The sequence below is a fragment of the Buttiauxella noackiae genome (genome assembly GCF_000737905.1).
Lineage (GTDB): Bacteria > Pseudomonadota > Gammaproteobacteria > Enterobacterales > Enterobacteriaceae > Buttiauxella > Buttiauxella noackiae.
Window position 1 is genome coordinate 1,557,134 of sequence record NZ_JPRU01000002.1, and the last position, 49,156, is coordinate 1,606,289.

The window sequence follows — 49,156 nt, forward strand, 5'->3', positions numbered from 1 at the left end:
GGAAATGCCCGGTTCATAACTACATTCCAAACTGGTTGAAGCTGGCCAACGAAGGGCGAATTATCGAAGCGGCTGAATTGTCTCACCAGACGAACAGCCTGCCGGAAGTGTGCGGCCGCGTTTGCCCACAGGACCGTCTGTGTGAAGGTTCTTGTACGCTCAATGACGAGTTTGGTGCCGTCACCATCGGTAACATCGAGCGCTATATCAACGATAAAGCGATTGAGATGGGCTGGAAACCTGACCTGACCGGCGTGAAGCAAACCGGCAAACGCGTGGCGATTATCGGTGCTGGCCCTGCGGGGCTGGCGTGTGCTGATGTGCTGGCGCGTAACGGCGTTAAAGCGGTGGTTTATGACCGTCATCCAGAAATCGGCGGCCTGCTGACCTTCGGTATTCCAGCGTTCAAACTGGAAAAAGAAGTGATGACTAAACGCCGCGAAATCTTCAGCGGTATGGGTATCGAGTTCAAACTGAACACCGAAGTGGGCCGCGATGTACACATCGACGACCTGCTCAAAGAGTTCGATTCCGTCTTCCTGGGCGTGGGCACTTACCAGTCCATGCGCGGTGGTTTAGAAAATGAAGATGCCACAGGCGTGTTCGACGCCCTGCCGTTCCTCATTGCTAACACCAAAAAGATTATGGGCTTTGATGATTCGCCAGAAGAGCCATATGTGAACATGGAAGGCAAACGTGTTGTGGTACTTGGCGGTGGTGATACCGCGATGGACTGCGTGCGTTCATCGATTCGTCAGGGCGCAACACACGTAATCTGTGCTTATCGTCGTGACGAAGAGAACATGCCGGGCTCTAAGCGCGAAGTGAAAAATGCGCGCGAAGAGGGTGTGGAGTTCCAGTTCAACGTGCAGCCGCTGGGCGTAGAAGTGAATGGTAATGGCCGCGTGTCGGGTGTGAAAGTGGCTCGTACTGAGCTGGGCGCACCGGATGCCAATGGCCGTCGTCGTCCAGAAATCGTTGCCGGTTCCGAGCATGTTGTCCCTGCCGATGCGGTGATTATGGCGTTTGGTTTCCGTCCACATGCTATGCAGTGGCTGGAAAAACACAGCGTTGAGTTGGACAGCCAGGGGCGCATTCTGGCTCCGGAAGGCAGCGATAATCCGTTCCAGACCAGCAACCCGAAAATCTTTGCTGGCGGTGACGCCGTTCGTGGTTCTGATCTGGTGGTCACAGCAATTGCTGAAGGCCGTAAAGCGGCTGACGGGATCCTGAACTTCCTCGAAGTTTAATTTGTCTGTCAGGTAGCAATTCGCTTACCTGACTTATCAATACGAAAAGCCCGGTGATTTTCATATCACCGGGCTTTTTTTGTTTTATCAGACTGCTTTATTTCGCTGCTTTATGCATCATCGGCCCCTTAATAGCCCCTTTTTTAACAGCACCAGCCCCACTAAGCGGCTTACCATCTATAGCATCGTGAGTCCGTACTGCTTCAGGGTGAATCCAGCGCTGAATCCGTGATGGCATATCCAGGCCAATCAGCAGAATGACTACAAAGGTTAGGCTAAACGAAAGCGAAGCAAGTGCAGTACCTAAATCAAGACGCTGAGCGATAGTCGCACCAATGATCGGAGCCAATGCACCACCCAGCGCACCGACGTTATAGGTAAAGCCCAGACCCGCAGCACGTTGTTCCGTATCGAAATAACCGCCAATCAATTTTGGTAAAATCCCTGCGATCCCTTGCCCCAACATCTGCTGTAAGAACAACAGCAGACCCAGCCCCCAAATGTTACCGCCACCGATGGCAAATACCGGGATAATCAATAATTGCGATGCCAGAAGGCTGCAGACATAAGCTTTGCGCGTACCTAACCAATCACCGAGGAAACCACCTACACAACAACCAACTGCGGCACCAAAACCGCTAAAGAACAGGATATGTGCAACGGTTTTTGGGTCGTAGGCCAGCTCAGTTTTCAGATATGTTGGTAACAGTGCCTGAATAGGCCATGAATAAAGGAAGGCAAAGAACACCACGACCATCAGTGTGACACCCGTTGGCCAGCGCTTACCACTGCTTTGCACCATAAAGCTGATGAACACAGCCGCACATATCAAACCCAGCGCAGCAATAATTACCGCATTGCCAAGGTTACCGGCAAAACAGAAATAAAGCGCCGTTGCGACGACAACCGTGAGACCAATATTGATAAAACGATGTTCTCCACGATACAAAATATCCACCATGGTTTTGGTTGGTTTTGTATCAGCAAACTTCTCTTTCCAGTCTTCTGCTTCAGGAATATTTTTACGCAGCCAGAGCGCAAAAATAATAGGCAAAATGCCGATGAAGAACAGCGCACGCCAGCCCCATGCCGGCACTACAACGCTATATACTTGAGCTGCAATCACCGCACCTACAGAGAAGCCAGAGATAAGAAAACCACTCGCCTTATTACGCATATGTTTAGGCCAGCTTTCGATGACATAGGTCGCACTAGACCCATATTCACCAGCCATGCCCATACCAATCAGCAGACGAGCAAGAAACATTGTCGTAAAGCCCGGAGCAAAACCGCACGCCAGAGTACCGAAAGAAAACAACACGATGCTGGTTATCATCGCAAGCTTGCGACCATAACGATCGCCCATAGCACCCAGAACCAGACCGCCAAACCAGCGCGAGATAAAGGCCGCAGAGATCAAACTCGCCGCCTGAACCGTTGTCAGGCCAAATTCGCTTTGAATTTCAGTTAGTACTAACGCTATCAGGACAAAATCAAAGCCATCCAATAAGTAGCCAATCCAGGCGGCTGAAAATGCTTTCCATTGCGGCTTAGTCAAATGGCGATACCACGGGATCCGTTGGGCAGTGTTATTCATAAAGCACTCCCGGTACGAGTTCTTAAAACTCGTCCTTTAGTTGGGTCTGATTAGGTATGGTTTACAGCACCATGGTTTATTTATGTCATTCAGAACGCTGCACGTTCTTCCTGAAGCTGGACTGCGAGTGCTTTAAGCTCTGGTAGATAATGCTCTTCCACTGGCGAAAATGGTTTGCGACATAGCGGTACAGCAATAACATCCATGTAATGGAGTAAAGTTTTCAGTCCACGGAAAACACCCACTTTAATCAGCACATCAATAACTTTATTACATTCACTTTGAAGTTGGCTGGCACGTCGCATATCACCACTCTGAACCGCTTGCTTGATAGCCTGGTAGCGCCACCCCATTACATTGTAAGTACTACCAATCCCGCCATCTGCGCCTGCAACCAGACCAGATGCAAAGATCTCGTCATAGCCGTTGTAGAGCACCAGATCTGGATGGGCACGACGGATCTGTTCCATTTGGTAGAGATCGCCCGAAGTCTGTTTTAATGCGCCAACGCCAGGTAAGTTGATTAATGTATCTATCTGCTCGAGAGTGAGTTTCACGCCACTTAATGCCGGGATGTTGTAGACCACCATTGGCAATCCTTCAGATGCATCAATTACTGCGCGGTAGTGATCACAATGTTCATTGAAGCTGAACGGATAGTAGAAAGGTGTTACGGCAGAGACAGCATCAAAACCGTAACGGTGTGCGGCACTCGCCAGCAGCTGGCTCTCATGAGTACTGATACTGCCTACATGCGCAATCAGAGTTACTTTCCCTTTGGCTTCTTCAGCAACAATTTCCAGCACTTGCTCACGTTCCTGTGCACTCTGTAAAAAAGCCTCTCCGGTCGACCCCCCAACGTAGATACCATCAATACCCTGTTCAATATTGAAACGAACCAGACGGCGCAAGCTGTCGGTATCCACCTGTTGCTGCTGATTGAATGGAGTAAGCAGTGCGGGCATCACACCGCGAAGATTCTGTGCCATATACGCCTCTATTGTTGTCTGGTTTCTTAATATAACGATATACCTTTATACCTGTTATACCAGATCAAAAAGTAAACACCATATTACTAAGCGCTCAGGATGCGATCTTGCTCATATGAAATTATGATGGCTAATGAGACATACTAAAAAAGTGTGCGAGGGATCTCAGATTAAAGTTAGCTACTTTTTGGAAGTGCGCTTGCGCGGAGTGGGATAGTAGGAAGCGAACACGCTTTTCAAATGAGCTTTTAATGCCGCGTCAGCAGCATCAGGATCACGAGCCTGAATCGCGTTATAAATCTCAATATGCTGTTGATAGCTAATGTTGTTGTGGGCGTGAAGAACGTCCTGAGAAACTGTTGGTCGTGCCGCAATCAACCAGTCCAGCAATGCGACATGCACCGCCATAAAGATCGGATTATCAGGGATCTCAGCCAATTCACGGTGGAATTCGATATCGGATCGAATAAACAGATCGTTATCATCCAGGGCCTGGTTATTCATCTCCAGCGCTTTTCCAAGACGAGCGATTTGATCGTCCGTGGCAAACTCAGCGGCATAGCGAACCAGGCTGGATTCAAAGAACATACGCAGTTGTTCAAAGTGCGCAATCCCGCCAGGGCGAGAAAGGAAATCCTTAGCTACACCTGACAGCTCACCAATGATGGTATCTGCAGAAGGACGAGAAACGCGAGCGCGCTCTCCGTTACTAATTTGCACCAGACCTTTTCTTTTAAGCGCCGCCAGTGCTTCACGTACTGAGGGGCGACCAACATTGAAAAAGGCCATAAGTTCGCGCTCGGAAGGCAATTGTTCGCCTTCAGCAAACTCACGTCTGCGAATCATTTGCTCAAGCTCTTCTTCCACCATTTCAGAGAGTTTTTTACGCGCAAGCGGGCGACGGCGCATCGTATGTCCGATGGTTTCAGTCGTCTCAGATGGTTGCTCGTCAAATGTACTCATAGCGTCAGAATAGGCCGTTTATGGAGGAAGCATCGCAAATAATATTGCCGAATCATAACACAGCAAATCATGTCTTACGTAAAGATGCAGCCTGTAGACTTGTTTAAGGTAGTAAAAAGCCAGTCATAAGACTGGCTTCGGATTTGCACTTTGACGAGCATGAATTCGCGAGTTACTTCACTACGCGTAATGCCGGACGGCCACCACGTGGAGGAGGCTCATCATCCGGACCGTCTTCATCTTCATCGTGATCCGGGCGATCACCATCGATCACCTGCATCACCATTTCTGAATCCGATGGTTGCTGCTCAATATCGTTATGACTTTCACCATCTTCGTCATAGCTAGCTTCCGGCTCGAACATGGTGCCAGCACCATTTTCACGCGCATAAATAGCCAGAACCGCAGCCATAGGAACAAACACCTGACGTGGCACACCACCGAAACGCGCATTGAAACGCACATCACCGTTGGCTAACTCCAGGTTTCCTACTGCACGCGGAGCGATATTCAGGACAATTTGCCCGTCACGTGCATATTCCATAGGCACATGCACGCCTGGCAATGTCACATCCACAACCAAGTGCGGTGTGAGCTGGTTATCCAGTAGCCACTCGTAGAAAGCACGAAGCAGATAAGGACGACGTGGTGACAATTGCGACATTTCCATCAATTAGCCCCGGGTCTGAAGACGCATTTCGCGCTCAGGTTCGGTCAAAGAAGCGAGGAATGAATCACGCTCAAACACGCGAGTCATATAACCTTTCATCTCTTTAGAACCCGCGCCTGTCAACTCAATACCCATCTGCGGCAAACGCCACAGCAGCGGTGCCAGGTAGCAATCTACCAGGCTGAATTCATCACTCAGGAAGAAAGGTTTCTGAGTGAATACAGGTGCGATGGCCAGCAGTTCTTCACGTAATTGCTTGCGCGCAGCATCAGCTTCTTGATCAGAACCGTTCATCACGATATGCATCAGGGAATACCAGTCTTTCTGGATACGATGCATGTACAGGCGACTTTCACCACGTGCAACCGGGTAAACCGGCATTAATGGTGGGTGCGGGAAACGCTCATCAAGATATTCCATGATGATGCGGGATTCCCACAGGGTAAGTTCGCGGTCAACCAGGGTCGGTACGCTGTGATTTGGGTTGAGGTCAATCAGATCCTGAGGCAGGTTATCCGTTTCCACATGCTCAATTTCAACGCTAACACCTTTTTCAGCCAGTACGATACGCACCTGGTGGCTATAGATGTCAGTAGGACCGGAAAACAGCGTCATCACCGAACGTTTGTTGGCAGCGACAGCCATGAAAACCTCCAAGTTTATCAGAAAATTACTGCTAATAGCCGCAAGCGGCAACTAACCTGACCGTTTGATACCCAACAACGCCGGAACACCACCAGTTGCCAGAAAACGAGGCGAAAACAAACTGATGCCGACATGCGGGCAGAAAATTGGTTGATAGTTTACCAGATTTTACGGGTTTTGTGGGGGACGGATCTGGAATTTGACTGAAAATCCAGTTTTATCATATCGTTAGTAACACTAAATATAATTTTCAGGCATAAAAAAACCCGGTACAGGACCGGGTTTTTTCGTAAATTGTATTCTGCAAAAGCAGAGGACAATTAACGTTTGGAGAACTGAGGACGACGACGTGCTTTACGCAGACCGACTTTCTTACGTTCAACTTCACGAGCATCACGAGTAACGAAACCAGCTTTACGCAGTTCGCCACGCAGGGACTCGTCGTACTCCATCAGAGCGCGGGTGATACCGTGACGGATCGCACCAGCCTGACCAGAAGTACCACCACCTTTAACAGTGATGTACAGATCGAATTTCTCAACCATATCAACCAATTCCAGCGGCTGACGAACTACCATGCGGGCAGTTTCACGACCGAAGTACTGTTCCAGAGAACGTTGGTTGATGATGATTTTGCCGCTGCCCGGTTTGATAAACACGCGAGCTGCGGAACTTTTGCGGCGACCAGTGCCGTAGTATTGATTTTCAGCCATTGCCATAATCCCGATTAAATGTCCAGAACTTGCGGTTGCTGTGCCGCGTGGTTGTGCTCGGTGCCCGCGTAAACTTTCAGTTTACGGAACATAGCACGGCCCAGCGGGCCCTTTGGCAGCATGCCTTTAACCGCGATTTCAATCACACGCTCAGGACGGCGGGCAATCATCTCTTCAAAGGTCGCTTGTTTGATACCACCGATGTGGCCGGTGTGATGGTAATACACTTTGTCAGTACGCTTGTTGCCGGTTACAGCAACTTTTTCTGCGTTCAGAACGATGATGTAATCACCAGTATCAACGTGCGGAGTGTATTCCGCTTTGTGCTTACCGCGCAGACGGCGAGCCAGTTCAGTAGCCAGGCGACCTAAGGTCTTACCGTCAGCGTCAACAACGAACCAGTCGCGCTGTACGGTTTCTGGTTTAGCTGTAAAAGTTTTCATTAAAAGCTTACCCAATATATAGTTACACGTAGGTGTTCACCCAAACGTTTAAAATCAGTTCAAGGTTCACACGACAAAGTCCGGCAAACCTACCCCTTCGAATAGCCAATGCCAGCACGACCAAGTTTTGGGAAAAAAACTTTGGTTGTAACGTGGGGTCGCAAGATTATAGGGAAGTCGCCCCTAAAGGTCGAACCTTTTTGTCGTTTTTGTCTCACTTTGTAGTTAGCCCCGGCCTCAATTGCGGTTTAAGGCATATGCGACAAACGCAAATACTCCTCACTTTGCATTTCCTGCAAGCGCGACAGGCAGCGCTGGAACTCAAAGCGCAATCTTTCTCCCTGATAAATCTCGAATAGAGAAACTTGCGCTGATACCACCAGCTTGACGTGACGTTCGTAGAACTCATCTACCAGAGCGATGAAGCGACGTGCTTCATTTTCATTACGCGTATTCATAACCGGTACATTAAACAACATCACGGTATGGAACAGACGCGACAATGCGATGTAGTCATGCTGGCTGCGAGCATCGACACACAATGTATTGAAATCAACCGCAAGCGTCTGATTGGCAAGGCCTAAAGTAGCTAATGGACGATGGTTAATTTCCAACACCGGCTCTCCTTCCCGCACTGCGCCGGCCAGAGCTGTGTAGAGTTTTTCCATTTGCCCTGCAGTTTCGTCATTAAGCGGAGAAAGCCATAAATGGGCCTGAGTCAGCGTTCTCAAACGGTAATCGATACCCGCATCAACGTTCATGATTGCACAGTGGCGTTTTATCGAGTCAATCGCAGGGATAAATCGCGACCTCTGTAGACCGTTACGATACAAATCATCTGGCGGAATATTAGATGTAGCCACAAGCGTAATTCCGCGCGCAAACAGAGCCTGCATCAACGTGCCAAGCAGCATTGCATCAGTGATATCCGAGACAAAAAATTCGTCAAAACACAGAATGTCCGTCTGTGCTTTAAAGCGGTCTGCAATCAATTCCAGCGGATCGGTTTGCCCTTGCAGCTCGGCCAGTTCTTCATGCACACGCAGCATGAATCGATGAAAGTGCAGCCGCTGCTTGCGCTCGCCAGGTAGACTCTGAAAAAACATGTCCATTAACCACGTTTTTCCTCGCCCCACTCCCCCCCACATATAGAGCCCATGGACAGGCTCCTGATTTGCCGAAGCGCTACGTTTACCAAAGAGCTTGCCAAAGAAACTACCGCTTGCTGCCACAGTTGGCGTTTGGCTGGTTAGTGCCTGCCAAATGGCGTCCAGTCTGGCAACAGCTTCACGCTGCACATCATCCGGTTGATAGCTGCCCTCGGTCAGGGCTTGTTGGTAGCGCAATGCGGGAGAGATATTTTGCATGGTATTATGGTATTCCCTTAAAAATCGGATTGCCGTTTACTTAATGCTCAAAAAAGGACGGTTGTCGAAAAAAAGGCCGTTCTACCCTAAGCGATGCTGCGTCAGGATTCCACTTCTCTTAGGTTAACGGTTATAGTGGCTACATTACCCTACGGAAACACAATACAACGGGAGAAGTTCATGACCTGGGAATATGCGCTAATTGGGTTAGTTGTTGGCATCATCGTTGGTGCAGTTGCTATGCGTTTCGGCAACCGCAAGCTGCGTCAGCAGCAAGCAATGCAGTACGAAATTGAGAAAAACAAAGCAGAACTTGAAGAGTATCGTGAAGAGTTAGTCAGTCATTTTGCACGTAGTGCCGAATTGCTCGACAACATGGCTCATGATTACCGCCAGCTTTATCAACACATGGCAAAAAGCTCCAGCAGCTTGCTGCCAGAAATGTCAGCAGAAGCGAATCCATTCCGAAACCGCCTCGCTGAGTCTGAAGCCAGCAACGATCAGGCACCGGTTCAAATGCCGCGTGACTATTCCGATGGCGCATCCGGTTTGCTGCGTACTGAACGCGCAAAACGCGATTAATCACAATTCTGTATTTTTTTCCTGGGGTACGGTTTTCGTACCCCAATCTCTCTCACGCACAGCTATCATTTACTAGTATCTCATCACTCTATAACAACATTGTTACCCGGTTGATATTTCAATAACATCGGAGTGTCATCCCCTGTATCCTGGTAGATGACAAGTCGGTCGGGTTTTCCTTTTTCCAGGTCACGAGAGCAAGCAACCAATGAAGAAACAAACACTGTTGTTGAGTGCATTAGCGATAAGTGTCGGGCTAACGTTCGGTATTGCATCGCAGGTAAATGCGGCGTTGCCAGCACAAGTTCCGGGCCAGGCAGCAATACCAAGCCTTGCACCAATGCTGGAAAAAGTCTTACCCGCGGTAGTCAGCGTGCAGGTAGAAGGCACAGCGGCTGCACCGAGCCAGAAAGTCCCGGAAGAGTTTAAAAAGTTCTTTGGTGATGACATGCCACCATCGGAAGCTCAGCCATTTGAAGGTCTGGGCTCTGGCGTCATCATCAATGCAGAAAAAGGCTATGTGTTAACCAATAATCACGTCATCAACCACGCAGAGAAAATCAGCGTGCAGTTAAATGATGGACGTGAGTTTGATGCCAAATTAATTGGTGGTGATGATCAAAGTGATATCGCATTGATTCAAATCCAGAATGCCAGCGGCCTGACGCAAATCGCCGTGGCAGACTCAGACAAACTGCGCGTGGGTGATTTTGCTGTTGCTGTAGGGAATCCATTCGGCCTTGGGCAAACCGCGACGTCGGGTATCATTTCGGCATTAGGTCGTAGCGGCCTTAACCTGGAAGGGCTGGAAAACTTTATCCAGACAGATGCTTCCATTAACCGTGGTAACTCCGGTGGCGCGTTGCTGAACCTGAACGGTGAGCTTATCGGCATTAATACCGCGATTCTCGCGCCAAGCGGCGGCAGTGTAGGTATCGGTTTTGCTATCCCAAGTAATATGGCGCAAACCCTGGCTAAACAACTGATGGAGTTTGGTGAAATCAAACGCGGCTTGCTCGGTATTAAAGGTACTGAGATGAGTGCGGATATCGCTAAAGCCTTCAACCTCACAACTCAGCGTGGCGCGTTTATCAGCGAAGTCTTACCGCAATCAGGTTCAGCAAAAGCAGGCGTGAAAGCCGGTGATGTGATTACCAGTTTGAATGGCAAAGCCATCAACAGTTTTGCTGAGCTGCGAGCAAAAATCGCCACAACGGAACCCGGAACTGTAGTGAAACTGGGCTTGCTGCGCGATGGGAAACCGTTGGAAGTGAGCGTGACGCTGGATAAAAGTACGGCATCATCAGCCAACGCAGAACTGATTATGCCAGCCTTGCAAGGCGCAACTCTGAGTGACGGCCAGTTAAAAGATGGCACTAAGGGCATTAAACTCGACAGCGTTGAAAAAGGTACGCCTGCGGCACAAGCCGGCTTACATAAAGATGATTTCATCATTGGCGTGAACCGCGAACGGGTCGCAAGCATCGCGGAAATGCGTAAGGTTCTGGAAAGCAAACCAGACGTTATTGCGTTGCATGTGGCGCGCGGTGAAGAGAGCATATATCTGTTAGTACGTTAATCTGCTCAGTAATCGGACATCTGTGTACGATGTCCGATTAACTCATGCTATTCTGCTTCCGGCTTATTATTAACTAATTCAAATCCATGTTTCTAAAGATATTACGCTCGGTGGTAATTGGCCTGATTGTGGCTGGATTGTTGTTGGTTGCATTACCAACTCTACGCCAGAAAATCGTCCCTTTAGCCCCCTCAAAGTTTGACAGTGCTGATGAAACTCCGCTGAGCTATAACTCTGCGGTGCGACGTGCTGCGCCTGCTGTGGTGAACGTATACAACCGCAGCATCGGTAACAACTCGCAAAATCAGCTAGAAATTAAAACTCTTGGTTCAGGCGTGATCATGGACGAGCGTGGTTACATCATTACCAATAAACATGTCATTAATGATGCCGAACAAATCATCGTTGCACTGCAAGATGGCCGTGTGTTTGAAGCACTACTGGTTGGCTCCGACAGCCTTACCGACCTGGCTGTATTGAAAATCAATGCCACCAGCCTCCCTGTTATTCCTATCAACAATAAGCGAGTGCCGCATATTGGTGATGTCGTCATGGCGATTGGTAACCCGTATAACCTTGGGCAGACCATTACACAGGGGATAATCAGCGCGACGGGTCGTATTGGCCTTAGCCCTTCAGGTCGCCAGTCATTCCTGCAAACTGACGCCTCGATTAACCACGGTAACTCCGGTGGCGCACTGGTTAACTCGCTGGGCGAGTTAATGGGTATTAACACATTGTCTTTTGATAAAAGTAATGATGGCGAAACACCAGAAGGTATTGGCTTTGCAATCCCTACTCAGCTTTCCACCAAAATCATGGATAAGCTTATTCGCGATGGCCGCGTGATTCGTGGTTACATTGGTATTGGCGGGCGTGAGATAACACCATTGCATGGTCCGGCTACCGGCATCGATCAGATTCAAGGGATCATCGTTAACGAAGTTTCACCTGGTGGCCCTGCAGCGAAAGCAGGTCTTCTGGTTAACGACGTGATTATTTCGGTGAACAATAAGCCAGCCATTTCAGCATTAGGCACTATGGATCAGGTGGCAGAAATTCGCCCAGGTTCAGTCATTCCGGTTGAAGTGATGCGCGATGATAAGAAGCTGACGTTACAAGTGACGATTCAGGAATATCCCGCCACTAACTGATAAATGTTGAATCTCAGGCAATAAAAAACCGGAACTCAGTTCCGGTTTTTTTATCTCTGAAGTCTGGTGTTTACTTGTTAACGAACTCTTCACCAAGAGTAATATCTTTCTTCAGGGTATCGAGCATACCTTCCAGCGCCTGGTGCTCAAACGCACTCAGTTTGCCGTAAGATTTGAGCTCTGCAATACCGTTTTTACCCAGCAGCAGCGGCTGAGAGAAGAAACGAGCGTGCTCGCCATTGCCTTCAACATACGCACATTCAACCACATTGCTTTCGCCTTGCAGAGCGCGAACCAGAGACAGACCAAAACGTGCAGCAGCCTGGCCCATTGACAGAGTTGCAGACCCGCCACCAGCCTTCGCTTCTACAACTTCAGTACCCGCATTCTGAATACGCTTAGTTAAATCAGCAACTTCCTGCTCAGAGAAGCTTACGCCTGGGATCTGAGACAGCAGTGGCAGAATAGTCACGCCAGAGTGTCCGCCAATAACAGGGACTTCGATATCCGTCGGCAGTTTGCCTTTCAGCTCCGCAACAAAGGTGTTGGAGCGGATGATGTCCAGCGTAGTTACGCCAAATAATTTGTTTTTATCGTACACACCTGCTTTTTTCAGCACTTCCGCGGCAATAGCAACGGTGGTATTCACAGGGTTTGTGATAATACCGATACATGCCTTAGGGCAAGTTTTGGCAATCTGTTGAACCAGATTCTTCACAATTCCCGCATTGACGTTAAACAGGTCAGAACGGTCCATACCTGGTTTACGCGCTACACCGGCAGAGATAAGCACCACATCCGCACCAACCAGTGCAGGAGTTGCATCTTCACCACAGAAACCTTTGATTTTTACATCGGTCGGGATATGACTCAGATCGACTGCAACACCTGGGGTTACAGGTGCAATATCATACAGAGAGAGTTCTGAACCTGAAGGCAGTTGGGTCTTGAGTAGAAGGGCAAGCGCCTGGCCGATTCCGCCGGCTGCGCCGAGGACTGCAACTTTCATCCTAAACTCCTTATTATGGTTAGCAAATAGGTGCCGTAACTCCATGCGGTGGCGACCATAATCCAGAGAAGGGGTAATTACAATATTCCCGCTTAAGGTTTGCGACGTTACGCAATCCTGAAACGTTACTGCTGCATTTACTCGCCGGGTGGAAACGACGCCTTAGCGCCCGGTCACAACCTGATGTTGTCACATCAACAGGCGGTTACATTACCCCTCCCTACGCAGCAAAACAACATCATTTTGATAACATTTAATTTACCTAACGACTTATTTTCGAGTCGTGACGAAGGCATGTTTCTCGATAACAAAATTTGATAAAATCAGCCCCTTTCATAACATTAATTCAGGCTTACACCCTATTAATTATGCCCTTTAGCATTCGAGTTGCAGGTAGGCGGCAAGGGAGTGAGTTCCCAGGAGCTTACTTCAGTAAGTGACTGGGGCGAGGGAGTGCAGCCAACACCCCTGCGGCTCGAAGGATATGGGCATGTTGCATAAAAATTCATTTAAATGCATAATCATGTTATCTCTGTTGACCTGTCTATTCTATGGGTGACCTATGCGTATTTCCTCAAAACAAGAAGAATTAGTCAAAGCATTCAAAGCATTATTGAAAGAAGAGAAATTTAGTTCTCAAGGCGAGATCGTCCATGCTTTGCAAAACGAAGGTTTCGAAAACATTAACCAGTCCAAAGTATCCCGCATGCTAACCAAATTTGGTGCGGTACGTACTCGCAACGCAAAAATGGAAATGGTGTATTGCCTGCCTGCTGAATTGGGCGTTCCTACCACATCCAGTCCATTAAAAAATCTGGTACTGGATATTGATTACAACGATGCTGTTGTTGTGATCCACACAAGCCCGGGTGCTGCACAGTTGATTGCACGCCTACTGGATTCTTTAGGTAAAGCTGAAGGGATTCTGGGTACGATTGCCGGTGACGACACTATCTTTACTACGCCAGCCAAAGACTTCACGGTTAAAGAGCTTTATGAGGCGATTCTGGTGCTCTTCGAACAAGAGCTTTAAGTCTTAAAACGGCTGTTCCCGCTGTTATTGAATGGCGGGAGCAACGTGCTGATACATCCTTCTATTTCCTTATGCCTGCCTGCAAATCTTATTTTTCACCTCTCCTCATGCTTTAAAAACCGAACCCATCAGCAAGTTATGTGATGAACCGCACAAAAAGTCAAAGTTTGATATCTCATTGTTTTTACTTATATTTAACATAAATAAAGCAATAAAAGATCATTTTTAATAACTTTACGTAATAAAGAAAACCTCTATTATTGTAAAGTTTCATAGAGAATAATTAGCGTGGTATTAATTTTCCAGGTTATTAGTGTATACTTGATTTTGTGATGAGGGTCACGGAATGAGGACCCCAATAAAAGAATACGACGAGGTAAAAATTATGAATATGAAATCAACAGTAGTAGCCGCCAGCCTGCTTTCAATGCTGTCATTTGGTGCTTTCGCAGCGACATCTGTTAACGCAGAACAGGCACAGAATCTTCAGCCGATGGGCACAGTTTCTGTAAGCCAGATAGGTAGTGCACCAATGGATATGCACCAAATGCTGAATGAGAAAGCTGAAGCGAAAGGCGCATCTTCTTATCGCATCGTAGAAGCACGTTCTGGCGATGCGTGGCATGCCACAGCTGAGCTGTATAAATAAGCCTGGCAAGTATAAGTAACACCGATTCATCAAGACGACGGCCTCAAGAACAATAAATGCAGTTAAGCCCTTCCGGTCGTTGATAAAAAACTTTAGGAGTAGACATCATGAAAACCAAATTAACCATCGCAGCACTGAGCCTTTTGTCTGTTATCTCTTTCGGCGCTAACGCAGCCGCGCATCAGGTAAACAGCGAACAAGCACAAAACATGCAGTCTATGGGTAGCATTTCTGTCAGTCAGACTGGCAGTGCACCAATGGATATGCGTCAGGAATTATCACAGAAAGCGACCAAAGAAGGTGCATCGGCTTATCGTATAACCGAAGCGCGTACCGGAGATACCTGGCACGCCACCGCTGAACTGTATAAATAAACCCTCGTCGTCAAATTCTGACGACTTTGCCCCCGCTTGCGGGGGCTTTTTTATATCTAAAATAGAGTTTAGCCGCGCACGTTAAAGCGCAACTGCCCTTCCAGCTCTTCCTCTGCTTCGTCAAAAAGCAAAATCAAAGCCCCATAACGCCGCCTTTGCATCTCAGGTAAATGAACAAACTCGATCTCCGCCGGGAGAGGTAAAGTGCCCCCGATGACCACATCCCATAAACTATCGAGATCGTGGACCTGCTTTTTCTCAAGTTGAAATGCCTGGGTAAAGTGACGATAGAATCCAGGCTGGTCTTCTATCTGACTAAAATCGAAGGTGTATTTTTTCATTGCTTGCCACCTTAACCAGAACGAATCGTTCTACAACCCACCAATATGCAAGGTTTTGACTTCCAGAAACTCATCCAGACCCAATACTGAACCCTCACGGCCAAGACCGGACTCTTTCACGCCGCCAAATGGTCCCAGCTCAGTCGAAACTGCGCATTCGTTAATACCTATCATGCCGCTTTCAAGCGCCTGAGAGACGCGGAATACACGCGATAGATTCTGAGTATAGAAGTAAGCAGCTAAACCAAATGGCGTATTATTTGCCCGCTCAATGACTTCCTCTTCCGTTTTGAAACGAAAACAGGCAGCCACAGGGCCAAATGTCTCTTCCTGTGCCAGTTTCATATCGTCATTCGCATCAATAATCACAGTGGGCTGCCAGAAGTTGCCACCCAATTCATGGCTCTTGCCACCCACAAACACTTTGCCACCCTTCGCTTGCGCATCTTCCACGTGTTCACGGACCTTATCGACTGCGGATTTCTCAATTAATGGCCCGACAACGACGCCCTCTTCCAGACCATTCCCGACTTTGAGAGATTTGACCGCCTCCGCCAGTTTGTTGACGAACTGGTCGTAAACCTTTTCTTGAATGAAGAAACGGTTAACGCTGACACACACCTGGCCTGCGTTGCGGAATTTGTTGGCAATAGCTCCTTTCACGGCTTCATCGATATCAGCATCATCAAAGACGATATATGGTGCGTTACCGCCTAATTCCATTGAGACTTTTTTCATCGTTTCAGCGGCATTACGCACCAGCGTTTTGCCAACGGCGGTGGAACCGGTGAATGAAATTTTCCGGACTTCGTGGCTCGCCATAATGGCGTCGCTGATTTCTTGCGTATTACCGGCTACAGCATTTAACACGCCATCAGGTACGCCCGCTTTTTTCGCCAGCGCGAGTAAAGCAAATGCTGATAAAGGCGTGTTATTAGCAGGCTTGATAATCCCGGTACATCCCGCAGCAAGTGCCGGTCCGAGTTTGCGCGTCAGCATTGCCATTGGGAAATTCCACGGCGTAATAGCGGCGACAACGCCAACCGGTTCACGGGTTGCCAGGATGCGTGAACCCGGTTTGATAGCTGGAATAATTTCACCATTTGCTCGTTTAGCCTGCTCCGCAAACCACTGAATAAAACTTGCGGCGTACTCGACTTCCCCTTCTGCCTCTTTCAACGGCTTGCCTTGTTCGGTGGTCATCAAGCGGCCGAGCCAACTCTTGTTCTCAATAATCAGCTGGAACCAGCGGTAGAGAATGGTGGAGCGTTCTTTGGCCGTTTTTGCACGCCATGCGGGAAAGGCTTTAGCCGCAGCGGCAATAGCCTCTTCAGCCTCTTTTTTACCAGCCTTTGCGACTTTAGCGACGACTTCACCTGTGGCGGGATTGAGAACATCGAAAGTTTGACTGAGTGTCCGCCACTCACCATTTACGAGATAGCCAGTGTTGAATAATTCACTGTCCTGGAGTGCCTGATTTGTCATAATTTTCTCCTGTTATGAATTACGCATCTGCAACTTGCAGTCTGACGGGTATAAGTATAGATACAAAAAAGCCGACGTAAGCGTCGGCTATGGCTAAGCATCTATCAGGGCATGCTGGTATTTATGGAGCACATACGCCAGGCGCTTCACAGGTTCGGTAACCTGTAGCGGCGCCTCCCAGACACGCAATTTCTCCTGGTAGATATCTAATTCCTCCAGCAACTGCTGGAAGTAACGCCGCCTTTTGTCGTCGCTGGATGCTGAAATCACGCGGTCTGCCGTTTTACGCAGTTGTCGATGGAAAGCAGAAAGATCGTCATTCACCGGAATCGGCGCATCGCGCAATCTCTGGTGAGCAATAATCAAAATCAGCGCTAAACGGTAGCGGTCGATATCGCCAGGAAACGTATTGAGCAACAAGAAAAGTTGCTGATAAAGCGCAGGAAGATGGTTCTCTTTACGGCGATTGTTGTTGGTCGTCAGTGCTGAAACTGCGGCCGAGACAAACTGGTTCAACAGCGTGCGGCCGGTGCGCTCTTTCGAGTTATCACGAATCAGCAATATCACCATCAATGCCAGGAAACAGCCAACGATCTGCCCCAACGCGCCGTCCAGGAAAGTGTTGAGGTGGAACGTCATCGGGTTATCGAGAACAATGACATTAATTGTCCCAGCCAATGCCCCCATAGAGCCCAGACGTCGTTTCTGCACTTCAATCCCAATGAAGAAACCAAGCAAACCGAGGCTAATACACAGCAGTAGAATACTTTGTTGCGTAGAAGGAATGACAACCAGGAAGTAGAACGCACCTAGCGGCAGCGCTACCAGCATTCCGTATAAGAAGTCGATCGCAACCATGCGCGGATTGGGTAAGCGCATCGCCAGTGATGTGACAACGGCGATCATAACCATAGCGCCGCTTCCTGATGTCCAGCCTGTCCATAGCCAGAACAAGCTACCAAGCAGACAAGAAACTGTGGTGCGCCAAAAGTTGATCATTGCGTGATGGCCTTCGGCAGACTGCACTTTGACCACCACTTCCTGGGTCAATACTTCCTCTTCCACCACGCTAATACGCGTATTGCTGGCCACACCGCGTTTTAGCAAAAGGTAGCGGGTGATTGCGCCAGTCCAACTGCTGATAGTAACGGGTGTATTTTTCTCGCCAGCGTAGGAGATGAATTTGCGGATAACCTTCATCTGCTTATGGACATCAGCAGCCGTTTCTACGGGCGCCTCAAACAGCGCTCGGAATTCGGGCGTGACGAATTCGGGGCGCGTGTTTTGAATCAGATAGGTTTCGCAGGCCTGCGTGATGAGCGTGAGCGAAATTGTATTGATTGCCTTCAGGCGGCGGTTCGCCCGGCCCCAACGAGCAGATTCAATATTGAGATTGGTACGCATCCCTTCGAGAGCCGTGGTGCGGCGCACAAGACCTGCCCACGCTTTATCAACCACCTCTTTATCGCCATGCGCAATACACAGCTGCATCAGTCGATATTGGTCCACCAGCAAATTATCTAACTCGCGATCAATTTCCTGTTTGATAGAACGCGGGGAAAAGAGCAAGTCAGCGAGAATCGCGCAAACAATACCGATTACGATTTCACTGCAGCGCTCCACCGCAAACTGTGGTGTCAAAAGTGGATGAGCCTGAATAGTGACGACAATAATTAGCGCCGTGTAGCCGGAAAGCCCCCACGCGTAAGAATTTTCGACTTTAACCAGAGAGGAAATCCAGGTACAAAAACCAGCCCAGATACAGCACACCAGCAGCATCACTACCGGTGCACGAATCAGTAAAGTGATAATAAACAGGGCAGCAAAACAGCCGATAAATGTGCCAACAATACGCAGCATGCCGCGATAGCGAATTGCGCCAGAATAGGGTTCACCACCTGCGGCAAACGCCGGACCTGCCGCAACGATAGCCGCTGTCAGCACCGCCCAACGAGGGGTTTCAAGCTGGAAATGGAACCCGACAAACATTGCCAATACGATGGCAAAAGCCAGCTTAATGGCAAAGCGCAGATGTAACCGCGAGATAAAATACATATCAACCTACGCTTAGCCGAACTCACGCAAGCGATGCATGAATTTGATGAATACCGAATCGTGGTCGGTATCACGATCTTTATCTCCAGTCACCACGACAGTTGCCGTTGTCCCGGCGGGATAAAGGTTAGCCTGTTGTTCATCAAGATGAATTCGCACCGGCACACGCTGCGCCAGACGCACCCATTCCAGGTTGGAATCAACTGTCGCCATCCCTTTGGTATCTCGGGTACTGCTGGCGTTGGTTACCCCAGCAGAAATACTGTCTACAGTTCCGCGTAACACACGATTGCTACCAAGTGGCGTGATTTGCACACGATAACCAGGGCGAATGCCATCGAGTTTGGTTTCTTCCATATAGGCCAGAATGTAGAAAGTGCCGCGTTTGACCAGTGCAACAGCGGTGGAACCGCGGGTAATAAATTCACCGGTATAAACATTCAGGTTTGTTACCCAACCTTCGGCTGGCGCACGAATGATAGTGCGTTGCATATCCAACTGTGCCAAATCACGGGTCGCTTCAGCTTTCGCTAACTGATGCAAAACGGTCTGCAGCACGTTATTAGATTGCTCAATCTCCTCACGCGACATCGCCTGAGTCCCTAATGAATTACGACGCCCTGCTTCACGACGTTTTTCCCCGGCCAGCGCCTGGTAGTAGGCAACATCGGCCTGTGCCTGCTCGAGCGCTTTCTGATAACGCGGCTGGTCGATGGTGAATAGAATTTGATCCTTCTTCACCAGTTGGTTGTCATGAACCTTCACATCGGTAATTAAGCCCGATACGTCTGGCGCAATGGCGACAACGTCTGCGGTAAAGCGAGCGTCACGCGTCCATGGAGATTCGGTATAGAACACCCATGCACGGAAGATAGCGATGAAAGCCAGCAGCACCAGAATCAGTGTGATGGCAGTGCGGGTTATTTTTCTTGTTAGTGCTTTCACATCAACCTCAAACAAACAGACGAGAGATCAGATAAAACAGGCAGCAATAAAGCGCTGTATTAAATAATGCCGGGTGCCAGACAAAATCATAAATTCCCGTCGGTGTAAGCAGACGGCGAACCAACCAGAACAACGCCAGCGAAAGAATTAGCTCGAAGAATATCGGCGGAAAAGAAAGACCGAATATCACGACAACGGGAAATAGACTCATGTTAACCTTGCAGAAAATACGGAAGACACAAACCCTGGGACAGCCAGGAATACTGAGCTAACGAGTGATACGGGTCGTGTTGTTAATAATATATTACCGCAATAGTTAGCCCGTTATCTATAATCTGTGATCTAAATCACTTTTAACTCAGAGTGAACAATGGAAAGACTTAAACGCATGTCGGTATTTGCCAAAGTTGTCGAACTTGGCTCTTTTACCGCCGCGGCCAGGCAGTTGGAAATGAGCGTATCGTCAATTAGCCAAACCGTTTCCAAATTAGAAGATGAGCTACAGGTCAAGCTGTTAAACCGCAGCACGCGCAGTATTGGGCTTACTGAAGCCGGTAAAATCTACTACCTCGGCTGTCGTAAAATGCTGCATGAAGCGCAGGCAGTGCATGAACAACTTTATGCATTTAACAACACGCCGATTGGCACGCTGCGCATTGGCAGTTCTTCAACTATGGCACAAAATGTACTCGCGTCCATGACCGCCGATATGCTCAAAGAGTACCCGGAATTGACGGTAAATCTTGTCACGGGTATTCCTGCACCAGATCTGATTGCTGATGGCCTGGACGTAGTTATTCGTGTGGGTGCATTGCAAGATTCAAGCTTGTTCTCGACCAAACTCGGCTCAATGCCGATGGTGATTTGCGCCGCCAAAAGTTACCTTCAGCAAAATGGCACACCTGAAAAACCAGCCGATCTGACAAGCCATTCCTGGTTGGAATACAGCATTCGCCCCCATAATGAATTCGAGTTGATCGCACCAGAAGGGCTGACAATCCGTATGCTGCCGCAAGGGCGGTTTGTCACCAATGATCCTATGACGCTGAGTCGTTGGCTAAAATTAGGGGCTGGGATCGCTTATGTGCCGCTGATGTGGGTGATCGATGAGATCAATGACGGGACGCTTGAGATCTTGTTGCCGGGCTATCAGTCGGATCCACGCCCGGTGTATGCCCTATATACCGAAAAAGATAAATTGCCGTTAAAAGTACAGGTGTGTATTAACTACCTGACTGAGTATTTCGTGAAGGTTTCGCACCTTTATCAAGGTGTTCGCGGGATAAAAAGCAGCCGGGATTAACCCGGCTGTTTTTTTACTTTGGAAAGAGAAGTTTTACGCTGTGCCACCAACCGTTAAGTTGTCGACTTTAAGCGTTGGCTGGCCAACACCGACTGGCAGACTCTGCCCTTCTTTACCACAAACGCCGACGCCGTTATCGAGCGCAAGGTCGTTACCCACCATAGAAATCTGCTGCATAGTTTCGATACCGGAACCAATCAGCGTTGCGCCTTTTACCGGCGTCGTCACTTTACCGTTTTCGATGAGATAGGCTTCTGAAGTCGAGAACACAAACTTACCGGAAGTGATATCCACCTGGCCGCCGCCAAAGTTCGGAGCATAGATACCGTACTCAACGGATTCGATGATCTCTTGCGGAGTAGACTTACCGGCGAGCATATAAGTGTTGGTCATACGTGGCATTGGCAGGTGCGCATAAGATTCGCGGCGACCATTACCGGTTGGCGCAACACCCATCAAGCGGGCATTCAGCTTGTCCTGCATGTAGCCTTTCAGTACACCGTTTTCAATCAATACGTTGTACTGACCCGGAACACCTTCATCATCAATAGCAATGGAGCCACGGCGGTTTGCCATGGTGCCGTCATCAACAACGGTGCACAGCTCAGAAGCGACTAATTGGCCCATCTGACCACTGAATACGGAAGTTCCACGACGGTTGAAATCGCCTTCCAGACCGTGACCAACAGCTTCATGCAACAGCACGCCCGGCCAACCTGCGCCAAGCACTACCGGGAACATACCGGCAGGTGCTGCTACGGCAGAAAGGGTAACCAATGCCATGCGCACAGCTTCTTTCGCCCACGCGTCGGCACGAACTTCGCCATCAACGTTTTCGAGGAAATAGTCATAACCGAAACGACCGCCACCACCGCTGGAGCCACGCTCACGTTTACCGTTATCTTCAACCTGCACGCTAACAGACAGGCGCACTAATGGGCGAACATCAGCTGCCAGTGTACCGTCGGTTGCTGCCACAAGAATCAATTCGTAAACACCAGTCAGGCTGGCTGTGACTTCCTGAACGCGAGCGTCTGCCGCACGGGCTACGCTATCTACACGTTTCAGGATGTCGAGTTTTTCTTCGCGCGTCATACTTTGCAGCGGATCTGCGCTGGTATAAAGCGCACTATGCTGCACAGCGCCTAATGTCTGTACGCGGCCATTTCCTTTATCTTGCACGATGCTTCGGGCCGCATGAGCACTTTGCTCTAGTGCCAGCAAGCTGACCTGGTCGGCATAAGCAAAACCGGTTTTCTCACCGCTGACCGCACGCACGCCAACACCTTGATCGATGTTATAAGAGCCATCTTTAATGATGCGGTCTTCCAGCACCCAGGATTCGTGATAACTGGACTGGAAATAGAGATCGCCATAGTCGAGTCGGCGCTCGGACAATTGTCCCAAAATGGAAAAAAGATCTTGATGGGTTAAGCCATTCGCAGACAGCAACTGCTCACTTACCAGGTTCAGACTCATCGTTTCGCTACTCTTATTTGTCTATCGATTGGAGATATCTATTGAGCTTGCGGCAATTAGCCGTCCGCGTCAAATCACTTAGCGTCGTTAACTCTTGGCTGACGGAGCACTTCATTAATTTGCGGTTGGTCGACCGAACCAGTGATGTGGTAGCGCAACACGGAGATTTTACTCCACAAAGGCCCTAACACTTTACTAGCGGCAAACACTGCGGCACCTATTATCGGGTTAACCACAAAAGCGGTCGCCACGCCAACGGTCGCAGAGATTTCAGGTGCGACAACGGCTTCAAGATCAAGTCGGCGCCGAACCAGATCAACGGAGCCTTTCATGCCGATATCAGCTTCCAGACCATCAACTAACGTATCGTCAGTATGCAACACGCCATCTTTGATCCAGGCCGTACTGCGGATGGAATCAAAATAGAAACCATCACCGAAGGTATCGCTGAAATCGAAACGCAACTTACGCATTAACGCATCGACGCTCACCAACCGCAGCAATTGCCCGGCGTGACCTGTGCCCAAATCGGCAATCTGGCCTTTACCCAATTTGATATGAAGGATTCCGTTTAGTGAAGCAAAGTCAGGCTGCCAGGGTTTATCACGCCAATGCAGATCATAATCCGCATCAAATGATGAACCCTGAATTGGCGTTTTAACGCCAAAGAAATTGGTTGCAGCATCAAGCTTACCGCCATGAAGTTTACCTTTTATGGAGGTGCGCTCTTCTGCTGGACTGTTAACCCATTGACCACTGCCGGTTAGCCTTGCAAATCCCGAATCGACTAAACCATTTTCTAATTCCAGCGTGTTCCCTTTAACAGCGAGATCACCTTCAATGCGGCCATATTTTTGCCCCCACAACCAACATTCGGCGCAACGCAGTTGCAGATCAGGCCAGTTGCGGAAATCAATTGAAGTATTGTCTCCCAGTGGAGAACTGCTGGTCGTTTTGGCTGTGCTGTTGCCCCAATTAGGGTTGAAATAGAGGTATTTGATTGCTGCGCGCCACGGTGCATTATCTTGCATCGTCAACGAGCCATTCACTTCACGCCCCTGTGCTTCAACACGCGTACCGCCAGGTATCGCGTGGGAAACCAGACTCAGGTTATTCCACTGCTGCCCAGCGAAAGTCAGCGAAGGCGTACGTAACGTAACATCCGATGGGAATGATGCAGAGTTACCGACACTTTCTGCCGCCCCCTGGCTAAACAGCGCTAACCATTGCGCACCGTCCATCGCAGGGAGATCAAGCTCAACACCTGGATTGTCAGGTAACGGTGGAATGGTGTGGCTGTTCGCTGCCCAAATAGCCCGATCCAGTGTCAGTTTCTTATTCAGTAGCCAGCGGCTGGAGAAGTGATTTGTCGGCCCCGCATTACCCGTCAAATTAAAGCTATTCAGGTCGCCTTTCACTGCAACTTTCAATGGCAATGCCTGACCCGCTGATTTATTAACTGGCGCAGGTAAGTGACTACTCACATTTTTCAGATCTGCATCCACATTGACCTGATAATTCGCCTCTCCATGGTAAGGAAGCGTAATCGCCACATCCCCTTTCCACGGGACATTTCCGCTCAACTCTTTATTAACCGGCTCAGGCAAAACACCCATTTTTGTTGGCTGCCAGTCGCCCAGCAAATTGACGCCAATCTTGTAATCTTTCTCACCAGTTTTAGTATTAAAATCAATACCTACTGCCTGGTTAAACCAGGTGGCTTTTAACGGTTCGCTTTTCAAATCGCCGTTCACAAAGCTGAATTTACCCGTCAGGTTGCTCAGCGTGCTGGAGAGCGGTTTTATCAGCAGCGTATTGTTGTGAAGTTGGACGTCACCTGAAGCGGTGGTCATATCGCCATTAAATGGGATATCCAGATGTAAGCGAGCATTCACATCCCCACCAATCTGGAGTTCATCGAGAGCAGCAGACAGTGAATCTTTTAGAGGTGTTTCTTTGAAATACGGGCCAACTGCACTTCCAGGGCCGCTGATATCAGAATCAATCAACAGTTTTTCTTTCGAGTAATCCGGGATAATCGCCGTGAGGTTGCGCCCAGTAACTCCCCCGAGTTTCACCTCATCAGACTTCATCCATAAACCGTCATTGATAAAATCAAGCGTGATATTCAGATTCTCTAATGCCGGCCAGTCAGGCTGGAAAGCAAATTTTGCATTGCGTAGCGGAACGTAGACCTCAAATTGCCCTTCGTTATGCAGATAAGGGAAAAGATGGGGGTTGCCGCCATAGACCAACGTCGCGTTTTCGGCTTCACCACCCTGAATAGCGCCACTGAGGTAATCAACCAGCTCTTTGCCCATCAGGTTTTCAGGGAAATAGCGCCAGGCATCCGCACCGTTGTTGGTACTGATTCCGGCTAAAATACCTAACCATGGGTCACCCCCCTCAGGCTGGTAATAACGGAAATCGCCTGCAGCCCATACCGATCGAGCTTTTACATCAAGATTTTTGCCATCAAGCTGGAAACCAGAAGCATTTTTCCGCCATTCAAGCGTTGCGGCGCCATGTTCAATCTCCAGCGGTGCGCGGAAGACACCTTCATAAGGCATTTTAGCATCTAGGACCTGTGCATTAAGCTGCCCGTGGGCAAGGCTACCGGTAATTGAACCTGCGAAGTGTTCAACACCGGGAAGCATTTTCCATTGGTTCCAACTCACATCTTTCCAGCGCCCTTGCATGCGGGTGCTTTCCGTTTGCTGGAGCGGGATATCCAGTGCAAGCACATCAATGTGCCCTCGAGGTTGCAAGGAGGTCCAAATATCGCCTAAATCAGGGGAAATTTTCGCGGCTATTGGCAGTAAACCAGTGAAGCTTTCCAGCTCCATGTTTGTGGCGCGGACGCGCAATTCGTCACCGCGCGTATTCTCTTTCCCGCCCACATCCTGCGGAGCAATCCACGCTAAAGATAGCGAACCTTTTGGCCAGGTTTTGCCATCAAGAGTGATATTCGTTGAGGGAATACCAAGATTCCAACCTGCTTGTGAACGATCAACATGGGCCATTAAATTATCAACGGATAACTGGTGTGCGGAGCTTTTCCCCGCCCAGCTTGCACCACCTTGCTTCAGCCAGATATTGCCACCAGCAATATCGCCCTCTTTGATATCCATCCATGCTTCGAGGGTGAATTTGGCAGTCTGTAAATTAACATTGTCCTTCATCCAGCGGCCAAGCCACGGTTTTACGTCAACGTTGTCAGCCTGTAGCCAGACTTTGCCGATATTGAGCAAGCCATTTTCGTCCCGTAAATCCATCCGCACTTTTGCCAGACCGTGTTGCCCGGTAAAGCTCGACAGACTGACCAGCCCTTCAGCACGGTGACGGTTTTTGGTGTTAAGCCAGGTAAGTTGTGGGATCGTGAGTTCGGCACGTTGGCCAGATAGAGTCAGGAAACTAAGGGAGCTGTCGCGCAAATCAAAGTGATCGAACTGGCGTAAAAAGAGATCGCTGATTTTACCCGGCTCAAACTTACCGTCCCCCTGATTCTGGCTCAGTGGAGTATTGGTGCGCATCTGTAGCTGGTAAAAAGTGAGGTCGCGGAATTGCCAACGCGCATGCAAAATACTTTGCCAAAGGTCGAGCGCCAGCGTCACGCGCTTAACGCTCAACTCACCGCCGTCTTTCAGACCGGCTTTAACATCACGCACATCCAGAGTTGGGCCAAAGTTTTCCCAACTTGCCTTTATCTGGCTGGCATCGACAGGCGTGCCAGTCATCGCTTCAATTTTATCTAACAAAGCCGGGCGCCAGGCATCGAGATGCGGCAAAACCAGCCGCAAACCACTCACCAGTAGTGCGACGATAACGATAAGCGTTGCGCCAGTGAGTAGCAGAATGCCGGGCAGTCGCCTCACGTATATCTCCTTGTTAGCCGCCGGAGCGGAACTCGAACCTGCGCCAACCGCACAGAGAGCTACATCATAACGACGTCAAACTGCTCCTGATTATAGAGCGGCTCGATCTGTACTTTGACTTGCTTGCCGACGAAAATTTCAACTTCGGCCAGTGAATGGGACTCTTCACTTTTTAGCGCTTCGCCCACAGCAGGTGATGCATAAACCAGGAAACGGTCGGAATCATAAGCATGATGCACGCGGACAATTTCACGCATGATTTCATAACAGACTGTTTCAACGGTTTTCACCGTACCGCGTCCGTGGCAAGTTGGACAATCGTTACACAGCACATGTTCAACGCTTTCGCGCGTGCGTTTACGTGTCATTTCAACCAGGCCAAGCTGCGAGAAACCATTGATACTGGTTTTTACCCGGTCTTTGCTTAACGCTTGCTCAAGAGAATGCAACACACGACGGCGATGATCTTCATTACTCATATCAATGAAATCGATAATGATAATGCCGCCCAGATTACGCAAACGTAACTGGCGGGCAATCGCCTGCGTCGCTTCAATATTAGTATTGAAAATAGTATCGTCGAGATTGCGATGACCGACAAATGCCCCCGTGTTGATGTCCACGGTAGTCATGGCTTCAGTCTGATCGATGACCAAATAGCCACCCGACTTCAATTCAACTTTTCGTTCCAGCGCCCGCTGAATTTCATTTTCAACATCAAAAAGGTCAAAAATTGGCTGGCGACCGCTGTAGTGTTCGATCTTGTTGTGTATTTCCGGCATGTATTCTGCGGTGAACTCCAGCAGCATGTCGAATGTCAGGCGTGAGTCGACACGAATTCGGTCGAGTGCCTCATCAGCAAAATCACGCAGTACACGTTGTGCTAACGCGAGTTCACCATAAAGCTGGCAACGAGTTTTGTTACGCTTTTTGCGTTCGCTGACTTTTGTCCAGACGCGCTTCAGGTAAGCGGCATCTGCAGATAAATCGTCTTCACATACACCTTCTGCCGCAGTACGGATGATGAATCCGCCTTGCTCGTCGCAATATGCGTTAACCACACGTTTAAGGCGTTCACGTTCAGCTTCACTTTCAATGCGTTGCGAAACACCAACATGTGATGCTCCTGGCATAAAGACCAGGTAACGGGACGGCAGTGTGATATCCGTAGTCAGGCGCGCACCTTTAGTACCCAGCGGATCTTTCACCACTTGAACCATGAGGTCTTGCCCCTGGCGCACCAGTTCGGAGATATCACGTACTGTGAAGTTTTTTCGCTCTTCACCAGCCACACATTCGGTATGTGGCATGATGTCAGAAGCGTGAAGAAACGCTGCCTTATCAAGGCCAATATCTACAAATGCCGCCTGCATTCCCGGAAGTACCCGGCTTACACGACCTTTGTAGATATTCCCTACGATCCCGCGACGTGCTTCGCGTTCAATATGGATCTCTTGCAGTATTCCACCATCAATGTAAGCCACCCGAGTTTCCGATGGGGTCACGTTGACTAATAATTCAGCCGTCATGTTTTCCTCGTCCATCACGCAAAGCGTGAAAATTACTCAGCAATTCATAGGTTTCAACTAGCGGTAAGCCGACTACAGCATGGTAGCTGCCATTAATCTTCCTGACAAAACAACCACCAAGCCCTTGAATACCGTATGCACCTGCTTTATCCATGGGTTCACCGCAGGCCACATAACCGGCGATATCCTGTTCTGATAATGCACGAAATGTCACTTCAGTCGTCACCAGGCAATCCAGTAACGATTCGCGATCGGCTAACGCAACTGCCGTCATCACTTGATGCTGATTCCCGGACAACATGCGCAGCATTTCGGCGGCATGTTGTTCATCTTTAGGTTTTTCCAACACGTTGCCATTGTAGATAACAATAGTATCTGCACCTAAAACCGGTAAGTCATGTTGAGCTAATGCAACACCTGCTCGAGCTTTATCTCGCGCCAGGCGCACAACATATTGTTGCGCACTTTCACCGCTCAGACGCTGTTCCTCTACATCGGTAATGATGCGCTCAAATGACACACCCAACTGAGTCAGAAGTTCCTGACGACGTGGAGAACCCGATGCCAGATACAAAGATGTCATGTTCAATCCTATTGCACAGCAAATTGTTGGCGAATTTTACGCATCAGCAAAAATATCCATGGCCACAGCACGCCGTTAACCACACTACTCCAGAAAATTTCCGGACGGAAAGATACGTTGATGACTAGAAATTCAGACCAGAACACAATGACATCTGTCATCAATGACAACAGCATAACCACTAAAGCCTGTTGCCAAAGCGCGAGATTGCGGAATAGCTGGTACTTCAACGCCACCAGGTAAGCAACGATACTCAGAGATAACGCTCGCACACCCAGAGTGGAACCACTGATCAGATCCAGTATGGCACCCACCACAAAACCTGTGCCAACATTTACGCGGTGGGGTAACGCCAGAATCCAGTACAGCAGAATAAGTAAAACCCAGTCCGGACGATAGATTTTCAAATCGTCAGGCCAGGGCATTACTTGTAACAGCAAGGCGACAAGGAAAGAGAGCCAGATTACCCAACGACCCTGACTACGGTAACTCCCCACTACTGCCCTCCCTGGGTAGCAGATGCAGGAGAAGCAGAGCTCCCTGCTGGAGCCTGAGCCATTCCCGTTGCCGGAGGTGGAATCGGAGCTGGGGCTGGTGGACCAACAGAATCAGCTGGAGGCAATACCTGCGGCATCATTTGCATCAAACGCTCATTCGCTACGCGATGAACCTCTTCCGGTGGCATAGGAGTTTTGCCTTCGCGATCCGCCCCCCACAACAGCAACAAATAACGCAGACGTTGTAAGCCAGCGGTTGGGCGAGCCTGAATAACGGTGTACGCACGTTGAGTATCAAGTTTCACAGAGGAAACGACACCCACCGGATAACCTTCAGGGAAGCGACCACCCAGTCCAGACGTCACCAATACATCGCCTACGCGAATATCGGTATTTGCCGGTAAATGTTCTAGTTGCAGATCGTCAGTACAGCCGTTGCCCGCCGCAATAACACGAATGTCATTGCGCAGCACCTGAATCGGTAGCGCATGGGTCGCATCACAGATCAGCAAAACACGGCTGGTGAGTTTAGCCACCGCAATGACCTGACCTACGACACCTTTATCACTGATGACTGGCTGACCTTCATAGACCCCATTCACGCTCCCTTTATCAATGACAACCTGGTCACTGTAAGGATCGTTAACGGTAGAGATAACCTGAGTCACCATTTTTTGCTCGTCCTGACGCAACGGTGAGCCAAGCAATTCGCGCAGACGTGCGTTTTCCTGACGATATTGACCCATCATCAGTAATTCGCTGTTTTTCAGGATCAGTTCCTGACGCAGTGCACGATTTTCGAGCTCTAGTTGATCGCGTGATGCCAGTGTTTGCGAGACGCTGTCGAGCAATTCACGGGGACCATTTGAGACAAAATAGAAAGGGCTGACGGCAGTATCCATATACGTTCGGATCTGACTAAACGTACCCAGACGGCTATCGGCAATAATGACACCAATCGCCACCAGCACCGCCAGAATTAGGCGAAACTGCAACGAAGGGCCACGGCTAAAAATTGGCTTCATAGGCTATGCGTATTCCAGGGCCAGCAAGGAAAAGGCAGTGATAGTCACTGCCTTTTACGTGTGGCTGATTACTCTTCGCTGAACAAGTCGCCGCCGTGCATGTCGATCATTTCCAGTGCCTTGCCACCGCCACGGGCTACGCAAGTCAATGGATCTTCTGCAACTACTACCGGAATGCCAGTTTCTTCCATCAGCAGACGGTCGAGGTTACGCAGCAATGCGCCACCACCTGTCAGAACCATACCGCGCTCAGAAATATCGGAAGCCAATTCTGGTGGGCACTGTTCCAGCGCAACCATTACTGCGCTCACGATGCCGGTCAAAGGCTCTTGCAAGGCTTCGAGGATTTCATTGGAATTCAGAGTAAAGCCGCGTGGAACACCTTCAGCCAGGTTACGACCACGAACTTCAATTTCACGCACTTCATCGCCTGGGTAAGCAGAACCGATTTCGTGTTTGATACGTTCAGCGGTTGCTTCACCAATCAGTGAACCGTAGTTACGGCGCACATAATTAATGATGGCTTCATCAAAGCGGTCACCACCAATACGGACGGAAGAGGAGTAAACCACACCGTTCAGAGAGATAACGGCAACTTCAGTAGTACCACCACCGATATCCACAACCATAGAACCGGTTGCTTCAGAAACTGGCAGGCCAGCACCGATAGCGGCAGCCATTGGCTCTTCAATCAGGAACACTTCACGAGCGCCGGCACCTTGCGCAGATTCACGGATAGCGCGGCGTTCAACCTGAGTTGCGCCGACTGGCACACACACCAGAACACGTGGGCTCGGGCGCATAAAGCTGTTGCTATGCACTTGTTTGATGAAGTGTTGCAGCATTTTTTCGGTCACGAAGAAATCGGCAATAACGCCATCTTTCATCGGACGGATAGCCGCGATATTGCCAGGGGTACGACCCAGCATCTGTTTAGCGTCATGGCCTACGGCCGCAACACTTTTAGGTGAACCGGCACGATCCTGGCGAATGGCCACGACAGACGGCTCATTCAGTACGATGCCTTGTCCTTTTACATAAATCAGGGTATTCGCGGTACCCAGGTCAATGGACAGGTCATTGGAAAACATGCCACGAAATTTTTTCAACATACTAAGGGATAATCCTGAAAGCTGGGGCGGAAACAAAATCCGCTTACTTTACCAACCACTCATTGCAGCGACAAGGCGCATAAATGTTCTGCAATGGTGAAAAATTGTGCAGTTTACTACGACCGTTACACTTTCGGCACGTTTATCCTCGAACAGCAGAGGAATTAAACAAACGCTGTAGGTTAAACGAACAGTGTAAGGAAGCAAACTGGGTTCATTCGTGCTTTAACAATCTGGTCAGCAGGCGTATCCGCCCCCTTGAGATGCAGCGCGCGTTATTCTACGTGAAATATTTATAAACGGCAGGTTAAACCGAGTATCTTTGCGAATATTTTTTCACGTTGCTATCGAGCGGTTCAGAGGCCGCAAAAAAATCCCCCTGAGCACCCGCCACGCCTTTCTCTACCAGTGTCTGCCATTCACTTCGCGTTCTTACACCGACCGCAAAAACTCGTGTCTGAGTCCCGTTACAAGCCTCAACCAGACTCTGTACAAACAGCTGATTTTCGGTTCGTTTCTCAATGTTACGCACAAGCCCTGGATGCAGTTTTATCAATTCCACATCCAATTCTTTAATATAAGACGCACTCACAACGGTCAAACCCGCCTGGGAAACTGCAATACGTACGCCCAATGCTTTGATCAAACGAATCACAGGTTGCAAACGGCTGATGTGTTGACAAACATCTGCCTCTGCAAGTTCAAAAAGAATACGTCGTCGAAGTGATTTTTCAGATTGCATTAATGCATCACGCAACCAACGCTGGAAAGGTGCCCGAATCAATGATTCAACCGACACTTGAACGGCTAGCGTTTCTTCAGGCCAGAATCCTGCTAGTGGCAATAGCCGAGCGATGATTTGTCGGTCATATTGCTCCGATAAACCAAACTGCTTAACCATCGGCAAATACTCTGCCGCCAATACTTCTTGTTCACCATCGAAAATCCGACACATAATTTCCCGATGATGCACGAAGCCGTCGCGCTTCACGGACGGCTTTTGGTAGAAGCGTGGACCGCCGCGTTGCAACACCTGCTCAATGAGCGTACGCCATTTAACGTTACCACGCCCTTTTTCCGGCAAACTATCGTCATAAACCGACCAGCCGTTGGTTCCTTGCAGGGAAGCATTACGCGTCGCCACCTCTGCATTTTCCATAACTTGCTCTTTGCTTTGCCCGCTCCGCCATGCACAAATACCGATATGCATCATGTCATTACGATCCAACATCCGCGTTGGAGGCAGCGAATCGACGGCTTTCAGTAATTGATTAGCAATGCTATCGGCTTCTTTCAATGTGCGGTGCGGCAACAAAACGGCAAAATCACTACGGAAATAGCGTGCCAGTAAAGCCCCCGGATAGCGCATCACAAAAGTCGACAACATATTAATAATCGTAAATAGATACTCTTCTACCGCGTTGCGTCCCCACGTTTCGTGTAGCGTTTCAAAATCCGGTAAACGGATAATCATCACCACACCATGCGCGCCAACTTTCTCCTGCTCATCGAGTAAAGTTGCCAGTTGGTTATCAAAGAACAGGCGATTATTCAGACCCGTTTTCGCATCTTGCGCAGCGAAAGCACGAATTAGCGTATCCATTCTGCTACGTTGTTCGCTGGCGTTTTGCAGATCTGAAAGCAATACATCAAGCGCACTACTGGCCTGTGGTGGCCATTCCAACACTGAGCCACGCACTTCAACACCTCTTTCGCCATTCAGAATTCGTCGCGCACGGCTTTCCAGTAATTCTTGCCCTGCGAGCTGTTTTTTCATCCAGCGGATAGCAAAGAACAGCACGATAAGCATGAATCCAATCGTGATAGAAAGAGGTACTGTCGCGAAAAGAGAGTTGTAGTAATTCGCTATCGGATCGCGATAGGTCAGACTGAGAAACATGCCGGGATGTTTCATTAATTCAACAGTCACGGTGCGCAGACTGTAGCTGTTTCCCAGCAAGTGATAGGTTTGGGTCAATTGATGTTGATAAACGGTGTTATCGCCAAGCTTGAAATCGACCTCGGTGATATCAATCGGAACCATCACTTCATTGAGGCGCTTTATCAGAGCTTCTGGTGAGCTCGAAACTAAATCGTTATCAATGATGGCGGCAACAGATACCACACGCTGATGCACTTTATAATGCATCGCATTAAAGAAGCTTAATGAACAACCAACGAGCGTCACAAAAATAGCGAGCCCCGTTAGCAATGTCATAAAAGCAGAAAGTTTCGTCGTTAATCGCATCCTTGTGTTAACTCCGTGTGGTGAAGATATACCAAGCCTGACCTGATGCGGCATTACATAGTAAAAGAGGTGCCCTGGCAAACACAGTGAACATATTCTCACCCTTTGTTGCAAAGCGAGTGTTTTGCACACTGAAACTCAAGTATAGCCGCTGACAACCCTCCATTCATTAACAAATATTCAACAAAAATAGCAGTGTGTTTAAGTTTCAATTTTTTGTGACAAATTCGCAGGGTTTAGCGTTCTCCGTCATGCTTAGGGAATAAAGCCACGCTGGAGTATAAGATGAAGAAGATCGCCCGCTTCACCGAAGCTGATGTCACAGCTGAATCCGTATTTATGATGAAACGCCGCCAGGTACTGAAGGCACTAGGTATCAGTGCAGCTGCCCTCACGCTTCCTCAGACTGCGCATGCAGATATTCTTTCCTGGTTTAAAGGTAATGACCGGCCACCAGCGCCTTCAGGAAAGCCTTTGCAATTTAGCAAACCCGAACAATGGCAGGCTAAGCTCGCCATGACACCGGAAGATAAAGTTACTGGCTACAATAACTTCTACGAGTTTGGTCTGGATAAAGCCGACCCTGCGGCAAACGCCGGGAGTCTGAGAACCGATCCGTGGAAACTCACTATTAGTGGTGAAGTAGCAAAACCGCTGACACTGGATTACGACGATCTCTATAAAAAATTCCCGCTTGAAGAGCGGATTTATCGCATGCGGTGTGTTGAAGCCTGGTCAATGGTTGTGCCGTGGATTGGCTTCCCGCTCAGCAAGTTGCTGGCTTTAGTTGAACCCACCAGCAATGCGAAATATGTCGCCTTTGAAACAATCTACGACCCGGAACAAATGCCTGGACAGAAAGATCGATTTATTGGCGGCGGTTTGAAGTATCCCTATGTTGAAGGACTGCGACTTGATGAAGCGATGCATCCGCTTACTTTGCTGACTGTGGGTGTTTATGGCAAAGCGCTACCGCCACAAAACGGCGCTCCGATACGACTCACCGTGCCATGGAAATATGGATTTAAAGGGATTAAATCGATCGTCAGTATCAAGCTGGTTAGCGAACTGCCACCCACCACCTGGAATATGGCAGCCCCAAATGAATATGGATTTTATGCCAACGTAAACCCAAATGTTGATCACCCACGCTGGTCGCAGGCGAGTGAGCGATTCATCGGTTCAGGTGGCGTGCTGGATGTGAAACGCCAGCCTACATTGCTGTTTAATGGTTATGCCGATCAGGTTGCTTCGCTATACCGCGGTTTAAATCTGAAGGAGAATTTCTAAAGTGAGATTAACTGCGAAGCAAATCACGTGGCTTAAAGTGGTGCTGCACCTCGCGGCATTCTTACCCTTTGTCTGGCTGTTTTATGCCGCAAACCAAGGTTTTTTGAGCGCTGACCCGGCAAAGGATATCCAACATTTTACCGGCAGGATGGCGCTCAAGTTACTTCTTTCAACTCTCCTGATCACACCTTTAGCGAGATACGGTAAACAGCCATTGCTGATTCGTACCCGTCGTCTGCTGGGATTGTGGTGTTTTGCCTGGGCCACTCTTCATTTAACCAGCTACGCTATGCTGGAACTGGGAATCAGCAATCTGGCACTGCTTGGCCAGGAGTTGGTGACGCGCCCCTATTTGACTTTAGGAATAATCAGCTGGCTGGTGCTGCTATCATTAGCGGCAACATCGACCCAATCTTTACAACGAAAATTGGGGTCACGCTGGCAAAAGCTGCATAACTTCGTCTATCTGGTCGCAATCCTCGCCCCCATACATTATTTATGGTCAGTAAAGGTTATTTCCCCGCAACCGTTACTGTATGCTCTGGGCGCATTCATCCTTTTGGCCTTGCGCTATAAGAAATTCCGGATGTGGCTGCGTTAACGGAAGAATTGTGTTCTTCTGCGCAAAAAAGTGATCAACCGTGCCCCTAAAAAGGATATGAGTTGATCATCTTCCCTGATAAGACCAGTATTTAGCTGCCAAATGCTACGAAATCGTTATAATGTGCGACTTTGGTTTTTCTGACAGGCCATTTTCTGGCTCTGAAGGTGACAACCGAGCAACTTAGGTATATTTTGTAAAATACCTACAAATTGCAGGAGATGGCAGCACGATGTCGGCTAATTTTCACATTTTGCTTTTGAACGGTCCGAATCTTAACATGCTGGGAACACGCGAGCCTGAGAAGTACGGCACGCTAACTTTGGCGCAAATTGTTAACTCGCTCGAAGAAGAAGCAAAAACGCTAAATGTCTCGTTCAGTCACCTGCAATCTAATGCTGAATATGAGTTGATCGACCGAATTCATCAGGCTAAAGACACTGTCGATTTTATTCTGATTAATCCGGCCGCGTTTACGCATACGAGCGTTGCGCTGCGTGATGCCTTGTTAGCGGTGGATATTCCGTTTATCGAGATCCATCTGAGCAATGTGCATGCGCGCGAACCGTTCCGCCATCATTCATATCTTTCTGATAAAGCGGTTGGTGTCATCTGCGGATTAGGCGCTGACGGCTATTCATATGCACTACAGACGGCGGTAAAACGCTTGTCAAAATCCATCTAAACAAGAGTACGGAACCCACTCATGGATATTCGTAAGATTAAAAAACTGATCGAGCTGGTTGAAGAATCAGGCATTTCTGAACTGGAAATTTCTGAGGGCGAAGAATCTGTACGTATCAGTCGTGCACCGGCAAACACCGGTTACCCGATGATGCAACAGGCTTATGCTGCGCCAATGTACCAGCCACAGCCGCAGGCTGGCCTGTCTAACGTTGTTGCACCTGCCGCTCCGGCAGAAGCACCGGCGGCTGCTGAAATCAGTGGTCACATCGTGCGTTCCCCAATGGTAGGTACTTTCTACCGCACCCCAAGCCCGGATGCTAAATCATTTGTTGAAGTTGGCCAGAAGGTTAACGTTGGCGACACTCTGTGTATCGTTGAAGCAATGAAAATGATGAACCAGATCGAAGCTGACAAAGCCGGTGTGGTGAAAGCCATCCTGGTTGAAAATGGTCAACCGGTTGAATTTGACGAGCCGCTGGTCGTCATCGAGTAACGAGGCGAACATGCTGGATAAAATTGTCATCGCTAACCGTGGTGAGATTGCATTGCGTATTCTTCGTGCCTGTAAAGAGCTGGGCATCAAGACTGTCGCTGTGCACTCAACTGCCGATCGCGATTTAAAACACGTATTGCTGGCGGATGAGACTGTTTGTATCGGTCCTGCTCCGTCTGTAAAAAGCTATCTGAATATCCCGGCAATCATCTCTGCGGCAGAAATTACTGGTGCCGTTGCGATTCACCCGGGTTATGGCTTCCTGTCTGAAAATGCCAACTTTGCTGAGCAGGTTGAGCGTTCAGGCTTTATCTTCATTGGCCCGCGAGCTGAAACTATTCGTCTGATGGGCGATAAAGTTTCTGCAATCAACGCAATGAAGAAAGCTGGCGTACCTTGCGTACCTGGTTCTGACGGCCCTCTTGACGGCGATATGGATAAAAACCGTGCCCATGCTAAACGCATCGGGTACCCGGTAATTATCAAAGCGTCCGGCGGTGGCGGCGGTCGTGGTATGCGTGTCGTACGTAACGATGCTGACCTGGAACAATCCATTAATATGACCCGTGCGGAAGCAAAAGCTGCTTTCAACAACGATATGGTCTACATGGAGAAGTACCTGGAAAACCCACGCCACATCGAGATTCAAGTTCTTGCTGATGGCCAAGGTAAAGCTATCTATCTGGCTGAACGTGACTGCTCTATGCAGCGTCGTCACCAGAAAGTTGTGGAAGAAGCGCCAGCACCAGGCATCACGCCTGAGCTGCGTAAATTCATCGGTGAGCGCTGTTCTAAAGCGTGTATCGATATCAACTATCGCGGTGCAGGTACATTCGAGTTCCTGTTCGAAAACGGTGAGTTCTACTTTATCGAGATGAACACCCGTATTCAGGTTGAACACCCGGTAACAGAAATGATCACCGGTGTTGATCTGATTAAAGAACAGCTTCGTATTGCTGCGGGACAGCCACTGTCTATCAAGCAAGAAGATGTTCAGGTTCGTGGCCATGCGGTTGAATGCCGTATTAACGCCGAAGACCCGAATACCTTCCTGCCAAGCCCAGGCAAAATTACTCGCTGCCATGTGCCGGGTGGTTTTGGTGTACGTTGGGAATCACATATCTATTCCGGCTACACTGTTCCTCCATACTACGATTCAATGATCGCAAAACTTATCTGCTACGGTGAAACCCGTGAAGTGGCGATTGCGCGTATGAAGAACGCCCTGGCTGAGCTGATCATCGATGGCATCAAAACCAACGTTGATTTGCAGACTCGCATCATGAACGATGAAAACTTCCAGCACGGTGGGACTAACATCCACTATCTGGAGAAAAAACTGGGTCTTCAGGACTAAGTTTTCTCATGTAGTGACATCGTTAAAAGGCCGGATTTCCGGCCTTTTTCTTTTTTGATCCTCAATTTGTCGCTATGCGTTACAATCGCCGCTTTCCGCCAACTCAAGGGACAATAATGGACGCGCGTTTTGTTCAGGCCCATAAAGAAGCCCGCTGGGCGCTTTGGCTAACCCTTCTCTACCTCGCAGCATGGTTAGTGGCTGCTTACTTACCAGGTAACGATATCGGCCCAACAGGTCTCCCACACTGGTTTGAAATGGCATGCCTGCTGGTACCTTTGCTGTTCATTTTGCTGTGCTGGGCCATGGTTAAGTTCATCTTCCGCGATATCCCACTGGAGGATGATCATGCAGCTTGAAGTCATTTTGCCGTTAGTGGCGTATTTACTGGTAGTTTTTGGCATTTCTATGTACGCCATGAAACGCCGCACTACGGGTAATTTCCTCAATGAATATTTCCTCGGCAGTCGTTCGATGGGTGGCTTCGTATTAGCGATGACGCTCACCGCGACCTATATCAGCGCCAGTTCATTTATTGGTGGGCCTGGTGCTGCTTATAAATATGGGCTGGGCTGGGTTTTACTGGCAATGATCCAACTTCCTGCGGTGTGGTTATCACTGGGGATTCTGGGTAAAAAGTTTGCCATTCTGGCGCGTCGCTATAACGCTGTTACCCTGAACGACATGCTGTTTGCGCGCTACCAAAGCCGCCTGCTGGTGTGGCTGGCAAGTATTAGCCTGTTGGTGGCATTTATCGGTGCCATGACTGTGCAGTTCATTGGCGGGGCACGCTTGCTGGAAACCGCGGCGGGTATTCCTTACGAAACTGGCTTGCTTATTTTTGGTATCAGCATCGCACTTTACACTGCATTCGGTGGCTTCCGTGCCAGCGTTCTCAACGATGCTATGCAGGGAATGGTGATGCTGGTTGGAACGATACTGCTGTTGGTGGGCATCGTTCACGCTGCGGGTGGCTTACACAATGCGGTCGATACGCTACAGCATATTGATCCTAAACTCGTTTCACCGCAGGGAGCCGATGACATTCTTTCTCCAACATTCATGACCTCGTTCTGGGTGCTGGTCTGTTTCGGCGTGATTGGTTTGCCTCATACGGCGGTGCGCTGCATCTCTTATAAAGACAGCAAAGCCGTGCACCGTGGAATTATCCTCGGCACGATTGTGGTGGCGATTTTGATGTTTGGTATGCATTTGGCAGGGGCGTTAGGCCGGGCGGTAATACCGGACTTAAAAGTGCCTGATTTGGTTATTCCAACGCTAATGGTCACCGTTCTACCTCCGTTCGCGGCGGGGATCTTCCTCGCGGCACCAATGGCGGCAATCATGTCGACGATTAATGCCCAACTGCTTCAATCGTCAGCTACGATCGTCAAAGATCTTTATCTGAATATGAGACCGGATCAGATCACTAACGAAAGGCGTCTGAAAAGAATGTCATCGGTGATCACTCTGATTTTAGGTGCGTTACTGCTACTTGCAGCATGGCGTCCGCCTGAAATGATCATCTGGCTGAATTTGCTGGCGTTTGGTGGGTTAGAAGCTGTGTTCCTGTGGCCGCTGGTGTTGGGCCTGTATTGGGAACGCGCCAATGCCACGGGTGCGCTGAGCGCAATGATTGTCGGTGGCGGGTTGTATGCAGTGCTGGCGAGCTTCAAAATCCAGTTCCTGGGCTTCCACCCAATTGTGCCATCCTTGTTATTAAGTTTGCTGGCGTTTTTGGTAGGCAACCGTTTTGGTCAGTCTCTACCTGTTCCGGCACTCGTTTCAACTACTGATAAATAAAGAGTTTCGCTATGCCATGGATTCAACTGAAAATTAATACCTCAGGTTCAAATGCTGAAGAGCTCGGCGATGCGCTGATCGAAAGCGGTGCGGTTTCCGTCACCTTTCAGGATACCCATGACACACCGGTATTCGAGCCATTGCCTGGCGAAACCCGTTTATGGGGCGATACCGATGTCATTGGCCTGTACGATGCAGAAACTGACATGGAAGAAGTGGTCGCAATTCTTGAGAACTGCCCACTACTGAGCATCGGTTTCCCACATAAAATTGAACAGCTTGAAGACAAAGACTGGGAGCGTGAGTGGATGGATAACTTCCACCCGATGCGCTTTGGTCAACGCCTGTGGATTTGCCCAAGCTGGCGCGATGTGCCAGACGCTAGCGCGGTAAACGTGATGCTGGACCCAGGTCTTGCGTTTGGTACCGGCACTCACCCAACGACCTCTTTGTGTCTGGAGTGGCTGGATGGTTTAGATCTGGCGGGCAAAACCGTTATCGATTTCGGCTGCGGCTCCGGCATTCTCGCCATTGCCGCATTGAAATTGGGTGCAGTGAAAGCAATTGGTATTGATATCGACCCTCAGGCGATTCAGGCCAGCCGTGATAACGCAGAGCGCAATGGTGTTTCTGATCGCCTGGAACTGTATCTGCCAAAAGACCAACCAGAAGTCATGAGCGCCGATGTAGTGGTTGCTAACATCCTGGCAGGCCCTTTACGTGAGTTAGCTCCGTTAATCAGCGTGCTGCCTGTTCAGGGCGGTTTCCTGGGCCTTTCTGGCGTTCTGGCAAGCCAGGCCGAAGGTGTTTGCGAAGCCTATCAGGATAAATTCACGCTCGATCCAGTTGCAGAAAAAGAAGAGTGGTGCCGAATTACCGGTATCAAACGCTAAATCCCCTCCCCTCAGTAACGTGGTATCAAGCCACGTTACTGACCTCCAGACTCTCCGAGCAACACTCCGTTTACAACAATTCATCCCAGTGATAACTCGCACCAAAATGAGATGCCGATCGCAGAAAAACACTAAGTTTGGTGATTTAAGCAGCACTTTATCTCGTGTCTTATACGTAAAAAATAATGAATTACCCCTGAATGTGGCGAAAATATAAAAGCACACAAATCAACCAGCTAAACATAAACAACTGAAAAATATAATTAATTTATTTTTTCCACTGTACGGGATAAGGATTCATTGATCTACGACAGCTGATTGTTCAAAGTTTGGCCTTTCATCTCAGGCTAAAAATGCGTAATATACGCCGCCTTGCAGGCAAGTATGGTCATTTCTTAACTCATGCGCATTGGACAACACCAGCTCAGAAATCGACTGATAGCAGCACCTATGGCTGGCATCACTGACAGACCATTCAGGACACTGTGTTACGAGATGGGAGCCGGACTGACTGTTTCCGAGATGATGTCCTCCAACCCTGAAGTTTGGGCGAGTGATAAATCACGTTTACGGATGGTGCACGTGAATGAACCAGGTATTCGCACCGTGCAAATTGCCGGTAGTGATCCTGATGAGATGGCAGAGGCCGCACGCATTAACGTGGCTAATGGCGCCCAGATTATTGATATCAATATGGGATGCCCTGCTAAGAAAGTGAATCGTAAACTCGCAGGTTCTGCGCTGCTGCAATACCCAAGTCTGGTGAAGTCTATCCTGACGACGGTAATTAACGCAGTTGACGTACCTGTAACGTTGAAAATTCGCACTGGCTGGGATACGGCGCACCGTAACTGTGAAGAGATTGCCCAACTGGCTGAAGACTGTGGCATTCAGGCTCTGACAATTCATGGACGCACACGCGCCTGTTTATTTCAGGGAGATGCTGAATACGACAGCATTCGGGCAGTTAAGCAGAAAGTTTCCATTCCGGTAATCGCGAATGGTGACATTACTGACCCGCTTAAAGCCAGAGCTGTGCTCGACTACACAGGGGCTGATGCTCTTATGATAGGACGTGCGGCTCAGGGAAGACCCTGGATCTTTCGGGAAATCCAGTATTATCTGGACACTGGAGAGTTGCTTCCTCCACTGCCTCTGGCAGAGGTGAAGCGCTTACTTTGTGGGCATATTGGTGAACTTCATGACTTTTATGGTCATGCTAAGGGATACCGAATTGCTCGCAAACACGTCTCCTGGTACTTACAGGAACACGCTCCAAATGACCAGTTTCGGCGCACATTCAACGCCATTGAGGATGCAAGCGAACAGCTTGAGGCGTTGGAGGCATACTTCGAAAATCTTGCGTAATTAGAAATAAAGAGCTGACAGAACTATGTTCGAACAACGCGTAAATTCTGACGTACTAACCGTTTCTACCGTTAACTCACAGGATCAGGTTACCCAAAAACCTCTTCGTGACTCCGTGAAACAAGCACTGAAGAACTATTTTGCTCAACTGAATGGTCAAGATGTTAACGATCTGTATGAGCTGGTATTGGCTGAAGTAGAGCAGCCATTGTTGGACATGGTGATGCAATACACCCGTGGCAACCAAACCCGCGCTGCCCTGATGATGGGCATCAACCGTGGTACGCTGCGTAAAAAATTGAAAAAATACGGCATGAACTGATATTAATCAGTTAACTTGTTGTTTAAAAAGGCGCTACTCGGCATGGGGAAGCGCCTTTTTTAATGTTTGTAATACGCCTGGTGAAAGGCAAGTTCACGAACAAAAGCAACGAATGCGTTCAGAAAACCTACTCAGTTGGTGAATGTTCGGCTTGTACTAGCGCCCCGAGTTGCTCTTGCATATATGAAGAAAAGTATTCAGGATTTTTAATAAGAACACGGTCGCCAGACTCAATTTTAGCAGCCCACCCTGCCACTTTTTTCGTGAACTCAGTGTTCCATCCCTCCTGACTAGCTCTTGCCGTAACATCAGCTTCACTAACCGGTATCCCCACCTCTTTCAGATACTTAAATATCCCCTTAGCTGTACTCTCATCCATAGAATGTGGCGTTGATGCGGATGTATTCATACCGCCAATGTAGTCCAATGCTTTTTCAATGACAGCTGGCATATTCTTATCCTTAATATTAACCATGTATTAAACGAGCGGTAACACGCACTGACAACCACCAGTTAACCATATGATTTAAATGGTTACTACCCTTGGGAATGCACCCTTTTTAATAGTTGTGACACGGACTGGTTATCTGAAAATGTTTAACTTCACTTTTTCTCCACACTTTCTTGCCTTTGCCCGCTTTTCTCCACTTTGTTTACACAGCACATGAATTGCAATTATTCCTCCCTGCTCTTCATGCCCACGACGGTGATAAAATCACCACATTCACACCGGTTCAGGTTATTAGATAATCGTAGCCTTAGCGCACGAGTTATCCCTGTTCGGGGATTGGTTTAATGAGGTTCCATATGAAAAAGCTAATTGCCGCTGCGTTGCTTTCTACACTTCTGGCAGGTTGTGCAACCAACTCACCTTGCGTGCCAGTCTATGATGATCAGGGCCGCCTGGTGCACACTAATACCTGTATGAAAGGGACAACTCAGGATAACTGGGAAACTGCAGGTGCAATTGCCGGTGGTGCCGCAGCGATTGCTGGCCTAACGCTGGGTATCGTTGCATTAACTAAATAAAGCACATCCCATATTTGCAAAGCGCGTCCCTACAGGGCGCGCTTTTTTATTAAAAAATCCGCACTCATTTTCCTTTGCATTATTTAAGTGCACCCATTACCACCATTTCATTTTTTAGCTTTGCTCGCTTCTTCTTTGGCGTGAAACAAATCACTCACGTCCTTCAAATTTTGTTTTATTGCAGCAGCAGATGTGACTCCCTCCACAAACCACTACTTATGCTATTCACGCTAATGTTAACGCCTGAAATTACTTCTTTTCATATGATCAAAAACTGAAACTTTTTTGCTCTGAAATGTGGCGTAGGTTTCAATTTTGCCCCGTTGTGGGGCGCTGCAAGTGATTTTTCATGTCTACACTCAGCTTACTGCGACGGGAGGCACACGCATGCCGTCTCTCGCAACCTTGGCACTCCCTTTGCTTTAACCACATTGGCAGATGCCACAGACAGGAAAATGGCGTCATCCGGATGCCAACACTTATAACGATAATTTCCCCACACAGGATGCATTATGAAAAAGACACTGATCTCCACTCTGGTCGCTGCCGGTGCATTATTCGCGGTAATCAATCAGGCTCATGCTGGCACCACGTTTGACGCGGTAAAAAAGAAAGGCTTTGTGCAATGCGGGATAAGTGATGGCTTGCCTGGTTTTTCATACGCCGATGCAAACGGTAAGTTTACCGGCATTGATGTGGACGTTTGCCGTGGCGTTGCCGCTGCGGTATTTGGGGATGCCTCGAAAGTTAAATATACCCCGCTGACAGCAAAAGAGCGTTTCACCGCCCTCCAGTCCGGCGAAGTGGACATTCTGTCGCGTAATACCACCTGGACGTCATCACGCGATGCTGGAATGGGCATGATGTTTACCGGCGTCACTTATTACGATGGCATCGGTTTCCTGACACACAACAAAGCAGGCCTGAAAAGCGCTAAAGAGCTCGATGGCGCGACTGTTTGTATTCAGGCGGGTACTGATACTGAATTGAACGTGGCTGATTACTTCAAAGCAAACAACATGAAGTACACCCCAGTGACGTTCGATCGTTCCGATGAATCAGCTAAAGCACTGGAATCAGGTCGCTGCGATACTCTGGCTTCTGACCAGTCACAACTCTATGCACTTCGCATCAAACTAAGTACACCGGGTGAATGGATTGTTCTGCCTGAAGTCATTTCAAAAGAACCTTTAGGCCCAGTAGTGCGCCGTGGTGATGAAGACTGGTTCTCTATCGTGCGTTGGACGTTGTTCGCCATGCTGAATGCTGAAGAGATGGGGATTGACTCTAAAAACGTTGACCAGATGGCTGCCAATCCAACAACACCGGATATGGCGCACCTGTTAGGTAAAGAAGGCGATTTCGGTAAAGACCTGAAGCTCGATAATAAATGGGCCTATAACATCGTTAAACAAGTCGGTAACTACGCCGAAATCTTCGAACATAACGTTGGTTCTGATAGCCCACTGAAGATTAAGCGTGGGCAAAACAACCTATGGAATAAAGGTGGCATTCAGTACGCACCGCCGGTTCGCTAAGCGATACGTCAGAAATGGGCACTACTGCGGTAGTGCCCAAAGTTTGAGTTTATGTTACTGAGGTTCGTTTATGTCCCATCGCCGCCCAATCGTAAAAGGTGATATTTCCTTTTCTAACCCCGCGGTTCGTGCCTGGCTGTTTCAGATTATTGCGGTCGCCATTGTGGTTGGCATTGCCGTTTACCTGATACATAACACCGTCACTAACCTTAGCAATCGTGGCATTACCTCAGGTTTTGCATTCCTTGACCGTAGCGCGGGCTTCGGTATTGTTCAGCACCTTATTGATTATGAGCAGGGTGATACTTATGGCCGCGTGTTCGTCGTCGGCCTGCTGAACACCTTACTCGTTTCCGCATTGTGCATTGTATTTGCATCATTTATCGGCTTCTTTCTAGGGCTTGCCCGACTTTCTGACAACTGGTTGCTACGTAAGCTTTCCACTTTCTACATTGAGACATTTCGTAATATCCCTCCTTTATTACAGATCTTCTTTTGGTATTTTGCCGTACTTCGCAACCTGCCCGGCCCTAGACAGGCAGTGAACGCATTCGACCTTCTCTTTCTAAGCAACCGCGGGCTCTATATTCCCTCCCCGCAGATTGGCGAAGGTGTACTGGCTTTTATCGGTGCCATTTTGCTAGCGCTGATAATCTCGGCAGGCTTGTATCGTTATAACAAGATGCATCAGATCAAAACGGGGCAATTGCGTCGAACCTGGCCCTATGCTCTAGGTTTGTTGGTCTTGTTACCGTTATTGGCACATTGGCTATTTGGTGCAGCATTGCACTGGGATGTTCCCGCTTTGCGTGGTTTTAACTTCCGTGGGGGGATGGTTCTCATTCCTGAACTTGCGGCATTAACGTTAGCATTGTCGGTCTATACATCTGCTTTTATTGCCGAAATTATCCGTGCCGGCATTCAGTCTGTACCTTACGGCCAACACGAAGCAGCGCGTTCACTGGGGATACCGAACCCTGTTACATTGCGCCAGGTGATCATTCCTCAGGCAATGCGCGTCATCATCCCACCACTCACGAGCCAGTATCTCAATATCGTCAAAAACTCATCACTGGCAGCCGCTATTGGTTATCCGGATATGGTTTCACTGTTCGCAGGAACGGTACTCAACCAGACTGGTCAAGCTATTGAAACTATTGCCATAACAATGTCGGTCTACCTGATTATCAGCCTGACTATTTCATTGCTGATGAATATCTATAACCGGCGAATTGCCCTGGTTGAGCGCTAAGGAATCACGATGACAAAAGCATTAGTGTCACATCACGCGCGCCCAAAAGCTGTTCGTTCAGGTGCCGTGCAATGGGCTCGTAAGAATCTCTTCTCCAGTTGGTCTAATAGCTTACTGACTATTTTCTGTTTTTGGATGATGTGGGAACTGATTCCACCGTTGTTAAATTGGGCAATTTTCAAGGCTAACTGGGTGGGTGAAAGTCGTGCGGACTGCACAAAAGAAGGGGCTTGCTGGGTGTTTATCCATGCACGCTTCGGACAATTTATGTATGGGCTCTACCCGCATGATCAACGGTGGAGAATTAACCTTGCCCTGTTCATTGGTCTGGCTTCCATCATTCCAATGTTCTGGAATGCAATGCCGCGTCGTGGGCGTTATATCGCCTCATGGGCAATCATCTACCCTCTGGTTGTTTGGGGTCTGCTATATGGTGGATTTTTAGGGCTGGAACGCGTCGAAACACGCCAGTGGGGTGGGTTAACATTAACGCTAATCATCGCATCAGTAGGGATCGCCGGAGCGTTGCCATTAGGGATCTTACTGGCCCTGGGCCGACGTTCGACAATGCCCGTAGTCAGAATTTTGTCGGTGATCTTTATCGAATTCTGGCGTGGCGTGCCGTTAATCACCGTGTTGTTTATGTCATCCGTCATGCTGCCGCTGTTTCTTTCTGAAGGAACAAGCATCGATAAACTTATCCGTGCATTAGTCGGCGTAATCCTTTTTCAGTCTGCATATGTCGCGGAAGTGGTTCGTGGAGGTTTGCAGGCGCTCCCAAAAGGACAGTACGAAGCCGCAGAATCTCTGGCGTTGGGATACTGGAAAACCCAGGGATTAGTAATCTTGCCGCAAGCACTAAAGATGGTCATTCCAGGCCTGGTTAACACCATCATTGCTCTCTTTAAAGACACTAGTCTGGTGATCATTATTGGTTTGTTTGATCTGTTTAGCAGCGTACAGCAAGCCACAGTTGATCCTGCATGGCTCGGAATGTCGACCGAAGGCTACGTCTTTGCAGCCCTCATCTACTGGATTTTCTGTTTCAGCATGTCGCGCTACAGCCAGCATCTTGAAAAACGTTTTAACACCGGAAGAACACCGCACTGAGGATGAATAAATGAGTCAGATTACTATGCAACCCGCTGATGCGATGATCATGCTGGAGAACGTTAATAAATGGTACGGGCAATTTCACGTACTCAAGGATATCAATCTGAAGGTTAAGCAAGGAGAACGTATTGTCCTGTGCGGCCCTTCTGGTTCAGGAAAATCCACAACTATTCGCTGTATTAATCATCTGGAGGAACATCAGCAAGGGCGTATTGTTGTTGATGGTACTGAGCTTAACGATGATTTACGTAATATAGAGAAGGTCAGGACTGAGGTCGGAATGGTGTTCCAGCACTTCAACCTATTCCCACATCTTACCGTTTTGCAAAACTGCACGCTCGCACCAATTTGGGTACGTAAAATGCCGAAGAAAGAAGCGGAAGCGCTAGCTATGCATTACCTGGAAAGGGTTCGTATTGCCGAACACGCACATAAGTTCCCGGGGCAAATATCGGGTGGTCAGCAGCAACGAGTGGCAATTGCGCGCTCTCTATGTATGAAACCTAAGATTATGTTGTTTGATGAGCCAACCTCTGCGCTTGATCCAGAGATGGTTAAAGAGGTGCTGGATACCATGATTGGCCTGGCAGAATCGGGCATGACGATGTTGTGTGTAACGCATGAAATGGGCTTTGCGCGGACGGTTGCTGATAGAGTGATCTTTATGGATAGAGGAGAAATTGTGGAGCAAGCGTCACCAAATGAGTTCTTTGCTAATCCAAAGTCAGAACGTACTCGCGCTTTTCTTTCTCAGGTTATTCATTGATATTTAAGGATAAAGGTCACGAAAGTGACTTTTGTTTTCGCTGAAAATACAAAACAAAAAGGCCATCCTTGCGGATGGCCTTTTTGTTTATTTGAAGCCTGGCAGTTCCCTACTCTCGCATGGGGAGACCCCACACTACCATCGGCGCTACGGCGTTTCACTTCTGAGTTCGGCATGGGGTCAGGTGGGACCACCGCGCTACTGCCGCCAGGCAAATTCTTTATCCAGCGCCGAACTTTAAACCTAAAAACTGGTGCTGATACCCAGAGTCGAACTGGGGACCTCACCCTTACCAAGGGTGCGCTCTACCAACTGAGCCATATCAGCACACTTTAATTTGGAGCCTGGCAGTTCCCTACTCTCGCATGGGGAGACCCCACACTACCATCGGCGCTACGGCGTTTCACTTCTGAGTTCGGCATGGGGTCAGGTGGGACCACCGCGCTACTGCCGCCAGGCATATTCTGTATCGTTAACCGTTACGTTATTCACGTAACCATTAACTAAAATCTCGGTTCAAGCTGAAAATCAATCTCTGGTCTCTCAACCAAAACACCTTCGGTGTTGTAAGGTTAAGCCTCACGGTTCATTAGTACTGGTTAGCTCAACGTATCGCTACGCTTACACACCCAGCCTATCAACGTCGTAGTCTTCAACGTTCCTTCAGGACCCTTAAAGGGTCAGGGAGAACTCATCTCGGGGCAAGTTTCGCGCTTAGATGCTTTCAGCGCTTATCTTTTCCGCATTTAGCTACCGGGCAATGCCATTGGCATGACAACCCGAACACCAGTGATGCGTCCACTCCGGTCCTCTCGTACTAGGAGCAGCCCCCCTCAATTCTCCAGCGCCCACGGCAGATAGGGACCGAACTGTCTCACGACGTTCTAAACCCAGCTCGCGTACCACTTTAAATGGCGAACAGCCATACCCTTGGGACCTACTTCAGCCCCAGGATGTGATGAGCCGACATCGAGGTGCCAAACACCGCCGTCGATATGAACTCTTGGGCGGTATCAGCCTGTTATCCCCGGAGTACCTTTTATCCGTTGAGCGATGGCCCTTCCATTCAGAACCACCGGATCACTAAGACCTGCTTTCGCACCTGCTCGAGCCGTCACTCTCGCAGTCAAGCTAGCTTATGCCTTTGCAC

The 49,156-nt window shown here is 48.9% G+C and carries 46 protein-coding genes, 1 tRNA gene and 3 rRNA genes (1 of these 50 only partly in view); 23 read left to right on the forward strand and 27 right to left on the reverse strand.

Annotated features, from left to right (window positions below; translation table 11 throughout):
- Nucleotides 1-1,250, forward strand: partial view of a glutamate synthase small subunit gene (locus IX31_RS15605; protein ID WP_034459782.1) — the 3' portion only. Its footprint begins 169 nt before the window's first position; 1,250 of the gene's 1,419 nt are visible here — the last part of the coding sequence; the start codon falls outside the window, past its left edge; it ends in the stop codon at nucleotides 1,248-1,250.
- Between the two features lie 97 nt (nucleotides 1,251-1,347).
- Here the strand turns inward: IX31_RS15605 and IX31_RS15610 are convergent, their stop codons facing one another.
- The 8 genes from IX31_RS15610 to zapE all read right to left on the reverse strand — a co-directional run bounded on the left by IX31_RS15610 (nucleotide 1,348) and on the right by zapE (nucleotide 8,637).
- Entirely contained in the window at nucleotides 1,348-2,847 is a 1,500-nt protein-coding gene (locus IX31_RS15610; protein WP_034459785.1) for an MFS transporter, read from the reverse strand.
- An 89-nt stretch (nucleotides 2,848-2,936) separates the two neighbouring features.
- A complete protein-coding gene (gene nanA, locus IX31_RS15615; protein ID WP_034459788.1) occupies nucleotides 2,937-3,836 on the reverse strand; it encodes an N-acetylneuraminate lyase in 900 nt (299 codons plus the stop codon).
- A 180-nt stretch (nucleotides 3,837-4,016) separates the two neighbouring features.
- Entirely contained in the window at nucleotides 4,017-4,799 is a 783-nt protein-coding gene (locus IX31_RS15620; protein WP_034459791.1) for a transcriptional regulator NanR, read from the reverse strand.
- 172 nt (nucleotides 4,800-4,971) lie between these two features.
- Entirely contained in the window at nucleotides 4,972-5,469 is a 498-nt protein-coding gene (gene sspB / locus IX31_RS15625; RefSeq protein ID WP_034459794.1) for a ClpXP protease specificity-enhancing factor, read from the reverse strand.
- Between the two features lie 3 nt (nucleotides 5,470-5,472).
- Nucleotides 5,473-6,114, reverse strand: coding sequence for a stringent starvation protein SspA (gene sspA, locus IX31_RS15630; RefSeq protein ID WP_034459797.1), 642 nt, complete (start codon nucleotides 6,112-6,114; stop codon nucleotides 5,473-5,475).
- A gap of 320 nt (nucleotides 6,115-6,434) precedes the next feature.
- Entirely contained in the window at nucleotides 6,435-6,827 is a 393-nt protein-coding gene (rpsI, locus tag IX31_RS15635; protein ID WP_034459799.1) for a 30S ribosomal protein S9, read from the reverse strand.
- Between the two features lie 14 nt (nucleotides 6,828-6,841).
- Entirely contained in the window at nucleotides 6,842-7,270 is a 429-nt protein-coding gene (gene rplM / locus IX31_RS15640; protein ID WP_034459800.1) for a 50S ribosomal protein L13, read from the reverse strand.
- Nucleotides 7,271-7,518: 248 nt separating this feature from the next.
- Entirely contained in the window at nucleotides 7,519-8,637 is a 1,119-nt protein-coding gene (gene zapE, locus IX31_RS15645; protein ID WP_034459802.1) for a cell division protein ZapE, read from the reverse strand.
- Nucleotides 8,638-8,817: 180 nt separating this feature from the next.
- On the opposite strand from zapE, the gene zapG reads away from it, so the two are divergent.
- The 3 genes from zapG (at nucleotide 8,818) to degS (ending at nucleotide 11,952) form a co-directional block, all read left to right on the forward strand.
- The gene (gene zapG, locus IX31_RS15650; RefSeq protein WP_034459804.1) at nucleotides 8,818-9,219 is read left to right on the forward strand and encodes a Z-ring associated protein ZapG; all 402 of its coding nucleotides are present in this window, start codon (nucleotides 8,818-8,820) and stop codon (nucleotides 9,217-9,219) included.
- Nucleotides 9,220-9,427: 208 nt separating this feature from the next.
- The gene (gene degQ / locus IX31_RS15655; protein WP_034459806.1) at nucleotides 9,428-10,798 is read left to right on the forward strand and encodes a serine endoprotease DegQ; all 1,371 of its coding nucleotides are present in this window, start codon (nucleotides 9,428-9,430) and stop codon (nucleotides 10,796-10,798) included.
- A gap of 86 nt (nucleotides 10,799-10,884) precedes the next feature.
- Complete coding sequence (degS, locus tag IX31_RS15660) at nucleotides 10,885-11,952, forward strand: outer membrane-stress sensor serine endopeptidase DegS (protein ID WP_034459808.1); 1,068 nt, start codon at nucleotides 10,885-10,887, stop codon at nucleotides 11,950-11,952.
- A 70-nt stretch (nucleotides 11,953-12,022) separates the two neighbouring features.
- On the opposite strand, the gene mdh is transcribed toward degS, so the two are convergent.
- Complete coding sequence (mdh, locus tag IX31_RS15665; protein WP_034459810.1) at nucleotides 12,023-12,961, reverse strand: malate dehydrogenase; 939 nt, start codon at nucleotides 12,959-12,961, stop codon at nucleotides 12,023-12,025.
- Nucleotides 12,962-13,523: 562 nt separating this feature from the next.
- Between mdh and argR the strand changes: the two genes are divergently transcribed.
- The 3 genes from argR (at nucleotide 13,524) to yhcN (IX31_RS15680) (ending at nucleotide 15,017) form a co-directional block, all read left to right on the forward strand.
- Complete coding sequence (gene argR, locus IX31_RS15670; RefSeq protein ID WP_034459812.1) at nucleotides 13,524-13,994, forward strand: transcriptional regulator ArgR; 471 nt, start codon at nucleotides 13,524-13,526, stop codon at nucleotides 13,992-13,994.
- Nucleotides 13,995-14,379: 385 nt separating this feature from the next.
- On the forward strand, nucleotides 14,380-14,643 hold the full coding sequence (gene yhcN / locus IX31_RS15675; protein ID WP_034459813.1) for a peroxide/acid stress response protein YhcN: 264 nt from the start codon (nucleotides 14,380-14,382) through the stop codon (nucleotides 14,641-14,643).
- 107 nt (nucleotides 14,644-14,750) lie between these two features.
- Nucleotides 14,751-15,017, forward strand: a complete 267-nt coding sequence (gene yhcN, locus IX31_RS15680) for a peroxide/acid stress response protein YhcN (RefSeq protein WP_034459815.1) — start codon at nucleotides 14,751-14,753, stop codon at nucleotides 15,015-15,017.
- Nucleotides 15,018-15,085: 68 nt separating this feature from the next.
- Here the strand turns inward: yhcN (IX31_RS15680) and IX31_RS15685 are convergent, their stop codons facing one another.
- The 5 genes from IX31_RS15685 to aaeX all read right to left on the reverse strand — a co-directional run bounded on the left by IX31_RS15685 (nucleotide 15,086) and on the right by aaeX (nucleotide 20,054).
- Entirely contained in the window at nucleotides 15,086-15,358 is a 273-nt protein-coding gene (locus tag IX31_RS15685; protein WP_034459816.1) for a barstar family protein, read from the reverse strand.
- A gap of 30 nt (nucleotides 15,359-15,388) precedes the next feature.
- Nucleotides 15,389-16,843: an NAD-dependent succinate-semialdehyde dehydrogenase gene (locus IX31_RS15690; protein ID WP_034459819.1), complete on the reverse strand. Its 1,455-nt coding sequence runs from the start codon at nucleotides 16,841-16,843 to the stop codon at nucleotides 15,389-15,391.
- A gap of 93 nt (nucleotides 16,844-16,936) precedes the next feature.
- The gene (gene aaeB / locus IX31_RS15695; RefSeq protein WP_034459822.1) at nucleotides 16,937-18,898 is read right to left on the reverse strand and encodes a p-hydroxybenzoic acid efflux pump subunit AaeB; all 1,962 of its coding nucleotides are present in this window, start codon (nucleotides 18,896-18,898) and stop codon (nucleotides 16,937-16,939) included.
- 12 nt (nucleotides 18,899-18,910) lie between these two features.
- Entirely contained in the window at nucleotides 18,911-19,843 is a 933-nt protein-coding gene (gene aaeA / locus IX31_RS15700) for a p-hydroxybenzoic acid efflux pump subunit AaeA (protein ID WP_034459824.1), read from the reverse strand.
- A 7-nt stretch (nucleotides 19,844-19,850) separates the two neighbouring features.
- Entirely contained in the window at nucleotides 19,851-20,054 is a 204-nt protein-coding gene (gene aaeX, locus IX31_RS15705; protein ID WP_034459825.1) for a p-hydroxybenzoic acid efflux pump operon protein AaeX, read from the reverse strand.
- 159 nt (nucleotides 20,055-20,213) lie between these two features.
- Here aaeX and aaeR point away from each other — a divergent pair, with 159 nt between their 5' ends.
- Nucleotides 20,214-21,146 carry an HTH-type transcriptional activator AaeR gene (gene aaeR / locus IX31_RS15710; RefSeq protein ID WP_034459827.1) on the forward strand — a complete coding sequence of 311 codons (933 nt, stop codon included), beginning with the start codon at nucleotides 20,214-20,216 and terminating at the stop codon, nucleotides 21,144-21,146.
- A 33-nt stretch (nucleotides 21,147-21,179) separates the two neighbouring features.
- Here the strand turns inward: aaeR and tldD are convergent, their stop codons facing one another.
- The 8 genes from tldD to csrD form a co-directional block, all read right to left on the reverse strand.
- On the reverse strand, nucleotides 21,180-22,625 hold the full coding sequence (gene tldD, locus IX31_RS15715; RefSeq protein ID WP_034459830.1) for a metalloprotease TldD: 1,446 nt from the start codon (nucleotides 22,623-22,625) through the stop codon (nucleotides 21,180-21,182).
- 74 nt (nucleotides 22,626-22,699) lie between these two features.
- Nucleotides 22,700-26,500: an AsmA2 domain-containing protein YhdP gene (yhdP, locus tag IX31_RS15720; RefSeq protein WP_034459832.1), complete on the reverse strand. Its 3,801-nt coding sequence runs from the start codon at nucleotides 26,498-26,500 to the stop codon at nucleotides 22,700-22,702.
- Between the two features lie 59 nt (nucleotides 26,501-26,559).
- Complete coding sequence (rng, locus tag IX31_RS15725) at nucleotides 26,560-28,029, reverse strand: ribonuclease G (RefSeq protein WP_034459834.1); 1,470 nt, start codon at nucleotides 28,027-28,029, stop codon at nucleotides 26,560-26,562.
- On the reverse strand, nucleotides 28,019-28,612 hold the full coding sequence (locus tag IX31_RS15730; protein ID WP_034459836.1) for a Maf family protein: 594 nt from the start codon (nucleotides 28,610-28,612) through the stop codon (nucleotides 28,019-28,021). The genes rng and IX31_RS15730 overlap by 11 nt, the downstream gene beginning before the upstream one ends.
- 8 nt (nucleotides 28,613-28,620) lie before the next feature.
- Complete coding sequence (gene mreD / locus IX31_RS15735; RefSeq protein WP_034459838.1) at nucleotides 28,621-29,109, reverse strand: rod shape-determining protein MreD; 489 nt, start codon at nucleotides 29,107-29,109, stop codon at nucleotides 28,621-28,623.
- On the reverse strand, nucleotides 29,109-30,134 hold the full coding sequence (mreC, locus tag IX31_RS15740) for a rod shape-determining protein MreC (protein ID WP_034459840.1): 1,026 nt from the start codon (nucleotides 30,132-30,134) through the stop codon (nucleotides 29,109-29,111). The genes mreD and mreC overlap by 1 nt, the downstream gene beginning before the upstream one ends.
- A gap of 68 nt (nucleotides 30,135-30,202) precedes the next feature.
- Nucleotides 30,203-31,246, reverse strand: coding sequence for a rod shape-determining protein MreB (gene mreB, locus IX31_RS15745; RefSeq protein ID WP_000913396.1), 1,044 nt, complete (start codon nucleotides 31,244-31,246; stop codon nucleotides 30,203-30,205).
- A gap of 307 nt (nucleotides 31,247-31,553) precedes the next feature.
- Nucleotides 31,554-33,494 (reverse strand): RNase E specificity factor CsrD, encoded by a 1,941-nt coding sequence (gene csrD, locus IX31_RS15750; RefSeq protein WP_034459846.1) that lies wholly within the window; start codon nucleotides 33,492-33,494, stop codon nucleotides 31,554-31,556.
- 285 nt (nucleotides 33,495-33,779) lie between these two features.
- On the opposite strand from csrD, the gene msrP reads away from it, so the two are divergent.
- The 10 genes from msrP (at nucleotide 33,780) to fis (ending at nucleotide 42,308) form a co-directional block, all read left to right on the forward strand.
- On the forward strand, nucleotides 33,780-34,784 hold the full coding sequence (msrP, locus tag IX31_RS15755) for a protein-methionine-sulfoxide reductase catalytic subunit MsrP (protein ID WP_034459850.1): 1,005 nt from the start codon (nucleotides 33,780-33,782) through the stop codon (nucleotides 34,782-34,784).
- Nucleotide 34,785: 1 nt separating this feature from the next.
- Nucleotides 34,786-35,385 carry a protein-methionine-sulfoxide reductase heme-binding subunit MsrQ gene (msrQ, locus tag IX31_RS15760; protein WP_034459853.1) on the forward strand — a complete coding sequence of 200 codons (600 nt, stop codon included), beginning with the start codon at nucleotides 34,786-34,788 and terminating at the stop codon, nucleotides 35,383-35,385.
- Nucleotides 35,386-35,617: 232 nt separating this feature from the next.
- Entirely contained in the window at nucleotides 35,618-36,070 is a 453-nt protein-coding gene (gene aroQ, locus IX31_RS15765) for a type II 3-dehydroquinate dehydratase (protein ID WP_034459855.1), read from the forward strand.
- A 21-nt stretch (nucleotides 36,071-36,091) separates the two neighbouring features.
- Nucleotides 36,092-36,565 (forward strand): acetyl-CoA carboxylase biotin carboxyl carrier protein, encoded by a 474-nt coding sequence (gene accB / locus IX31_RS15770; protein ID WP_034459857.1) that lies wholly within the window; start codon nucleotides 36,092-36,094, stop codon nucleotides 36,563-36,565.
- Nucleotides 36,566-36,575: 10 nt separating this feature from the next.
- A complete protein-coding gene (accC, locus tag IX31_RS15775; protein WP_034459860.1) occupies nucleotides 36,576-37,922 on the forward strand; it encodes an acetyl-CoA carboxylase biotin carboxylase subunit in 1,347 nt (448 codons plus the stop codon).
- 116 nt (nucleotides 37,923-38,038) lie between these two features.
- The gene (locus IX31_RS15780) at nucleotides 38,039-38,281 is read left to right on the forward strand and encodes a YhdT family protein (protein WP_034459862.1); all 243 of its coding nucleotides are present in this window, start codon (nucleotides 38,039-38,041) and stop codon (nucleotides 38,279-38,281) included.
- The gene (panF, locus tag IX31_RS15785) at nucleotides 38,271-39,725 is read left to right on the forward strand and encodes a sodium/pantothenate symporter (RefSeq protein ID WP_034459865.1); all 1,455 of its coding nucleotides are present in this window, start codon (nucleotides 38,271-38,273) and stop codon (nucleotides 39,723-39,725) included. Before IX31_RS15780 ends, panF begins: the two co-directional genes overlap by 11 nt.
- 11 nt (nucleotides 39,726-39,736) lie before the next feature.
- A complete protein-coding gene (prmA, locus tag IX31_RS15790) occupies nucleotides 39,737-40,618 on the forward strand; it encodes a 50S ribosomal protein L11 methyltransferase (RefSeq protein ID WP_034459867.1) in 882 nt (293 codons plus the stop codon).
- Nucleotides 40,619-41,020: 402 nt separating this feature from the next.
- A complete protein-coding gene (dusB, locus tag IX31_RS15795) occupies nucleotides 41,021-41,986 on the forward strand; it encodes a tRNA dihydrouridine synthase DusB (protein WP_034459869.1) in 966 nt (321 codons plus the stop codon).
- Between the two features lie 25 nt (nucleotides 41,987-42,011).
- The gene (fis, locus tag IX31_RS15800; RefSeq protein ID WP_000462905.1) at nucleotides 42,012-42,308 is read left to right on the forward strand and encodes a DNA-binding transcriptional regulator Fis; all 297 of its coding nucleotides are present in this window, start codon (nucleotides 42,012-42,014) and stop codon (nucleotides 42,306-42,308) included.
- A 127-nt stretch (nucleotides 42,309-42,435) separates the two neighbouring features.
- On the opposite strand, the gene IX31_RS15805 is transcribed toward fis, so the two are convergent.
- On the reverse strand, nucleotides 42,436-42,783 hold the full coding sequence (locus IX31_RS15805) for a DUF1889 family protein (RefSeq protein ID WP_072009463.1): 348 nt from the start codon (nucleotides 42,781-42,783) through the stop codon (nucleotides 42,436-42,438).
- A 332-nt stretch (nucleotides 42,784-43,115) separates the two neighbouring features.
- Here IX31_RS15805 and IX31_RS15810 point away from each other — a divergent pair, with 332 nt between their 5' ends.
- From IX31_RS15810 to IX31_RS15830, 5 genes are all read left to right on the forward strand, one after another.
- Complete coding sequence (locus IX31_RS15810) at nucleotides 43,116-43,337, forward strand: hypothetical protein (RefSeq protein WP_034459881.1); 222 nt, start codon at nucleotides 43,116-43,118, stop codon at nucleotides 43,335-43,337.
- A gap of 512 nt (nucleotides 43,338-43,849) precedes the next feature.
- On the forward strand, nucleotides 43,850-44,875 hold the full coding sequence (locus IX31_RS15815; protein ID WP_034459884.1) for an amino acid ABC transporter substrate-binding protein: 1,026 nt from the start codon (nucleotides 43,850-43,852) through the stop codon (nucleotides 44,873-44,875).
- Nucleotides 44,876-44,945: 70 nt separating this feature from the next.
- The gene (locus IX31_RS15820) at nucleotides 44,946-46,127 is read left to right on the forward strand and encodes an amino acid ABC transporter permease (protein WP_034459887.1); all 1,182 of its coding nucleotides are present in this window, start codon (nucleotides 44,946-44,948) and stop codon (nucleotides 46,125-46,127) included.
- A 9-nt stretch (nucleotides 46,128-46,136) separates the two neighbouring features.
- A complete protein-coding gene (locus IX31_RS15825; protein ID WP_034459889.1) occupies nucleotides 46,137-47,237 on the forward strand; it encodes an amino acid ABC transporter permease in 1,101 nt (366 codons plus the stop codon).
- 10 nt (nucleotides 47,238-47,247) lie between these two features.
- Nucleotides 47,248-48,006, forward strand: a complete 759-nt coding sequence (locus IX31_RS15830) for an amino acid ABC transporter ATP-binding protein (protein ID WP_034459891.1) — start codon at nucleotides 47,248-47,250, stop codon at nucleotides 48,004-48,006.
- Between the two features lie 96 nt (nucleotides 48,007-48,102).
- Here IX31_RS15830 and rrf (IX31_RS15835) read toward each other — a convergent pair.
- The 4 genes from rrf (IX31_RS15835) to IX31_RS15850 form a co-directional block, all read right to left on the reverse strand.
- Nucleotides 48,103-48,218: ribosomal RNA gene (rrf, locus tag IX31_RS15835) — 5S ribosomal RNA — on the reverse strand.
- Between the two features lie 39 nt (nucleotides 48,219-48,257).
- Nucleotides 48,258-48,333: transfer RNA gene (locus tag IX31_RS15840), tRNA-Thr, on the reverse strand.
- A gap of 15 nt (nucleotides 48,334-48,348) precedes the next feature.
- Nucleotides 48,349-48,464 (reverse strand): 5S ribosomal RNA (gene rrf, locus IX31_RS15845).
- 110 nt (nucleotides 48,465-48,574) lie between these two features.
- Nucleotides 48,575-49,156, reverse strand: a 23S ribosomal RNA gene (locus tag IX31_RS15850); the annotation flags it as partial.

Coding starts and splice junctions, on each gene's coding strand:
- IX31_RS15610 (WP_034459785.1), bottom strand. CDS start 2,847: ATGAATAACACTGCCCAACGGATCCCGTGGTATCGCCATTTGACTAAG.
- nanA (WP_034459788.1), bottom strand. CDS start 3,836: ATGGCACAGAATCTTCGCGGTGTGATGCCCGCACTGCTTACTCCATTC.
- IX31_RS15620 (WP_034459791.1), bottom strand. CDS start 4,799: ATGAGTACATTTGACGAGCAACCATCTGAGACGACTGAAACCATCGGA.
- sspB (WP_034459794.1), bottom strand. CDS start 5,469: ATGGAAATGTCGCAATTGTCACCACGTCGTCCTTATCTGCTTCGTGCT.
- sspA (WP_034459797.1), bottom strand. CDS start 6,114: ATGGCTGTCGCTGCCAACAAACGTTCGGTGATGACGCTGTTTTCCGGT.
- rpsI (WP_034459799.1), bottom strand. CDS start 6,827: ATGGCTGAAAATCAATACTACGGCACTGGTCGCCGCAAAAGTTCCGCA.
- rplM (WP_034459800.1), bottom strand. CDS start 7,270: ATGAAAACTTTTACAGCTAAACCAGAAACCGTACAGCGCGACTGGTTC.
- zapE (WP_034459802.1), bottom strand. CDS start 8,637: ATGCAAAATATCTCTCCCGCATTGCGCTACCAACAAGCCCTGACCGAG.
- zapG (WP_034459804.1), top strand. CDS start 8,818: ATGACCTGGGAATATGCGCTAATTGGGTTAGTTGTTGGCATCATCGTT.
- degQ (WP_034459806.1), top strand. CDS start 9,428: ATGAAGAAACAAACACTGTTGTTGAGTGCATTAGCGATAAGTGTCGGG.
- degS (WP_034459808.1), top strand. CDS start 10,885: ATGTTTCTAAAGATATTACGCTCGGTGGTAATTGGCCTGATTGTGGCT.
- mdh (WP_034459810.1), bottom strand. CDS start 12,961: ATGAAAGTTGCAGTCCTCGGCGCAGCCGGCGGAATCGGCCAGGCGCTT.
- argR (WP_034459812.1), top strand. CDS start 13,524: ATGCGTATTTCCTCAAAACAAGAAGAATTAGTCAAAGCATTCAAAGCA.
- yhcN (WP_034459813.1), top strand. CDS start 14,380: ATGAATATGAAATCAACAGTAGTAGCCGCCAGCCTGCTTTCAATGCTG.
- yhcN (WP_034459815.1), top strand. CDS start 14,751: ATGAAAACCAAATTAACCATCGCAGCACTGAGCCTTTTGTCTGTTATC.
- IX31_RS15685 (WP_034459816.1), bottom strand. CDS start 15,358: ATGAAAAAATACACCTTCGATTTTAGTCAGATAGAAGACCAGCCTGGA.
- IX31_RS15690 (WP_034459819.1), bottom strand. CDS start 16,843: ATGACAAATCAGGCACTCCAGGACAGTGAATTATTCAACACTGGCTAT.
- aaeB (WP_034459822.1), bottom strand. CDS start 18,898: ATGTATTTTATCTCGCGGTTACATCTGCGCTTTGCCATTAAGCTGGCT.
- aaeX (WP_034459825.1), bottom strand. CDS start 20,054: ATGAGTCTATTTCCCGTTGTCGTGATATTCGGTCTTTCTTTTCCGCCG.
- aaeR (WP_034459827.1), top strand. CDS start 20,214: ATGGAAAGACTTAAACGCATGTCGGTATTTGCCAAAGTTGTCGAACTT.
- tldD (WP_034459830.1), bottom strand. CDS start 22,625: ATGAGTCTGAACCTGGTAAGTGAGCAGTTGCTGTCTGCGAATGGCTTA.
- rng (WP_034459834.1), bottom strand. CDS start 28,029: ATGACGGCTGAATTATTAGTCAACGTGACCCCATCGGAAACTCGGGTG.
- IX31_RS15730 (WP_034459836.1), bottom strand. CDS start 28,612: ATGACATCTTTGTATCTGGCATCGGGTTCTCCACGTCGTCAGGAACTT.
- mreC (WP_034459840.1), bottom strand. CDS start 30,134: ATGAAGCCAATTTTTAGCCGTGGCCCTTCGTTGCAGTTTCGCCTAATT.
- mreB (WP_000913396.1), bottom strand. CDS start 31,246: ATGTTGAAAAAATTTCGTGGCATGTTTTCCAATGACCTGTCCATTGAC.
- csrD (WP_034459846.1), bottom strand. CDS start 33,494: ATGCGATTAACGACGAAACTTTCTGCTTTTATGACATTGCTAACGGGG.
- msrP (WP_034459850.1), top strand. CDS start 33,780: ATGAAGAAGATCGCCCGCTTCACCGAAGCTGATGTCACAGCTGAATCC.
- aroQ (WP_034459855.1), top strand. CDS start 35,618: ATGTCGGCTAATTTTCACATTTTGCTTTTGAACGGTCCGAATCTTAAC.
- accB (WP_034459857.1), top strand. CDS start 36,092: ATGGATATTCGTAAGATTAAAAAACTGATCGAGCTGGTTGAAGAATCA.
- accC (WP_034459860.1), top strand. CDS start 36,576: ATGCTGGATAAAATTGTCATCGCTAACCGTGGTGAGATTGCATTGCGT.
- IX31_RS15780 (WP_034459862.1), top strand. CDS start 38,039: ATGGACGCGCGTTTTGTTCAGGCCCATAAAGAAGCCCGCTGGGCGCTT.
- panF (WP_034459865.1), top strand. CDS start 38,271: ATGCAGCTTGAAGTCATTTTGCCGTTAGTGGCGTATTTACTGGTAGTT.
- prmA (WP_034459867.1), top strand. CDS start 39,737: ATGCCATGGATTCAACTGAAAATTAATACCTCAGGTTCAAATGCTGAA.
- dusB (WP_034459869.1), top strand. CDS start 41,021: ATGCGCATTGGACAACACCAGCTCAGAAATCGACTGATAGCAGCACCT.
- fis (WP_000462905.1), top strand. CDS start 42,012: ATGTTCGAACAACGCGTAAATTCTGACGTACTAACCGTTTCTACCGTT.
- IX31_RS15805 (WP_072009463.1), bottom strand. CDS start 42,783: ATGGTTAATATTAAGGATAAGAATATGCCAGCTGTCATTGAAAAAGCA.
- IX31_RS15810 (WP_034459881.1), top strand. CDS start 43,116: ATGAAAAAGCTAATTGCCGCTGCGTTGCTTTCTACACTTCTGGCAGGT.
- IX31_RS15815 (WP_034459884.1), top strand. CDS start 43,850: ATGAAAAAGACACTGATCTCCACTCTGGTCGCTGCCGGTGCATTATTC.
- IX31_RS15820 (WP_034459887.1), top strand. CDS start 44,946: ATGTCCCATCGCCGCCCAATCGTAAAAGGTGATATTTCCTTTTCTAAC.
- IX31_RS15825 (WP_034459889.1), top strand. CDS start 46,137: ATGACAAAAGCATTAGTGTCACATCACGCGCGCCCAAAAGCTGTTCGT.
- IX31_RS15830 (WP_034459891.1), top strand. CDS start 47,248: ATGAGTCAGATTACTATGCAACCCGCTGATGCGATGATCATGCTGGAG.